The sequence below is a fragment of the uncultured Eudoraea sp. genome (assembly GCF_947260015.1).
GTDB lineage: Bacteria > Bacteroidota > Bacteroidia > Flavobacteriales > Flavobacteriaceae > Eudoraea.
The window spans coordinates 1-57671 of record NZ_CAMYOM010000027.1 but is presented as its reverse complement, the minus strand read 5'-3'; the positions used below and the strand labels follow the sequence as shown (position 1 = coordinate 57671).

The 57671-nt window shown below is 37.9% G+C and carries 42 protein-coding genes and 1 pseudogene (1 of these 43 running past the window's edge); 16 read left to right on the top strand and 27 right to left on the bottom strand.

What is annotated here, in order from left to right; genetic code table 11:
- Positions 1–1061, top strand: partial view of a cardiolipin synthase gene (cls, locus tag Q0X66_RS11495; RefSeq protein ID WP_297706477.1) — the 3' portion only. 370 nt of this gene lie to the left of the window's left edge; 1061 of the gene's 1431 nt are visible here — the last part of the coding sequence; its start codon lies beyond the left edge, outside the window; it ends in the stop codon at positions 1059–1061.
- 134 nt (positions 1062–1195) lie between these two features.
- Here the strand turns inward: cls and Q0X66_RS11490 are convergent, their stop codons facing one another.
- The 5 genes from Q0X66_RS11490 to Q0X66_RS11470 all read right to left on the bottom strand — a co-directional run bounded on the left by Q0X66_RS11490 (position 1196) and on the right by Q0X66_RS11470 (position 4817).
- Entirely contained in the window at positions 1196–1747 is a 552-nt protein-coding gene (locus Q0X66_RS11490) for a lipid-binding SYLF domain-containing protein (RefSeq protein ID WP_297706475.1), read from the bottom strand.
- A 244-nt stretch (positions 1748–1991) separates the two neighbouring features.
- Positions 1992–2663, bottom strand: a complete 672-nt coding sequence (locus Q0X66_RS11485) for a hypothetical protein (protein ID WP_297706473.1) — start codon at positions 2661–2663, stop codon at positions 1992–1994.
- A gap of 39 nt (positions 2664–2702) precedes the next feature.
- Entirely contained in the window at positions 2703–3731 is a 1029-nt protein-coding gene (locus Q0X66_RS11480; protein ID WP_297706471.1) for a trypsin-like peptidase domain-containing protein, read from the bottom strand.
- A 126-nt stretch (positions 3732–3857) separates the two neighbouring features.
- A complete protein-coding gene (locus Q0X66_RS11475; RefSeq protein WP_297706469.1) occupies positions 3858–4496 on the bottom strand; it encodes a hypothetical protein in 639 nt (212 codons plus the stop codon).
- 96 nt (positions 4497–4592) lie between these two features.
- Entirely contained in the window at positions 4593–4817 is a 225-nt protein-coding gene (locus Q0X66_RS11470; RefSeq protein WP_297706467.1) for a hypothetical protein, read from the bottom strand.
- A gap of 593 nt (positions 4818–5410) precedes the next feature.
- Here Q0X66_RS11470 and Q0X66_RS11465 point away from each other — a divergent pair.
- The 4 genes from Q0X66_RS11465 to Q0X66_RS11450 all read left to right on the top strand — a co-directional run bounded on the left by Q0X66_RS11465 (position 5411) and on the right by Q0X66_RS11450 (position 12735).
- Positions 5411–7741, top strand: coding sequence for a TolC family protein (locus Q0X66_RS11465; protein WP_297706465.1), 2331 nt, complete (start codon positions 5411–5413; stop codon positions 7739–7741).
- A 27-nt stretch (positions 7742–7768) separates the two neighbouring features.
- Complete coding sequence (locus Q0X66_RS11460; RefSeq protein WP_297706463.1) at positions 7769–8848, top strand: efflux RND transporter periplasmic adaptor subunit; 1080 nt, start codon at positions 7769–7771, stop codon at positions 8846–8848.
- A gap of 99 nt (positions 8849–8947) precedes the next feature.
- Positions 8948–12058 (top strand): efflux RND transporter permease subunit, encoded by a 3111-nt coding sequence (locus tag Q0X66_RS11455; protein ID WP_297706461.1) that lies wholly within the window; start codon positions 8948–8950, stop codon positions 12056–12058.
- Positions 12058–12735 carry a potassium channel family protein gene (locus Q0X66_RS11450; RefSeq protein WP_297706459.1) on the top strand — a complete coding sequence of 226 codons (678 nt, stop codon included), beginning with the start codon at positions 12058–12060 and terminating at the stop codon, positions 12733–12735. Before Q0X66_RS11455 ends, Q0X66_RS11450 begins: the two co-directional genes overlap by 1 nt.
- A 32-nt stretch (positions 12736–12767) precedes the next feature.
- Here Q0X66_RS11450 and Q0X66_RS11445 read toward each other — a convergent pair whose 3' ends face one another.
- The 15 genes and pseudogenes from Q0X66_RS11445 to Q0X66_RS11375 form a co-directional block, all read right to left on the bottom strand.
- Positions 12768–13889 carry a BamA/TamA family outer membrane protein gene (locus Q0X66_RS11445; protein WP_297706457.1) on the bottom strand — a complete coding sequence of 374 codons (1122 nt, stop codon included), beginning with the start codon at positions 13887–13889 and terminating at the stop codon, positions 12768–12770.
- A complete protein-coding gene (locus Q0X66_RS11440) occupies positions 13889–14569 on the bottom strand; it encodes a hypothetical protein (protein WP_297706456.1) in 681 nt (226 codons plus the stop codon). The genes Q0X66_RS11445 and Q0X66_RS11440 overlap by 1 nt, the downstream gene beginning before the upstream one ends.
- A gap of 291 nt (positions 14570–14860) precedes the next feature.
- Entirely contained in the window at positions 14861–15790 is a 930-nt protein-coding gene (locus Q0X66_RS11435; protein WP_297706454.1) for a transporter, read from the bottom strand.
- 55 nt (positions 15791–15845) lie between these two features.
- Positions 15846–16256, bottom strand: a complete 411-nt coding sequence (locus Q0X66_RS11430) for a hypothetical protein (RefSeq protein ID WP_297706452.1) — start codon at positions 16254–16256, stop codon at positions 15846–15848.
- Between the two features lie 613 nt (positions 16257–16869).
- Complete coding sequence (locus tag Q0X66_RS11425) at positions 16870–17415, bottom strand: YSC84-related protein (RefSeq protein ID WP_297706450.1); 546 nt, start codon at positions 17413–17415, stop codon at positions 16870–16872.
- A gap of 92 nt (positions 17416–17507) precedes the next feature.
- Positions 17508–18356, bottom strand: coding sequence for a hypothetical protein (locus tag Q0X66_RS11420; protein ID WP_297706448.1), 849 nt, complete (start codon positions 18354–18356; stop codon positions 17508–17510).
- Positions 18349–19248, bottom strand: a complete 900-nt coding sequence (locus Q0X66_RS11415) for an AraC family transcriptional regulator (RefSeq protein ID WP_297706446.1) — start codon at positions 19246–19248, stop codon at positions 18349–18351. Before Q0X66_RS11415 ends, Q0X66_RS11420 begins: the two co-directional genes overlap by 8 nt.
- 4 nt (positions 19249–19252) lie before the next feature.
- On the bottom strand, positions 19253–20599 hold the full coding sequence (locus Q0X66_RS11410) for a vanadium-dependent haloperoxidase (RefSeq protein ID WP_297706444.1): 1347 nt from the start codon (positions 20597–20599) through the stop codon (positions 19253–19255).
- Positions 20596–23856 carry a VCBS repeat-containing protein gene (locus Q0X66_RS11405; protein WP_297706442.1) on the bottom strand — a complete coding sequence of 1087 codons (3261 nt, stop codon included), beginning with the start codon at positions 23854–23856 and terminating at the stop codon, positions 20596–20598. The genes Q0X66_RS11410 and Q0X66_RS11405 overlap by 4 nt, the downstream gene beginning before the upstream one ends.
- The gene (locus Q0X66_RS11400) at positions 23849–27208 is read right to left on the bottom strand and encodes an FG-GAP-like repeat-containing protein (protein WP_297706489.1); all 3360 of its coding nucleotides are present in this window, start codon (positions 27206–27208) and stop codon (positions 23849–23851) included. Before Q0X66_RS11400 ends, Q0X66_RS11405 begins: the two co-directional genes overlap by 8 nt.
- Positions 27209–27675: 467 nt before the next feature.
- Complete coding sequence (locus Q0X66_RS11395; protein WP_297706439.1) at positions 27676–29328, bottom strand: sodium/sugar symporter; 1653 nt, start codon at positions 29326–29328, stop codon at positions 27676–27678.
- A 109-nt stretch (positions 29329–29437) separates the two neighbouring features.
- Positions 29438–30695, bottom strand: a pseudogene (locus tag Q0X66_RS11390) (xylose isomerase).
- Position 30696: 1 nt separating this feature from the next.
- Entirely contained in the window at positions 30697–32181 is a 1485-nt protein-coding gene (locus Q0X66_RS11385) for an FGGY family carbohydrate kinase (RefSeq protein ID WP_297706437.1), read from the bottom strand.
- Between the two features lie 124 nt (positions 32182–32305).
- A complete protein-coding gene (locus Q0X66_RS11380) occupies positions 32306–33757 on the bottom strand; it encodes a RagB/SusD family nutrient uptake outer membrane protein (RefSeq protein WP_297706435.1) in 1452 nt (483 codons plus the stop codon).
- A gap of 86 nt (positions 33758–33843) precedes the next feature.
- Positions 33844–36903: a SusC/RagA family TonB-linked outer membrane protein gene (locus Q0X66_RS11375; RefSeq protein ID WP_297706433.1), complete on the bottom strand. Its 3060-nt coding sequence runs from the start codon at positions 36901–36903 to the stop codon at positions 33844–33846.
- A gap of 346 nt (positions 36904–37249) precedes the next feature.
- Here Q0X66_RS11375 and Q0X66_RS11370 point away from each other — a divergent pair, with 346 nt between their 5' ends.
- From Q0X66_RS11370 to Q0X66_RS11350, 5 genes are all read left to right on the top strand, one after another.
- Positions 37250–38281 carry a LacI family DNA-binding transcriptional regulator gene (locus tag Q0X66_RS11370; protein ID WP_297706431.1) on the top strand — a complete coding sequence of 344 codons (1032 nt, stop codon included), beginning with the start codon at positions 37250–37252 and terminating at the stop codon, positions 38279–38281.
- A gap of 22 nt (positions 38282–38303) precedes the next feature.
- Entirely contained in the window at positions 38304–38975 is a 672-nt protein-coding gene (gene pgmB, locus Q0X66_RS11365) for a beta-phosphoglucomutase (protein WP_297706429.1), read from the top strand.
- Between the two features lie 75 nt (positions 38976–39050).
- Positions 39051–41366: a glycoside hydrolase family 65 protein gene (locus Q0X66_RS11360; RefSeq protein WP_297706427.1), complete on the top strand. Its 2316-nt coding sequence runs from the start codon at positions 39051–39053 to the stop codon at positions 41364–41366.
- Between the two features lie 72 nt (positions 41367–41438).
- Positions 41439–43328, top strand: coding sequence for a glycoside hydrolase family 13 protein (locus Q0X66_RS11355; protein ID WP_366938688.1), 1890 nt, complete (start codon positions 41439–41441; stop codon positions 43326–43328).
- A gap of 88 nt (positions 43329–43416) precedes the next feature.
- A complete protein-coding gene (locus Q0X66_RS11350) occupies positions 43417–45210 on the top strand; it encodes an alpha-amylase family glycosyl hydrolase (RefSeq protein ID WP_297706425.1) in 1794 nt (597 codons plus the stop codon).
- A 64-nt stretch (positions 45211–45274) separates the two neighbouring features.
- Here the strand turns inward: Q0X66_RS11350 and Q0X66_RS11345 are convergent, their stop codons facing one another.
- Positions 45275–45700, bottom strand: a complete 426-nt coding sequence (locus Q0X66_RS11345) for a hypothetical protein (RefSeq protein WP_297706423.1) — start codon at positions 45698–45700, stop codon at positions 45275–45277.
- A 189-nt stretch (positions 45701–45889) separates the two neighbouring features.
- On the opposite strand from Q0X66_RS11345, the gene Q0X66_RS11340 reads away from it, so the two are divergent.
- Entirely contained in the window at positions 45890–46636 is a 747-nt protein-coding gene (locus tag Q0X66_RS11340; protein ID WP_297706421.1) for a glycerophosphodiester phosphodiesterase family protein, read from the top strand.
- Positions 46636–47925, top strand: a complete 1290-nt coding sequence (locus Q0X66_RS11335; protein ID WP_297706419.1) for an NAD(P)/FAD-dependent oxidoreductase — start codon at positions 46636–46638, stop codon at positions 47923–47925. Before Q0X66_RS11340 ends, Q0X66_RS11335 begins: the two co-directional genes overlap by 1 nt.
- 10 nt (positions 47926–47935) lie before the next feature.
- Here Q0X66_RS11335 and Q0X66_RS11330 read toward each other — a convergent pair whose 3' ends face one another.
- The 3 genes from Q0X66_RS11330 to Q0X66_RS11320 all read right to left on the bottom strand — a co-directional run bounded on the left by Q0X66_RS11330 (position 47936) and on the right by Q0X66_RS11320 (position 50799).
- The gene (locus tag Q0X66_RS11330; protein WP_297706417.1) at positions 47936–48670 is read right to left on the bottom strand and encodes an MIP/aquaporin family protein; all 735 of its coding nucleotides are present in this window, start codon (positions 48668–48670) and stop codon (positions 47936–47938) included.
- A 19-nt stretch (positions 48671–48689) separates the two neighbouring features.
- Positions 48690–50180 carry a glycerol kinase GlpK gene (gene glpK / locus Q0X66_RS11325; protein ID WP_297706415.1) on the bottom strand — a complete coding sequence of 497 codons (1491 nt, stop codon included), beginning with the start codon at positions 50178–50180 and terminating at the stop codon, positions 48690–48692.
- A 145-nt stretch (positions 50181–50325) separates the two neighbouring features.
- A complete protein-coding gene (locus Q0X66_RS11320) occupies positions 50326–50799 on the bottom strand; it encodes a TspO/MBR family protein (RefSeq protein ID WP_297706413.1) in 474 nt (157 codons plus the stop codon).
- A 97-nt stretch (positions 50800–50896) separates the two neighbouring features.
- Here Q0X66_RS11320 and Q0X66_RS11315 point away from each other — a divergent pair, with 97 nt between their 5' ends.
- From Q0X66_RS11315 to Q0X66_RS11300, 4 genes are all read left to right on the top strand, one after another.
- Positions 50897–51979 (top strand): diphosphomevalonate decarboxylase, encoded by a 1083-nt coding sequence (locus tag Q0X66_RS11315; RefSeq protein WP_297706485.1) that lies wholly within the window; start codon positions 50897–50899, stop codon positions 51977–51979.
- Between the two features lie 59 nt (positions 51980–52038).
- Entirely contained in the window at positions 52039–52977 is a 939-nt protein-coding gene (locus Q0X66_RS11310) for a mevalonate kinase (RefSeq protein WP_297706411.1), read from the top strand.
- A 10-nt stretch (positions 52978–52987) separates the two neighbouring features.
- The gene (locus Q0X66_RS11305; protein ID WP_297706409.1) at positions 52988–53893 is read left to right on the top strand and encodes a geranylgeranylglycerol-phosphate geranylgeranyltransferase; all 906 of its coding nucleotides are present in this window, start codon (positions 52988–52990) and stop codon (positions 53891–53893) included.
- A 125-nt stretch (positions 53894–54018) separates the two neighbouring features.
- Complete coding sequence (locus tag Q0X66_RS11300) at positions 54019–54861, top strand: pseudouridine synthase (protein WP_297706407.1); 843 nt, start codon at positions 54019–54021, stop codon at positions 54859–54861.
- Between the two features lies 1 nt (position 54862).
- On the opposite strand, the gene Q0X66_RS11295 is transcribed toward Q0X66_RS11300, so the two are convergent.
- The 3 genes from Q0X66_RS11295 to Q0X66_RS11285 form a co-directional block, all read right to left on the bottom strand.
- The gene (locus tag Q0X66_RS11295; RefSeq protein ID WP_297706405.1) at positions 54863–55303 is read right to left on the bottom strand and encodes a BLUF domain-containing protein; all 441 of its coding nucleotides are present in this window, start codon (positions 55301–55303) and stop codon (positions 54863–54865) included.
- Between the two features lie 99 nt (positions 55304–55402).
- Positions 55403–56677: an argininosuccinate lyase gene (gene argH, locus Q0X66_RS11290; protein WP_297706403.1), complete on the bottom strand. Its 1275-nt coding sequence runs from the start codon at positions 56675–56677 to the stop codon at positions 55403–55405.
- Positions 56678–56725: 48 nt separating this feature from the next.
- Positions 56726–57671 (bottom strand): M20/M25/M40 family metallo-hydrolase (locus Q0X66_RS11285; protein WP_297706401.1); only part of this gene is annotated, 946 nt, incomplete at its 5' end.

Genomic DNA, 57671 nt, shown 5'->3' with positions numbered 1-57671 from the left:
ACGATGGACCTGAAACATTCAAGGCTATTTTTGAATCATGTGAAAAGGCCGAAAGATATATTCACCTGCAATACTATATTTTCATCGATGGTGAACTTGCTGATAGATTTGAACGACTATTTGAAAGAAAAATAAAGGAAGGTGTTGAGGTAAGACTTATTTATGATGCAGTTGGCAGCTGGGATTTATCAAATAAGATGATAAATAGATTCAGTGAAATTGGAGTCAAAATTTTTCCATTTATGCCGGTTCGTTTTGGTAGGTTGGCAAGAGTAAATTACAGAAGTCATCGGAAGATATTAATCGTGGATGGTTTAGTTGGTTTTACCGGGGGTATTAATGTGGATGACAAATACATCAAAGATGATGAACAGTTGGGTCACTGGTCTGATACCCATTTGAAAATAGAGGGGATGAGTGTAAACTTCCTGCATTTTGTATTTCTTTCTGATTGGCTTTTTGTCACCAGGGAAAATTTAATTAAACCAGAGATGTTTAAATTGATGGATCCAATTGGGGATGTACAAATCGTCTCTAGCGGTCCCGATACGGATTACCCAAATATTCTTCAACAATACTTATATATTTTATATCAGGCTAAGAAATATGTTTACATTGTAAATCCATACTTAATTCCCGATACAACACTTTCAATGGCTATTAAGACAGTCGCCTTAAGCGGTATAGATGTGCGGATAATAGTTCCCGGAAATTCTGAGTCAGTCATGATTCATTGGGCAGTAAAATCCTATTTTAGCAGGTTCCTCAACGCAGGGGTTAAAATTTATTTGTTCCAGGAAGGTTTTGTACATTCAAAGGTAATTATATCTGATGATTCCGTTTGTTCAATTGGAACTGCCAATTTGGACGTGCGGAGTTTGGAACAGAATTTTGAAGTGAACGCCCTGATTTATAGCAAGGAAGAAACAATCACTATGAAAAAGCAATTCTCGGTATTTCAAAAAAACAGTAAGCAGCTGACCCTTGAAGAACATAAAGCAAGGCCTAATATAGATAGGGTTAAGGAAAAACTGGCAAGATTAAGCAGTCCCTTGATGTAGAGAATCATGTCTCCTTTTTAAATCATATAGGCTTCTGAAAAGTAAAAGACACCATAACATCTGGCTTATATAATCTAACTTTAATAAGAAAGGCCCGGATATCCGGGCCTTTAAATTATATAGTTAACTTTGTTTTACTGCACTGGATCAAACGAAAAATGTTGGCCGCCTACAGAGGCTTCAGCCATTAGCCCGCCTTCTACCATTGTAAATACGGCAACACCACCCTGATAAGAAAAATCAGCAGAAGCACCAGCTGTAATTGCTGTTGCAGAAGCCTGTGCATTAAACTTTAATTTGCCGCTTTTGAAACGGTCAAAAGCTTCTTGATTTTCAAAGAAAATCACCTCAGCGTATTGTTGTCCACCGGCCTGCAGACCAAAGGATGCCTGTCCAAGTTTTGAAGAAGCCACTATTTGCTTGCCTTTATATACTAGCCCTTTGCCACCTGCGCCTCCAATGACTAATCCTGCTTTGGTTATTTTTGGATAAATTGCATAACCATATGACTTATCCTTAAAGGTTTGTAATTTGCCTACCTTTTGAATCATTTCTGCCAACTTTTCGTTGCTATCTTTTTCCAAATCAACATTCCAGCCAGCTATCTGGGCATTAGAACTAAATGAGAAAGCAAAGCCCATGAGGAGTAATAAAAAAGATGTCTTTTTTAAATAGTTTGTGTTCATATTATAATTATTAAGTGTTTAAATTATTTAGGTATATTTTTTCTAAACCTGGGGATATGATGTATAATCAACAACACCAAAGTATTGTGATTATGGGATAAGATAAAACATTGAAAAAGATACAAAAAAGAAGCTAAATAACACCCCTATATATTGTTTTATTTCGATTTATAGTATCTCAATTATTGTGCCAAAGACATCCTAACAGACTAATTGAGGAATATCAAAAGAATTGATCAAAAGACTACTTAATTTTAAAACCTTTAGCAACAGAATTTGCATAAGCAGTTGCTACGCTTGGTGAATCGTCAGGATTTTCAATAGAAGCCGTAACCCATGCCACGAGTTGTTTTCCATCTTCAAGCTCCAGGTCATAGACCACAGTTTCGAGAATATATAGTTTGGAGGTTATTGTTGACCCGGATGTATCACGCCTAACCTGATCTGCCGAATATGATCCAGGGATATAAAAATAATTATAAAAGCCACCATATGCGGTTGGATAACCCATTCCACCATAAAATACTGTAGTTTCATATTTCTCGGCGCCTACCTCACGGCTCTGTTCCTGATAATCCTTTAAGGCAGTAAGGACTACGCCATTATATCCATTTTTTTCCAAAATGGATTGGATTTGCTGTTTTTGTTCTTCTGTAATCTTGGCCACAGGATTAAAATCGGGAAATTGACTATAGCTGGATATGGCATTGTACCCTGCCGCTACAAATTTTTTGGTAAGTGCGTTTTCATACGCCATCCTGATATCCTTATCTGCAGTTCTGCCAATAACCAGAATTTTTTTATTCTGCATGCTACCTGCTGTTTCAGCTTCCCAGGATTTAATGACTTTAAAACTTGAGCAACTGGTCAAAACCAATGCAATAAGCAGTAAAATAAAAGGTGATATCTTTTTCATATTTTTTATTGAACGGCTAATATATACAATATATGGCAATTAATTCTCCTTGGTAAATTCTGCCTTGCCGATTTTTCCGTTTCTTAGAACAGTCATGGTAATGACCTCCCCTTTTTGAGCTTCAGCTATTATCTTTCTGATTTTGAAAATGGAGTTGATATCTTTAATGGTTATGCCAGCCAATTCCAGAATAATATCCCCTCCAATTGTAAGTTCTGTTTCTTCAATTTTGGCTGAAATAGTACCAGCCTTCAGACCCAATGCACTTGCCGATCCTTTAGAGGACAAACTTGTAATCAACAAGCCTGATTCCTGAGGAAGATTAAGTGCCTTTGCCAGATCTCCGTCCAGTAATATTGATTCCATACCGCCCCAGATACTAGGCTCCTGCATTAGTAATTTATTAGCCACATTCGATGACATCGCAAAACCAATTCCCTCAAACCCACCAGAGTTACTATAGATTCTGCTTGCAATACCTATAACTTCACCTCTCATATTAAACATAGGACCCCCGGAGTTCCCCGGGTTGATAGAAGCATCCGTTTGCAGAAATTCAATCTTTACAAAATCATTACTTAAATGTATTGGTGTAAATCTACCACTTAGTATTCCTCTTGAGAGCGATTGTTTAAAACCATGAGGGGCGCCCAGAACAAAGACATCTTCGCCTACAGATACCCTATCGGAATCTCCAATGGGGGCAACTTTTTTGTTCTTCAGCTTAAAATCTCCTTTTATTTTTACAAGGGCAACATCAGCTTGGGCTACAGAACTTAGTACTGTTCCTTCGTATATGTCACCATCAAGAAATTCAATTTGAACCTCTTCCGCAGTTTGTACCACATGAGCAGCAGTCCATATAAGACCTTCTTCAGCTATTAATACTCCGGAACCCTGAGATTCCTCGGTGACTACCTGAATATATTCCCCTTCACTTTCCCGGGAAACATTAATGATATCTATAACTACTACCGAGGAATTAATATCCTTATATAAGTCCGCAAGTTTTTGCGCGTTTGTGATAAGAGAAATTAATAACGTAAGTGCTAAAACTATTTTTTTCATTTAAACTTTTATTAAGAAGGCATAGCTAAGATCATAACTCATACTAAATTTTCCATTGTGCTGACTATAAGGACATGTCCAATTTATGGATCTAAGATATAGTTTCTTTTGTTTCCGGAGCTTTACTTATGGATTAATACTTTGGTCAATTAAGGCATCCGCAAGCTCCTTCGAATACTGCGCTATAGCTTCTTTAATATCTGTGGGGTTTTTCAATTTAAATCTGCCAACCCACTGTAAATTGTCCTTTTGAGCTACAGTTATATCGTACAAACAACTTTCTACGGTATAATCCACCCCTGTTTCTATTTGATCAGGTTCCCAGGAAGTAGCAGGGTAATAGTTATAATACTGCCCAAACCTGCCATATTGAGGTGCTTGATATTCCAAATTACTGCCTCCCCGAATAACATCTTTGTATTGTTCCCTGTTTATTACATTGGTAATTAATACACCAGAGAAACCTGCATCAAGTAATTGAGAAATTAAGGTTTCAATTTCCTCATCCGACATTTCTTCGGAGAAGTTTTCGGTTTTAATAACATCTACAGAAGATTCAGCTTTTACTCCCCGAAGCCCGAGTTCATTTACAACCAATCCCTCGGCTCTAATTCGGGCAATTTTATCTTTTGTACGTGCTACTACCAATATTTTATCGTATTTTTTTTTGATGTTACTTACGTTCGTGGATTCCCGCAAATAGGAATTCCCGCAGTCTGCAAGTAAAAGAGTAAAAAACCAGAGTATGATATAGTTCTTAATCATAAGTATCAGAATTACTTTTTTTGGGAATTTAAAATTAGACTTATTCGAGAACTTAACCAATTTATAAACTCAATCACCTCTTATTGAAGTAGTTCGCTATTTTTTGGGTAAAACACTATAAAGTTCAGTTGATTTTTTTCTACCTCTTAATACAAATTCTCCTACGTGTTCAATGATATAATTAGGTAGATTCTTAACCTTTTCCATAGCCTCTTGGGATAACAGTATTGGTTTATCGAATTTCTTACATTGTTCCTGAATTCTGGCTGCGACATTAATAGATGAGGCTAGCCAGAATTGTCGGATTACTAATGAATTCATAAAAAGTGAAATCACGCATTAAATTAGTTGATGTCAAAACAGTGTAAAATAGATACAAATCATTAAGACTAAATGAATCATCAAAGATTGAAGTAAATAGGCCCGAAATGAAATATGAAATAGAGAAAACTTTTCATAGAGATATTGCAGAGTACCAAATACCAGCCCCGCTATAATTACTAAACTTAATTGTATGAGAAGAAATATAGCTGGTGTTACCGAAAGGTTCCAAATTTCAGTGTTGCTAACAGAAGTTAATCCTTTTATCAACTTCCAGATAAAAACACCTATAAGCTACCAAGGATAAAAGCTGATACGTTCTTGGTCCATTTGCTATTCATAAAACACCATTTTTATTCCTAGGTGAAATTACAGTTTTATACTATTAGTTCGATCCTAAAATACTCTTTCATTTGTAATTTGAGTACTAAATATTGTTCCGTTTCAATGAGATTTAGTTCTATGTATCAATAATTTATAGAATGGTTTACTAATGAATTATTACCGCTTATGGTCCAATGTGGGTCAAAAAAAATTATATTTACAGAGTTGGAATGACTAAAAAGTCATCAGAAAAGAAATTACTGTTGAACATGAGAAAATTTGTTTTAGCCTGCTTGTTGGCTGTCCCTTTTATAGTTTTATCACAGGAAAAGAAAACGTATAATATCGGGATATTAGTTGACCTGGAACAACCTGAATTAATTCCCATTCTCGAAGAACTTCAAAATGAAATTTCAGATGTAGTAGGAGAAGACGCAATAATTCGATACCCGGAAGGCTCCTTATTGTCTAATGGTTTTGATTTGGAAAAGGCAGCCAATAACTATCAAACTTTACTAGCTTCTGAAGTAGATATTATTCTGGCCTTTGGGATAGTTAACAATGAACTTATAATTAAGCAGGAATCATTTCCAAAACCAACCATTTTATTCGGAACAGTAAATAATGATTTCGTCGAAATAAAGCAAGAAAACCAGGCATCAGGGATTCCTAATTTTACCTATCTGATTGCCTCCCGATCATACAGAGATGATCTGGCGACCTTTAAAGAACTGACCAGTTTTAAAAAAATTGGTATCCTGATACAACAGCCATTTATGGATGTTTATCCCTTTGCTACGTTCTTTGATAAGGAGATGGAGCAGTTAGCGACTACCTATAAGCTTATTACCTATATGAACTATGAGGACATAGCTCCAAATCTACAGGATATCGATGCACTATATATCGCCGAGGCCTTTTATCTGACAGACGGTGAGGTTAAGAAATTGGCAGAAGATTGTATACGACTTGGGCTTCCGTCTTTTACCAGTGGAAGTGTTGATGACATCAGATTGGGTATCCTGGCTACCAATCAGGGAAAAGGAAACATTACCCGATTTTTCCGAAGAATAGCCTTGACCGTGGAAGCGTATATTGACGGTCAGAATCTCGCCGACCTTCCTATATATATGAGCTTTGAACCCAATCTCACCTTAAACTATAATACGGCGGAGAAAATAGGCCTTCCCATCAAAATGAGCCTTATATCGAGAACGGATTTCATTGGGGACTTCAATGAAAAAGTCTCCGAAAGGAAATATAACCTGCTCGAAGTTATGAATGATGTATTGGCCAACAACCTGGCGTTGCAAACAAGCCAGAAAGAAGTAGAACTCAGTGAAAAAGACTTACAAACGGCATGGACCAATTATATTCCGAATATTACTGCTGATGCCGGGGCGACTTATATAGATCCTGATCTTGCAGAAATATCTCAAGGTTTAAACCCCGAGTATTCTACCGACGGAACCATAACCTTATCTCAGACCCTCTTCTCAGCAGAAGCCAATACCAGCATTAATACTCAAAAGGACCTTTTGGCATCTCAGCAGGAGTTGTATAACGCTGATCAACTCGATGCCATTTTTGAAGCTTCAAACGCTTATTTTAATGCGTTAATATTTAAATCGAATTTGCAAATTACTGCCACAAACTTAGACCTCACTAAGAAGAACCTGGAAATTGCAGAAGAAAATTTTGAAGCCGGCCTTAAAGGTAAAACAGATGTCTTGCGATTTAGATCTGAGTTAGCAAACGATATGCAATCCATGATTGAATCTGCCAATGCTTTGGAGCAGGCTTTTTATGAATTGAACCGTGTCTTGAACAATCCGATTGAATACAATATAGATGTGGATGAGGCTGAGCTCGAGAAAGGCTTGTTTGAACGATACAACTATATTCAATTAAGGGAGCTGTTGGATGATCCTACCCTTAGAAGGCCATTTATTAATTTCCTTGTAGAAGAGGCAAAAAATAATGCTCCTGAAATAAAGTCTCTGGACTACAATATCTCGGCAACCGGAAGACGTATAAAACTAAATTCTGCAGGACGTCTGTTGCCCACTTTGGCTTTACAGGGACAGTACAATCACAATTTTAATCAATGGGGTGTCGGTGTTAACCCTAACTTTGTAGTGGATAATTACAGGGTTGGTCTCAATCTGGCTATTCCGCTTGTAGATCAGAACAGAAAGAATGTCAATCGCCAAATTGCTATGATTCAAAAAGAGCAACTCGACTTAAGTAAGAGCGATACCAATCTGGCCATTGAAACTAACGTAAACAATGCTGTGGTGAGCCTGGTCAATCAAGTCTCCAATATAGAACTTTCCAGGATATCGGAAATCTCGGCAAAAGAGGCACTGGAACTTACACAAACCTCATATTCAGAAGGCGCTGTAACCATAGTACAGCTTCTCGACGCACAGAATAACTATTTAAATACAAGTCTGGCGAGGGCTACAGCTGTGTATAATTACTTATTATCCAGCTTTCAGTTAGAGCGGTTTATAGGCTATTATTTTTTGTTACACAGCCGTGCACAGAATGATGAATTTATAAACAGGTTTACACAATACCTGGAAAACAACAACTAAAAAAGGCAGATAAACAATAATACATTTATGAAACGTAAAGGTTTAATAATATTGACAGTAACATTACTTTCATTGAGTTCCTGCAAAGAAAAAGTAGTGGAGCCGGCTCCTGTCCGCCCCGTAATTTATCAGGAAGTGGGGTATTTGGGAGGCGATGACCAGCGTACTTTTAGTGGAACGGCGAAAACAGAAAGGGTAATTAACCTGAGTTTTCGGAGCAGTGGTATTATTACATTATTTAATCTAAAAATTGGGCAATTGGTTAAAAAAGGAGACCTCCTTGCTAAGTTAGACAATGTGCAGGCAAGGCTGAACTATGAATCGGCTATTTCTGCACAAAACAGTGCTGCATCAGAAATGAATACGGCCAAACTCAGTCTCCAACGTACAAAAGTGCTTTATGAGAAAGGAAGTTTATCCTTGAGCGAATACGAAAGTGCCAAAAATGCTTATAAAACCGCCCAGGCCAGTTTTGAATCGGCCAAACGCAAGGTTGGTATAGAAGCAGAACAGATTAAATTCGGTTTTTTATACGCCCCGGAAGACGGAATAATCGCGGCGGTAAATGCCGAAATTGAAGAAAATGTTAGTCCGGGTCAGAATATTGCGGTCTTAAATGCGGGTACCGAGATGGAAATATCGCTGGGCCTGCCGGAGAGTATTATTAATCGGGTAAATCAGGGAATGGAGGTTATAATAGAATTTCCGGTTTTAACGGATGCCAGGTTTTCTGGCGTAGTGACGGAAGTTTCACCCTCTGTGGATATCAACACAGCGACCTATCCGGTGCGTATAGTTGTTAAGATTCCTTCTACTGAGATCAGGTCAGGAATGGCAGCTAATATAACCTTCCAATTCGAGGCAGACAAAAACCAACCAAAGCAGTTGGTAGTACCCCCTATATCGGTTGGTGAAGACGGGAATGGAAGATTTGTTTTTCTTATAAAGGAAGAAGCCGATAAAACCACTGTCCATAAGCAGTATATTAAAGTAGGGGCTCTTTCATCAGAGGGATTTGCCATAATGGATGGCCTTTCTTTAGGAGATAAGATCGCAACAGCGGGTTTACAAACCTTATTGCATGGGCAGGAAGTTCGTTTGCAATAGGTTGTTCAGCATAAGAAAGAATTTATATTTAAAAGATGATCTAATTTTGGTTATAGAATAAATGATTCGAGACTACCAATACAACAAACTAACCAACCTATGAATCTCACTCAATTTTCAATAGAAAAAAACAGGATCACGTTTACTGTATTGGGAACCATTATTCTCATGGGTCTTGTACTGTACACTTCCCTTCCCAGGGATAGTATGCCGCCTTATACGGTAAGAGTGGCTACTATAGTGAGCAATTTTCCCGGAGCCAGCCCGGAAAGGGTAGAGCTGCTGGTTACCGATAAGGTGGAGAAAAAAGTACAGGAAATTCCGGAACTAAAGGAAGTGGAAAGTACTTCAAGATCGGGACTATCTGTAGTTACAGTAACCTTAAAGGATGAGGTAGTACCTGGAAAACTTCAGGCGGTATGGGACAGGTTGAGAAGAAAATTGGATGATATTGAAGGCTTGCCTGAAAATGTAGTTCCTAATCTGGATGATGATGGCATTGGTGATGTATACGGTATTGCTGTAGGCCTGATATCGGATGGCTTTTCCTATGCCAAGATGAAGGAATATGCAGATGACATAAAGGACGATCTTATTAAACTGGAAGATGCTGCAAAAGTGGAGTTGGGAGGCGAACAGGATGAGCGGGTATTTGTCGAATTCGAAAATGCACAGCTGAAAGAATACGGAATCTCTGCCAGTATGTTGCAAAACAGTATTAATGCTACTAATATTTTGAGTTCCGGCGGCCAGATTAATGTGGAAAATGAACGCATCATTCTGGAACCGACCGGTAATTTTAATTCAATCGAAGATATTCAGGAAATGCTTATACCCGTTGGAGATGGCAGCCAACAAGTGTACTTGGGCGATATTACCACAATAGTAAAGGGATATATCGATCCTCCTACCCAAAGAGTAAGGGTTAATGGGAAAGATGCGATCTCGCTCCATGTTAACCTAAAAGAAGGTGCCAATATCATAAAACTAGGTGAAGATGTAAACAGGGTAGTACACGAGTGGCAAGCAAAGCTGCCGATGGGCCTGGAGCTTGACAGGCTGGCCAGTATGGACACCTATATTGATGTAAAAATCAATGATTTTATAGTCAATTTAATCCAGGCTATTGTTATCGTCTTAGCGGTTATGTTGATTTTTTTAGGATTCAGGTCCGGGATGGTTATTGCTAGTTTAATTCCCATAGTAGTGATCATGACCTTGATGCTGATGGGTGTTATTAATATGGGCCTAAACCAGGTAACTCTGGCGGCTTTGATAATGGCTTTGGGGATGATGGTAGATAATGCCATTGTAGTGGCCGAGACCATTATGGTTAAAATGGAAGCTGGTATTTCAGGTAAAAAAGCGGCGGTAGAAGCTTGTTCTGAATTGTTTACTCCACTTCTTATTTCAACTTTAACTACCTCAGCAGCGTTTTTGGCGTTTTATTTAGCGGAATCTACTATGGGCGATATTGTAGGTCCAATATTCGTAGTAATTACCCTTGCTTTACTTTCCTCCTGGATCATGGCCTTATCTGTAATTACCCTTTTCTGCTACTTGTTTTTAAAAATAGAACCTAAAGGTCAAAAGAAGCCGGGTTTGGTAGATAGGACCATCCAAAAATTAAAAGCGTATTATAAGAATATCATACTTTGGGCTTTAGCTAGAAAGTATCGTGTAATTTTGGGAATATTCATAGCTTTCTTTGTTTCACTTTTTGGCTTTACAAAAATACCTTTCATCTTTTTCCCTGATAGTGACCGGAACCTGATCACAGTAGACATAAACCTTCCCCAGGGTACTAAAATTGAACGGACTTCTGAACTGGTGCTCGACATTGAAAATTATATTAAGGATTCATTACAAGTAAATGCCAACAGGCCAAATGGAATAGTAGACTGGTCTTCCTATATTGGGGAAGGTCCCGAATCGTATGACCAGGGGTACTCGCCAGACGAACCTAATTCAAGTTATGCCCATATGCTGGTGAATATTTCTGACGCCATTTATAATTTGGAAATGATCAGGAAATTAGATAAGTTTTGTTTTAATCACTTTCCCAATGCCGATATTAAAGTATCCTCATTAGAGGGCGGTGGCGGCGGGACACCTATTGAGATACAGGTATCTGGCGAAAACCCGGATGAACTTTCGACGATCTCTGAGCAAATAAAACTCAAATTATCATCAATAACCGGCACCAAAAATGTAAAGGATGACTGGGGTCCTCAAAGTAAAAAGTTTGTAATCGATATTGATCAAAACAGAGCACAGGTTGCCGGGATAAGCAGCCAGGACATTGCTACATCCTTGCAGACTGTACTGGATGGTTTTCAGACCGGGGAGTACCGGGAAGACGATAAGTCCATTCCCATTCTAATGCGGAGTGATGCCAGCCAGCAGCAATCCCTGGAATCACTGGAGACGCTGAATATATATTCACAGGGATCTGGAAAAAGTGTACCATTATTGCAGGTTGCCAGTATTATACCCCAATGGCAGTATGCCAAAATACTGCGATTTAATTTAGACCGTACCATTATGGTTTCGAGTGAATTACGCGAAGATGGTAATGCCTCTGCCATTACTGCTGAAATTACTCCCTGGCTTAATCAACAGATGGAAAACTGGCCGGAAGGTTATAGCTACCAGTTTGCAGGAGATGCCAAAAATACGGCTGAGAATATGGGTGCAGTATTTAAATACCTACCCTTATCCGGATTTATTATTTTGTTATTGCTCATCATACAATTCAATTCCTTTAGAAAAATGGCCATGGTAACTTTAACCATCCCGCTTGGGATCATCGGGGTAGTTGTTGGCTTACTGGTGTTTCAGGAGCCATTTGGATTTATGCCTTTTTTAGGAGTTATCTCTTTGGCCGGGATAGTGATCAACAATGCCATTGTGCTAATAGACCGGATTGAAGTGGAACAAAATGTCCTAAAGCGCTCTACCCAGGATGCCGTAATTTCGGCTTGCCTGCAGCGGTTCAGACCTATCTTACTGGCTACGTTCACCACTGTGCTGGGATTGATTCCGCTTTACCTAAGTGGTGGAGAAATGTGGGAAGGGATGGCGGTAAGCATAATGGTTGGACTTTTATTTGGAACGGTGATTACCCTGTTGTTTATCCCGTCATTTTATAGTATCCTTTACCGCGTAAACTATAAAGAATATACTTTTAATGAAGAATTACTGGATTAATGAAAAAGTTTTATCATTTATACCCATATAGATTCACACTATTTCTGATAAGCCTATTATTTGTATTATTTGGAACTCTTTTTATACCATCCAAATTGTTCGTTACATATGTTATTCCTTTATTTTTTATCATCAATATACTTGCGGGAATTCTGTTGATTTCAAAAAAAAACAGGATTAAAAATCTTTTTGTAGTCGTTCTTTTTGTGGCCATTGTCCTCTATGTACTATCTTCTATATTGGCTATAGATGAAATTCTATTGACCTATACGAATTTTGCTATATTATTCTCGTTTTATAGCATTGTAACATATGTAATTATCACTCAGGTATGGAGAAGTAAAAGAGTAAACAGAGGGGTAATTTTGGGCCTGATGAGCGGTTATATTTGTTTAGGTTTAGTTGGTTTTTTTATTTGTATGGCGGTAGAGATTATAGAACCGGATTCTTTTTCCGGTTTGATAAGCCAGGAGTTGAATTCTGAAGGGAACAGGGATGATTTAATTTATTTCAGTTTCATCACACTTTTAACTATAGGGTATGGGGATATTTTGCCTTTAACACAACTCGCTCGAAATGCTTCAGTGATAATAGGATTGCTAGGGCAGTTTTATCTCGTTATTGTTACTGCGGTTGTTGTAGAAAAATATATCAGGCACAGTGACAGGTTGGAATGAGAAGCGGGAGAACGTTTACCTCTCAGATCAATTTAAAATGCTTCATTAACACCAAAGTAAATACCACTTTGGCCATCTATCCCTTTTCCATAGTCGAGCCTGAGCCAGGTGCTCTTATCCTTAATCAGTTTAAATCTTATTCCCCCTCCAAAACTTGGTTTTAAGTTATTAAAACTGAATAGGTCACCCGCTTCATCATTTACACTGCCAAACAACCCAAAACCGGCTAAAGTCCATCGCTCTTTAAATCGCCATCTGTATTCTGCCTGCAAAATATACATATGCTTGTCTATGAACCTTCCGTTAAAGTACCCCCTTGCATATTTGCTACCCCCATAGCTTGCCATACCCTGAAATGGCACGTCACCATAGTTGTTTTCTACGTACAGACGAAAAGCCAAAATACTTTTTTTTGCTATTCTTTGATACGTTCTTAAATCTAAAATAAATTTATTAAAGGCATGTGTCGCCCCAAAGAGCTCACTTGAAAATCGCGCTGCTAAACTAAGATAATTACCAGCCTGGGGTGCACCAATATCATCTCTGGAATCCAAATTAAACACGGCACCCATTCCGCTTATTGTTGCTCCGTCGCTACCGGGAACAGCGCCGGAATCTAAAATACCCCCTTCGAGGACCTCTGTAATCTTATAGTTAGCAAAATTCAAGGACAGTCCAAAATTAAGATTCGGAGGTAGTCTTTTTAAAAGTGTAATATCAAATTTATTAGTGGTTTGGTTATAGGATTCCTTATTATCCTCTGGAGTTGTAGCTCCAATTCCCCAAAATGAGTTTGGGAAAATCCTAAAGGTATAAAACATATCAATAAAATAATTTCCACTCCCCAGATAGATTTGAGGAGTAGCCTCGAAAATAAACTGACCCTCCGAGGTGTAGATCGCACTAAAAAAAATATTGGACAAACGTTGATTGTATTCATTGGTTTGATTAAGAAGAAATAGCTGGCCACCCCCGCCAAATCCAAATTTTGTTTCCGGAGTATAAAAAATAATGGGTAGTGCGACCAACTGAACATTTTTACCTTGTCTTATGGTATCTGACTGAATAAAACCATCTTCATTTTTAGCCTGAGCAAATACAGCGGAAGACATGAAGAAAGTAAAAACTATTGTATATAAAATATATTTTTTCATCAAAAAAAGAAATCGTCGAGAATTACACCAAATCCGAAAGTAAATGAAAGGTTACTTATAGTAATATTGTCTGAGCCAATCATACCATTTATGTCAACAGTATCTATGCCAATCCAGCCATATTGAAGATTAAAACCAATATTTAAGGATATTAAATCACGGATAACATGGGAATAACCCAAACTAACCAAAGTACCAAATCCATTTCCGTCCGATTCTTCACCGAAATCAGGAATTTCATTTATGCTGGCAAGACTGCGATAAAGGACAAAGCCCGGGGAAACATTCAAAAATAATGACCCATCTTTAGTTTTAGAAAAATACCTGGCAATTTGCGGTCCTATATATAAAGTTTCTCCAACAATTTTAAAATCTCCTCTAGCTTCCTGTCTGGCTGCCTGAAAAGTTACTCCAAATAGCCATCTTTCTTTAAAGAATTTCCCGGTGGACAGGTTTATTCCAAATTCATTTGAGATTGTTTTGTTTTTGGTTGATTTTAATTCATTACTTGTGCTGCTAATGCTTCCCGACAAAGAAGTTAACCAACGTCCTTTTCGAAAGGGCGTTAAAATGGAGTCTACAGTGTCTGAGGGAACTGTATTTTGAGAAAATACCAGTGTAGCATTAAAAGCCAGGAATAGCAATACGAATAGTTTGGAAAATACTTTGAATTTTTGCATTGCTTTTAATATAAGTCAGGTGTTTTGAAGTAATAATTTCAATTTACTTAAATTATAGTAAACATACCTAGAGCATGTAGTAAATTAATTTTTAAATCCATATCATAGTTGGATTAAGGAATGTAATCGGAATTACAATTCAGGGCGACCTTATGTTAGCTGTTTCCTGAGGTGGAATTTGTGTAGGTGGAGGTCCCCAAGGTGCATGAGGAGGTATTGCAGTATCCTCTACTTTTATTATGGATGGTTTAAGTGGGGATTTATCTTTAACCTAGATTAACAGCCCTTGTCTTATTTAAAAACAATAGACCATGCTAAAAGCACGGTATTAGTGGTGGCACCAACATCTTTCAGGGTTTTGGAATAAACATATGCTAATTTAAGACCTTGATTGCCTGCAAAACTAGCTCCAACGGAAGCCGCACCAACAACGTTAGCTCTTTGGTCATCATTGAATTGCTGGTTAACTACAGAAGACGCTCCTTGGTTGTACCCCGCACTTAGTGAAGCCCAAAAGCGTTTCTCAAATTGCCTTATAAGATGGGTCTGAAGGGCAAAAAGTGCCCTTTGTTTTAATTCACCATCATTAAAAAAATCATTATTCTTGGAAAAGAGTACCAGGGAGCTTGTAAGTTCATATGACCAGGGACCCCAATAATGAACCATTCCTATCTGCGGTCTTATAACGAAACGGTTACCCCCCAGATTTAATAATTGATCATCAGAGTATTGACCAAAAGGCAGGGATACAGACAGAGAAACACCAAAGGTTGTGAAAACCGGGTTGGCAGTCAGGTATTCTTGTAATTCTTTAGGCCCTGTGGGTGGGGGTCCTGTTAAATTTAAGGATAATCTCACTCTCGGATCTGCGAAACCAGTTCTGTTAGCACTCTCGGGGACACCATCCAAAAGACCTTCCCAACGGGAAAAAGAAAAAGGAAGTAATACGTCTACCCGTGCCAATTTATTACCCAATCTAAAGGGACGTATATAACCGGCAACAAACCCATTACCTGTATAAATTACATCTTCAGCTCCTAAGACGGGATCAAAAAAGACATCGCCGGAAGTATAGGCATATCCTGCGGCTATAACATTTACACCCAAAGGAATGGACGACCACCTGCGGGGTTCTACATCCTGCGTATAGCCTTGCTGCAGATAGAGCATAACGCAGCATAATAAAATACGTTTAAGAGTTAATGGTTTTTTATTCACCATAGGTCACTGGTAAGCTTAAATATGATTTTACTTCTTTATTTTTACCCGGTACTTGTTAATCATTTTTTATCCCCCATCTTCTATAGGCCGACCTTAGAAATTCTCCATAAATTTCCTTATGTATTTCAAATTGTTCCGGAGTGAGTAATTCTTTTAACTCCTCATCCTGTTTGGCCAACAAACTGTTTAATTCCTTTTTAAATCTCTCCGGCGAATAATCTTTATCCTTATCATCTAACCTTGCGATCTTGGCTACATAGTAAACAATAATACTACTGTATTGGCTCATTTCCTCCTCGTTGAGATCCATTCTTTTAGCTTCATCCTGGAACCAGAGTTGAAGATTATCCTTTTCTTCTGAGGAAAAAATTTCAACTTTTCTTTCTTCCTTACTAAGCTCCTGAGCCTTTATATTAGAGAACATAAGAAGACAAGTAATACATAAAACTATTTTAATTTGAGTCATAGAAAATTGGTTTTAGATGATTTTTGAATAGGTGTATAATGATCAGTATATATTTTGTTAGATACTCGTATAATTTTTACCAGTCGTATTTATGGGGATAAATTTAAACTTGCCAATTACAAAAATAAACATATAAAAGGATTGAATAAATGGATAACGCAAAGTAACTGATCTTGTTTTATTTCCTAAAGTAAAAATATCCAGTTAACTGAAAGAAGTAAAGATTTTCTATCACCTATAACCCCGCCTTGGCTCTAAGCATTCAGTTTTTATTGGGTTGATATTGAGCCTTCATTGAACTATTCCATATCTCATTTAATTTATTTTGCAGTGCTATAACGGACGATGGTATTTCCGTCGTTAATGCCAAATCATTCAATAATAGGCGTTTGTACTTTCTTTGGGATTTCCAATTCTCAGAATTATAGATATCCCAAAAATCAGCTATGTTAATTAACTAAGCATAACTATTCTAAGGACAGCTCATTTTCTGAAATGTAAATATAGACAGGTCCGATTGCTAATAATTTATATTGACGAATGTCTTATAGTTACATTATTTGCATTGTCAATAACCAAGATAGCATTAAATCACAATGAAGATTTAACAGTATTAATGAGGTTCAAAAGTAAATTTCTGTCCGCCTACGGATGCCTCATACATTAGCCCACCTTTTACGTGGGTAAAAATAGCTACGCCATCCTGGTAGGGAGCAACTGCCGCTCCACCTTCCGTAATAGCTACTGCGGATGCCTGAGCGCCAAATTTAAATTTTCCGCCTGTAAAACGGTCATAGGCAGCTTTATCTTCAAAAAAGATCAATTCGCTAAATTGCTGACCACCTGCTTGTAGACCAATAGAGGCCTGTCCTAATTTAGACTCACCGGTTGCGGTATTTCCACGGTACACTAATCCTTTGCCTCCGGCACCGCCTATTCCAAGGCCTGCTTTGGTTATTTTTGGAAATATTGCATAGCCATAAGCCTCGGCAAAATAGGTTTTAAGTTTAGGTGCTTCCTTTTTCATTTCAGCAATGGCCTCAGTGCATTCTTTCTCTAATTCAGGATTCCAACCAACTTGAGCATATGTAGTTGAAGATATAATCAGGGTAAGTATAAAGGTAAAGATTGAAATTTTAAGTGATTGTGAGGTTTTCATTGTTAGGCCTTTTTTAGTGTTTACAGTAGAATAAGGTACTTATAAAAACGCAAATAAACCAATGATTTATAGTCAAAAATTAGTTTTGATATTTAAAAGCTAAAAGAATAAAGATTCCTTCCGGATTTATGCAGTTCTTCATCGGAAAGCAACAGGGTATTATTATTGAGGAAAGAAATAGATTCCAGTTGTGTTCTAATACCAAGATCAATTGTTTTTAGCTCTCCTTTAAAGAAATTTGAAAGATCAAAATTAGTGAAAAGCCATAATTTGCCATAGCCTAACAGGGCGATGGTTTTACCGTCAGGGGAAATGTCTGCCGCTGTTATTTTACAGGTGGAAAAATCTGTACAGGGAATAAATTCTCCAAGGTAAGTGGCCTTATATTTCCCCTTTTTCGCGGGAATTCTGTATATCATGGCCTCACCACTAAAAGGATGGGACCTGTTTTTTGTGATAAGATAAAGGCTGTCTTTTGCGTAGAAAATGGCCTCTGTGTCAAAGTGTAAATTTTTCTTTTTAGGGGGAAATTTTTTTTGTTCAGGAAAGTTGAATTCTATGCGTTCTGCTTCAATCTTGTCTCCTTTTTCCTTATCCGGATTGGGTATTTTATATATAACCAGGTCTTTTCTTTTATTAGCATTATTTCCTGTATCAGCTATATAAACATTACCATCAATATCACGGGCCAGTTCTTCCCAATCCTTGTTTTTGGCATTTTTGACTTCGAGTTGTTTGACGTACTTTCCCTTAAAATTTATTTGATATATTTTATCTGCACCTCCACTGTCGTTAATCATCCAAACAGTGGAATCCCGGCCTACTACCATTCCCGAATTTTCGTCCATTTTTTTAGGGAGTTTAGTAATGTAAGTAAGCTGACCATAGTTGGAACAACTGAATAATAGGCTTGTGAATAAAATGTATAAATACCTACTCATTGTTGTTTTTTAAGGGCATATAGATTTCCGCTTTCCAATTAAGTCCATCACCTCCCATATTAGGGTTGCTATGGAAAACTTCTACTGGCAGACCTGTAACTTGAATATCATTTTTATCGGCATAATCCAAAAGAGCATACCAAGCCCTGTCCGAAGTTATATAATTACCATTATAAATTGCCATAAGTGCTTTCCTTGAATTGAATTCCTTGTACTTCATGTCCGGATGTTGGGGCAATGAGTCCGTTTTAATAATCGGATAACAGAAATCAAACTGTATGCTGTCTGTTTCCCTGTCCCATTTGGTAACTTCTAAAAATCGCCTTCCACTTAATTCAATTCCGTTACTGGCAAAGATGTTATTTAGTAAGGGATAGTATTTCATCATTCCCTTTGCTTTTACTAATTGAGTGGTCTTTACTTTAACACAAGCACAATAAGTAGAAGTTAATTCTCCCGGGCCAATAATCTTAACCCTGAACTTATCAATGTGTGTATTTAGGTTTTCATTAAAATCCTTAACTGTACTTATGGTTCGTTTTTCAAAATCGGTATTAAAAAAAGGGATCGCAATTTTGTTTCCAAAACTATGATCAAGATCCTTTACATAAACTTTTACCTTTGAAGTAGAGTCTGTTAGCGGAATAATGTCCCATTTATATAAATAAGTAGAATCGTTGAATTTTATATTTTGTTCCAGGTGAGTTAGACCTTCCTGTTTCACTAATTGTGCATCTTTCAGAGTAGAGCTCCAAATTTTAATAGATTGGTTAATAGTCCCTGGAAACGTCCTGGCTTTGAAAGTTACGAGGTAATCATAGGGCTTTATAAACAAATACCATACAAGACCCACAAGTAGCAGTGTCACTAAAACTAAAATGATCTTTTTCATATAACTAATTGGAAACTAAATTGGGATTCCTGGTCATTGTAAGGTTTTCCAAAATGAACTTGCCTAAATCCCTTCCTTGTTTTACGCCAATCGCAACGGCTTTTCTATAATGAATTCCGCCGTACATTCTGCTAATAGCCGCCTCATCTGCGGCTTCATTAAATGAATTAAAACTTCTGGCAGGCAATCCAAAAGGCACTTCAGTATCATCATCAAAGGTAAAATTGTCACCAAATATATCAGTAAGTGCCGTTGCAGCTGCTCCGGAAACTACACTATGCCCACTGGTGTACTCAGGAAATGGGGGGGTTTGCAATACCGGCTTCCAGTTTTCGTCAATATGTTCGTTGATCAGGGTTTCAGGCCGGATAAGATTACTTCTGTACTTTTCATCCCAACAACTAATAAAAGCATCGGCTATGGCCATGGATGTTTTGGTATAGGCGTATACTGTTTTGTTAAAATCACTATTTGTATTTTTGGCAGCAATTTTAACTATACCAATCCAGTGGGCACCCGGGGAAATTTTCTTTGTTGCGAACATCAAATGACCACGTGTCACGGAAACATATGGATTACAATCCCAGAACTGTGCTATGGCAATTTCCTCGGAGGTGTCTCCCTTTTCAGTGATTTCCATGCTAATGTCATATACTTCTTTTACTTCTTTGTAAAATTCTGAATCTTCTTCCATAGAAAAAGGTGGGGGAGGAGTGGGAATAAATTGGTTTGCAGAATCTATAACAAAAGGGCGTATTTTGTTCCAATGAGGCTCTATTCCATCCATATATGCCGGAGGGGTGGGTTGCCATCTCGAAGGGTCATCAGTATCTACGGTAAACTTGGGCATTGTCCGTGTTTGATTATAATTGTCTCCATTCATCCATTCTGCAATATGCTCGGCAACCTGCAGTCCGTACTCTTTGGAGGCATTAAATTCTCGTGCGTTTTGAGATTCCCAGACAGTATATAGACTATCCCTGAACGTAGCCAGTTTATCCTCAGAAAATATTACTCTGCTGCTTACATCCATATGTGCTATTAAAGCAGATAATGAATAATTTACCGGTTTTGATGTGTCTGGTTTGGGAATCGCAGTGAGTTCGTGCGCCTGACCTTCCAATGAGAGGTAATGTTCATCATTTAGCGCTATTATTTCATATGCGGCTATATTTGGATAGGCATAGATCCTACTGGCAACAGGGGGAGAAAAAATATCATGTATCATAATCTCTGTAACCTTGTTTATAGCCATATGCAGTTCATTTGGTGTAACAACAATGGGTTCTTCGTTCTTATTGCAGGACGCAAGAGTTATTATTGCCAGCAACATTCCTAATGTCTTCTTCATTTTGAGTTTTGTTTTATTAATTCATAAACGCGGGCTTTCTCGTTATTGAAGGTTACCAGTAAATAAGGTTGGTTGTTTAATTTAATTATATCAAGATGACGTGTTGATTTCTGAGAAAGATCCAGTCCCATTTTATGCCCCAAAATTACGTCATTTTTGCTTTTTATCATAGCACCGGGAAAAGAACCAAAACGTCCATGATAGGGTTTAACCCCAAAATAATTCCCTGCTGCTATAACTTCTTCAGAACCATCCTGATCAAAATCGTAGGCAAGAAAATCCATTATGGGTGCCAATTGTAATTCATTCTCAAATGCCACAAAAGTAAATTTGCCATTATTATTCTCCAGATATCCTGATCTCAATTCAGATACTTCTAAAACAATTGAGTTATCCAATGTTTTTTTATCCAATATCTGCTCAATGGTTTTGCCGGCAAAATCGCTATAATTAGTAAATTTTTTGCGCAACTCCACTAATTGTCCTGCAATACCATCTAATCCTTCAAGTGGAAAGTATTTTCCGTTTTTAGGAATAGCGACAATAGTTTCCGTACTGCCATTTCCATCAAAATCTGAATAAAACATCTTTAAGGGCAAGTCTTCGGATGCTCTGAATTTATTATTTACTCCCCAATTTCCTAATAGATAATCTTTGTCACCATCCTTATCAATATCAAAAGCCGTTACACTTTGCCACAGGCCATTTATTTCCCTGTCTAAATTTTTCTTTTCAACAAGAACACCATTGATATTGGCAAAGAATTTGGGTGACATCCATTCACCTACTACAATCAGATCCTGGATTCCATCCCCGTCAAAATCTTCCCATATAGCATCGGTAATCATCCCCGCATTTTGCAGATCCTTATTTTTTACAATGGTGAATTGGCCATTGTTGTTTTTTAGCAAAAAGGAATTTGGCATTTTACCAAAGTCATTGGATATGGCCTGGTTGCCAACAAAAATGTCAAGATCCCCATCACTATCAAAGTCATTTGCTTTAATCACTGAAGCATTCTCAAAATATTCAGGTAGCAAGGCTTGTTCAAAAACGGTATCTTTCTGAACATAATAACTGTCCAGTAAAGGGACCATTTTATTGTAGAAATCTGCTCCGCCGGAACCCAGGATCAGATCAGTTTTTCCATTACCTGTAAAATCGGCAATAACAGCTGTAACATCTTCTTTTATGCTATCTCTTTGAATTTCAGGGATGCCTTTTTCTACATACAAAGAGTCTGTCTGAAAAAAGATCCTGGAAGGTATAAATTTGGAGCCTCCAAAGAAAATATCGGCTTTACCATCATTGTTAATGTCACCAATTGCTGTTGCGGGGCCCCTATCGGATATTTGATATGGGATAAGTTTTTGTCGGTTAAAATCTACATAATTATCTTCCTTATGTGTAAAGTTGATTCCGAGATTATCTTCTACCTCTCTGAAGATTCTGAGCTTCGAAGGCTGAAGCGATCCATAATCAAAAGGCATGGTGTTTTCAGGTGAAATGATTATTGTTTGATTTGTATTTACGTTTTTTACATTCTGAAATTGCCCATCAGGCCAGACTATTTTTAGAGAATCTATCTTTGCGGTTTTACCGTATCCAAAATGGATTATAGGTTCCGAAGATGATTGAAAACCCCTTACGGGATATAATTCCTTATACTGCAAAACACCATTGTGATATGAGAACACTTTGGTTCCAATTCCAAATGGGTTGGGAGGCGAATATTTTAATTTAATTTTGAGGTAATTGTTTTTCCCATTGGTTTTATTGATATATATACTGGCAGGGCTATTTATATTATTGGTAACAAGATCCAGATCGCCGTCATTATCTAAGTCTGCTACCGCAGTAGCCCCGGAAATAAGTGTGTCGTTAATAATCCATGACCCTGATTTATCTTCGAATAAGAGGTCTGATGATCCTCTGAATACATAATTATGGACATTCCCCGAAGGCATCATATTAAGGGCCTGTTGGTCTACCAGTTTCGTATTATTAATCTTAGTTTTGATCTGATCACTGGAGACAAAGTTTATAAAATCAAGATCATTAGGACGTTTTGGGATACCGTTGGCTATAAATAAGTCTTGTTCACCATCCTGGTCATAATCTCCAAATAGACCGCTCCAACTCCAGTCTGTGGCAGCAATACCACTATATAATGCTATTTCTGCGAAGCTACTTCCAGGGCGATTTAATTGCAGCATGTTCCTGGTGAACTGGTAGTGGTAACCATATCTTTTTGTTCTTAACTTCTGGGTTTGAATATTGTCATCACCTTCCGAAGATTTAAGAACGGTTTCATCTTCAGGCAGCATATCTAAGGAAAGAATATCAGGCCATCCATCATGGTTAATGTCTGCAACATCACTCCCCATAGAAAATCTGGTAGTATGCCCGAAATACTTCTTTATGTTTTCGGTGAACGTTCCGTCTCCATTGTTTAAGTAATAGTAATCATCTTCATGAAAATCATTTCCAATGTATATATCGGGGTAACCATCCTGATTAAAATCCGATATAGCTATGCTTAATCCATATCCATTAACACCTCCATAGATGCCAGCCTCTTCACTAACATCAAGGAATTTTCCATTCTCGTTTCGAAGCAACTTGTCTCCGGTCTGGTAATTTCTTTTATAACGAAGGTCTGCCTTACCAAAAGATTCTGGTGTATGTACAGCCTGGTTTAAAATGTAGATATCCAGATCGCCATCAAGATCATAGTCTAAAAAAGCGGCTGAAGAACTGTAGGAGTCAAAATCCAGACCATATGCCTCAGCACTTTCCACAAAAGTTTTATCTCCCTGATTAATAAAAAGTTCATTGTAACCTTTAAAACCGTTAATTCCAACCATTGCGCATACATAGATATCCAATAGCCCGTCACCATTAACATCACCCATTATAGTTCCCGTATTCCAACTGCTATTACCCTCTACATGGGCAAGTTCTGTAATATCTTCAAATTTGAGCCCTCCTTTGTTCAGATATAGTTTGTTCTTAACCATATTTCCGGAGAAATATATGTCAACAAGGCCGTCGTTGTTAATATCTCCTACAGCAACACCACCTCCATTATAGAAATACAGATAATCTAATATATTGAGATCATCCGTTTCTGTTAATGTGTTTTCAAAAGTTATAGCCGTTTCTTTGGGAGGTGGATTTTTAAAAAGTTCCCCTTCTTTCGGGCCACAGCTTAATGATAAAGAGACCACAATAATTCCCAGGAGGTATTTATTCATCGATCGCAAATATCTTAGGTTTATTCTCATTGATAGCAACTATCAAATAGGTCTTTCCTGTTTTATCTTTAAACTGCTTCAATTGTTTAATCTCGTCTCTTATAAAAAAACCACTGGTATCATAGTCCTGCCATTCAAAGCCTAAAGCTCCATCACCAAGCAGAACATTACCATAATTAGCATCCAATCTTGAATACTGAGGTTTAAATTCAAAATTGTTACCTCCCAGGATTAAGTCTAAATTCCCATCACTATTCACATCGGCACAGCTAATACCGCAAATACACGACAATTGACTTCTGGAAGGTAGCTTTATAACAGAAAAATTACCATCGCCTTCATTAACGGCAATTATGGATTCTGAGATGGCCGCTTTTTTCATGATTGAGTTCCCAAAAATTTCTGCAGGAAATAATTCCTCAATGGTCTTTGTGGAATATTCTGAGGCCTTTAGGTTTTGCTTTTTTAATGCAACCATTTGAGTGGTTAAGTCCTTTTTCTGATGGTGAGGATAATCCTTGCCATCAATATTCTGGGTTACTATTTGTTCAATTGTACCATTGTCATCAAAATCATTAATCCACATTTTCATTGGACTATCTATACCGGGCTTATAGTGCAGGTTACTTCCCTGGTTGCCTAAGATCAGATCGTTATCTCCGTCTTTATCTAAATCCACCGCTTCCACAACATTCCACCATCCGGGCAGACTATCAAGGGCCGAATTTTGGAAAGACAATTGTCTGCCCGAATTTTTAAAGATTTTTGGCGTCCCCCAATCCGAAACAGTTATCAGGTCTTTTTTTGAATCCCCATCTATATCTGCCCAAATTGCGTCTGTAATCATTCCGGCATCTTTAAGGTCATAGGCATTTCTTTCCGTTACATTTTCAAAAGTACCATCACCCTTATTCTCCAATAACAAATGTTTAGGATCAATTCCATAAGTACCTACTATACTTCTGGAACCTATAAAAAGATCTGTATCACCGTCATTGTCATAGTCTGAAGGCGCTATGGTTGAAATATTCGTGAAGGTCGAAGGAAGTCTTTCCGCTGACTTTACAAAAGACCCATTGCCGTTGTTTAAATATAGACGGGCCACATAGTTTTTTTCTTCCCCAACCTGATTGCCGCCTGAACCTACAATTAGATCTAAATCTAAATCTCCGTCAGCATCAAAAAAAGCTGCTGCAGTATCTTCATATTCGGAATCTTTTTCCAGCGAGTTTTGATTTGTAACGCTTAACGTCCCGTTTCCACTATGTTTGTAGACAATCCCGGATTGGTTTTTAGCCCCTCCAATAAAGACATCCTCGTTGCCATCACCATCGATATCACCTACAGCCAATGCCGGTCCTTCCTGAGAGAGTTGCATATAAATAAGTCCCTCGTAATCAAAATCATTATAAACATTCTCTTTATGGGCAATAAGTTGATTGTTTTGAATTTCTTTTAATAACGAAGGCTTCTTCTCTTTAATTAAAGGAATGTAAACCTCTCTGGCGTCAGAATGTTTAAAGGTGAGGAATTGATTAACAGCAACCTTTTCTAACTTTACTGTTTTATCATCCGGCCAAATAATTCTAATAGAATCAATGGTTTTATATTTACCTAATCCTATGGTCATTACGTGATCCATGGAAGATTGAAAACCCCGGGAAGGCACTAATTCCTGGAGGATAACATTTTTGTCATTGTAAAGCATCACTGTAGTTCCAACGGCAAATTTATTTTCTTTTTGACCTTCGAACCCAAGTTTTATATAGTTGTTTTCCGTGAGTGAAGTAGCATTATTTTCATAAACAAAGGACTCCATATTAACATTATTAACTACAATATCCAGATCCCCGTCATTATCTAGGTCTCCATAGGCAGCACCATTTGATAAACTGGGTATTTCAAACCCCCAATCTTTGTTGGCATTTGAAAATGTAAGATCTCCATTGTTTCTATACGCGTAATTTGGCTGAGGTCTTACGGGCATTTTATTGATAATGGAATCTATAGACTCTTTCTTGCCTGTAAGCACCATATTCTGAATGATTTCATTGGCAAAAAAATCGATAAAGTCAAGATCCGTAAGATCGTGATTAATACCGTTTGTAATATAAATATCTCTGAGCCCGTCATTATCCATATCAAAAAGAAGTCCTGCCCAGCTCCAATCTGTTGCTTCAACTCCGCTGAAATAGGCTATTTCTGAAAACGATCCATTTCCGTTATTTAGCTGTAAAGTGTTTTGAATGTATTGTTGGTAAAAGTCCTTGCTTTGTTTTAATTTATAAACATTGTAACCTTCAAATTCCATAATCGATTTTACCCTTTGATCGGGTTCCGGAAGCATATCTGTAATAAAAATATCTGCATTACCGTCGTTATTAATATCTGAAATATCAATTCCCATTGCAGATAAGGAGAGATGGGAAGTCCAGTTCTTTATATCTTCTTTAAAGGTGCCATCCTGGTTGTTGATGTAAAGATAGTCCCGTTCGTAAAAGTCGTTAGATATATAGATATCCGGATAGAGGTCTTTATTGATGTCAGTAATCATAACCCCTAGTCCAAATCCAATCAGGCTGCCATAGATCCCGGCATCTTCACTAACATCCACAAATTTTCCATTATCATTCCGCAAAAGCATGTCGCCGACACCCTTAAAAATATCCGGGATGCCCTCCCAATCCTGAGCCCTAATATCTCTTTGTTCTGCATATCCCAAACTACTTACAGGGATGTTGCTATTGTTAAGGATATATGCGTCCAGATCGCCATCTTTATCGTAATCAAAAAAAGATGCCTGGGTAGAAAAGCCGGTTTTGGCCAGGTTATATTCAGCTGCTTTTTCTGTAAAAGTCAGGTCACCGTTGTTTATATAGAGGTCATTATCATGGTTATTTCCCTTCATATTACCCGCGTTACTTACATAAATATCAAGTAATCCATCCTGGTTAATATCAACCATAACAACTCCTGTAGACCAGGGCTTAGATCCTTTTACGCCTGCTTTTTCAGAGATGTCTTCAAATTTTAATCCACCCTTATTGAGGTAAAGTTTGTTGGAGACCATATTTCCTGTCATATAAATATCGGTCAATCCATCATTGTTTATATCTCCTATGGCCACTCCGCCACCATTGTAGAAATTTCTATACTTAAAAATGTTGAAGTTTTTTTGGTTTTCAACTTTGTTAAGGAAGTCTATACCGGTATGTGAAGAAGGCAGCAGCGTAAAGAGGGTAGGATGGGCATTCTTAATTTCCTTAAAACTTTCTTTTTCTGAATTACACGATATCGTAATTGCAAGTAAAAGTATAAGACCTGCAATTCTTTTTAATCCTGATATTATCATTTTTATATGCTGGTTGTTTTTTGTCAAATTAATTGTAGAATCATTATTAATGGCTATGTTGCAGTTGTCGCTTCCAGCTATAATTTTATTTCTAAGATCTTTTGCCAGACCGGCAATATCAAAATTCTGTTTCCTAACCTCCACAAAACCATCTTTTTAATCATTTTGCAAAATTACACCATGTTGTGCACCCGTCCAATCCAATCGGGTGCTAATTTCATGATTGCACTCAACAATTAACATATCCTTAAAACCATCTAAATTAAGGATGTCAATAATTATAAAATATACTTCAGAGACAGGAGAAGCAGGAGGCAAATGTTTTAGTTGATCTCTATCCTAAGCATAATATCAGAAATTGAAATGTAGTCCAGGTTTACTTAATATTCAAAGGTAAGTTGGGGAATAAATAAAGGGTTGAATTTAATCAACCCATCATATTAATTATTTTTAATTACAAACAAGAATTAATTCCAGAAGAGGGCATAAATAGTAGCGATAATGATCATTGCCGCAAAGGCCCCAACATTGAATTTCGCACTGGTATTAAACAGACCTTTTGCAAGCGGAATGCCTTTTGGATCATCCCCGCCTTTATTTTGATTAAGACTGACAAACACTATTACCAACATGGTAAGCAGCGCTGTGTATCCCATCTGGTCCAGAAACGGGACATCCGCAAAAATAGAACTATCAGACCAACCGCTGGGGGCTACTTTGAAATAAAAAGCTATAGGTATAGATACCAATGCACCCACGATAGCGGCTTTATTGGTTGTTTTCTTCCAGAATAGGCCCAACATAAATACGGCCAAAATTCCGGGACTTACCAATCCTGTCCATTCCTGTATAAACTGGAATGCCTGGTCTATTCCTCCCAATAATGGCGCCATTATACAAGCAATAACAAGCGCAGCGGCCGCTGAAAGACGACCTACATTCACTGTTTTCTTGTCAGAGGCATTTGGATTAATATATTGCTTATAAATATCCATAGTAAAAATGGTCGATGTAGAATTTAACATAGACGCCAGGGAAGATACAATTGCAGCTGCCAAGGCCGCAAAAGCGACTCCTTTTAGCCCGGTTGGTAAAAATTGTAATAGCCACGGATAAGCCTTATCTGCTTGTTCAAGGGAAGGTAGATTTTGCTGCCCGACTTCTCCAAGGCGATTCATAATCTCAGCATCATGGATCATTACATATGCTGCAATGCCTGGTAAAACCACAATAACCGGAATTACTATTTTTAAAAAAGCAGCCAGAATAATTCCTTTTTGAGCTTCTCTTAAAGACTTAGCGGCCAATGTTCTTTGAATGATATATTGGTTAAAACCCCAATAATACAAGTTAGCCACCCACATACCACCAACCAGTACCCCCAATCCAGGTAAATTAGCATATTCCGGATTGGACTTATCCAGTATCATGACAAATTTCTCAGGGACAGTTTCGTAAACTATTTTGAGACCTTCCAGAACTCCCTGCCCGTCCGAGACTGTATTCAGCGCTAAATACGACGTTACCAAACCTCCGAAAACCAGAAAAATAACCTGAATCACATCTGTCCAGGCAACGGCAGAAAGACCTCCGTAAAGGGAATATGCTGAAGCGAATAATGACAGTCCAATTACACCATAAACCATAGGAATCCCCATAATTGTTTCTAATGCAAGTGAACCTAAATACAAAACAGAAGCCAGGTTTACAAAAACGTAAAGTGCAATCCAAAATACAGCTAAAATAGTTTTTAGAGTAGTGGAAAAGCGTTGCTCTACAAACTCCGGGATCGTATAAAGACCTTTTTCAATAAAAATTGGCAGGAAAAATTTACCGACGATAAGTAAAGTTATTGCCGCCATCCATTCATAGGATGCTATGGCTAATCCTACCGCAAATCCTGAACCGGACATCCCGATAAATTGTTCGGCAGAAATATTGGCGGCGATCAGGGAGGCACCAATGGCCCACCAGGGCAGAGATTTACTGGCAAGGAAATAATCTTCGGCATTCTTCTGATGCCCTTTTTTATCTCTGGATACCCACAGGCCAACCCCTAAAATTAGGAAGGCATATGCAATAAAAATAAAATAATCCCAAAATCCGAAAGCTGATGTCATACAAAGTTTGGTTAGTTGCTAGTTTAATAAATACTAATTGCTGTATTTAGGTAAAATTCTCCATTGATTAAAAAATTGACCTGAATATTATTGCCTTTTAACTATATGTCTAGAGGTATTGGTTTATTATATTTTCAAACAACTCTTGTTTACCGCTCTGTAATTCTAATTCTCCATTTGACTTTGCAATTTCATAAAGATCATTCAGATCTAATTTCCCAAGTTCATAATCCTTCCCTTTAGCGGAATCAAAGGACTGGTAACGCTTTTTTCTCAGATCATTATAGGGGGAAGAAGTCATAATCTTGTCGGCAATAAGTAGTGCCCGTGCAAAGGTGTCTGCGCCACCAATATGAGCATGGAATACATCATCCAAATCAGTAGAATTCCGCCTTATTTTGGCGTCAAAATTAATTCCGCCGCCTTGCAAACCTCCTGCTTTCAAAAATGTAAGCATGGCTTCAGTTACTTCAGTAATATTATTCGGAAATTGATCTGTGTCCCAACCGTTCTGATAATCACCTCTATTTGCATCAATACTCCCCAGCATTCCATGAGCGGCAGCAACTTCCATTTCGTGTTGCATAGTGTGACTTGCCAAGGTGGCATGATTGACTTCAAGATTCAGTTTAAAATCATCTTGTAAACCATACTGATGCAGAAATCCAACTACTGTTGCTGCGTCAAAGTCATATTGATGCTTCATAGGTTCCATGGGCTTTGGTTCAATAAAGAAAGTCCCTTTAAAACCCTGTTGCCTTGCATAATCTCTTGCCGTTGTCAAAAATCGGCCCATATGGTCCAATTCTCGTTTCATGTCTGTATTTAATAAAGACATATAACCTTCGCGTCCTCCCCAAAAAACATAATTCTCGCCATCGAGAGCCATGGTGGCATCCAGAGCTAGTTTTATCTGCCCTCCGGCCCTTGCCAATACGTTAAAATCCGGATTAGTAGAGGCTCCATTCATATATCTGGGATTAGAAAAACAATGAAAGTCTCCTTTCAGATTCTGAAAATGAACTCCCTTCTCTTACCAGATCAAAATCATGGAAGCAGAAATAGTTAAATCCCATTTTTGTAATAAACTCAAAGGCAGCATCGGCCTTGGCTTTTGCCGCATCTATAGGATCACTATAATTATCCCAGGGAAAATTTTGTGTACCCGGACCAAAAGGATCGGCGCCTACACCACAAAAGGTATGCCAGTAGGCCACTGCAAATCTTAAGTGGTCTCCCATGGTTTTACCCGCCACAAGCTGATCCGCATTATAGTATTTAAAAGCCAGGGGATTATCAGATTCTTTGCCTTCAAAGTGTATTTCCCCTATTCCCGAATAAAACTCCTTGTTTCCAATAAGTGCCATTTTAATTATCTTTTAATGTTATTTCCAATTGGTTTTTCCAGAGTTTATATGCCATTTTATATTCCTTTTTTTCGGATGAGGGCGAATAACTCTTAACATAATCATTGTCCATTATTTGTCTTCCAAAAGCCTCCCAATTACCTTCATGTAACATGCATGCCCTTGCAGCTCCTATAGCACCGGTAGTATTATAAATTTCGATTTCCTGATCTATTAAACTAGCTATAGTATTCGAAAAAACAGGAGACCTGAATAAATTATCATTAGCTGCTCTGATTACTTTGGACTTAATACCATCTGCTTTAAGAATTTCCATACCATATACAAAAGAAAAAGCAATACCCTCTAATGCAGCCCTGCAAAGATGTGCCCTGGAATGAATATTTAGGTTTATATTTCCTATTTGTGCTCCTAAATCTTTATTGTCTAACATCCGCTCCGGGCCGTTGCCAAAAGGTAAAATAATAACTCCTTCTGAACCAATTGGTACATTCGCCGCCAACTCATTCATTTCCTGATAGGATTCAACCTTTAAGTTATTTAATATCCATCTGTACATAATTCCAGCGCCATTCACACATAATAATTTACCAATGCGTCTGCTCCTGGGCGAATAATTAACATGGGCAAAATTATTGACACGGGAACATTCTTTAACAGAGAGCTTCTCAGTAATGGCATAAACCACTCCGGAAGTACCGCCTGAAACTGCTACTTCACCTGGATTAAATACGTTTAGTGAGAGGGCATTATTAGGTTGATCGCCAGCCCGATAAAGGATAGGGGTGCCTTCTGCCAGGCCGGTTTCCCTGGCCCCGTTAACAGAAATCTGGCCCTGGTCTGAAAAAGTAGCTACAATTTCAGGGAGAAGCTCTTCATTTAAATCATAATAATCCAAAAGCCAACTGCTAATTTGCTCTTCTTCAAAATCCCAGAATATACCTTCTGAAAGGCCGGAAATGGTGGTATTAACTTTTCCACTTAACTTATAAGCAATATAGTCACCAGGGAGCATGGCTTTAAAACTGTTTTTATAAAGTTCGGGTTCATTTTCCTTAACCCATTTTAATTTAGACGCTGTAAAGTTTGCCGGTGAATTCAAAAGTTTTTGTGCACAGGTATCGTGCCCAAGATCATCAAATGCTTTTCTGCCAATATCAACGGCTCTTCCATCGCACCATATAATTGATTTTCTTAAGGGAATACCATGCTTATCAACTAAAACAAGGCCGTGCATTTGGTAAGAGATGCCTATACCTTTTATTTTACCTGGATTAACTCCGGTTTCTTTTAATAATTTTTTAGTGGCGTTGCATATATGCGCCCACCAATCTTCAGGATCTTGTTCTGCCCACCCTTTGTTTAGCGAGAGCATATCCATTTCTGTTTTAGGTTCACTTATTACGGCCAGGCTTTTACCAGATGCTATAGCTACTAAGGCTACTTTTATTGAAGAACTTCCAAGGTCATAGCCTAAGGTGTACATGCTTTTTTAAGGGTTTATTATTGGGGAATATATTGTTTTTATGGCTTTCTGCCTAATAACCAAAAATAAAAATCCCTGATCTATATGATCAGGGATTTTTAAAAAATAAACTTAAAAAAAATTCTTAATATCCGGGATTCTGAACCAGATTAGGGTTAAGAATAACCTGAGTTGCAGGAATAGGGAATAGCTGGCGATCTGCATTACCAATGGCTGCCGGGTCTTTAAATTCCCAATCGCGGGTGTATGTGCCAAATCTAATTAAGTCTTGACGTCTCCAATTCTCCATATAAAGCTCCCTTCCTCTTTCATCTATTATATCTTGATCTGATAAACTACCAAGAGGAGTAGCATCTCGTAAACCTCGAAGGGTGTTAACCAAGGACAAGGCTGTTTCACCACTACTACCACCTCTATGAATAGCCTCTGCTTTCATTAAATAAGCATCTGCATATCTTAAGAAAACATTATGCTCTGTTTGTGCGCCATATCTGGGGTTGTATTTGAGTACCCTAATCCCTGTTACCTGACTATTATCATTTAGGTCTGGCGCGCCTGTAGCTGCGTTGAAAAATTCTCTTGTAAAATCCAAATTAGTTCCACCGAATACAATTGGGGTCCCGTCCGGGTTATATTGTTGGCCAAAAAGGAAACCAAAGCCTATGTTCGTGCCATCTGCAAAACCATCATTGTCTTCATCAACCGTACCATCTTCGCCGGCTGGTGCTGCTTGAAGTGGCACCCCACCTCTTCTTTCTTCCTGATCGCCACCTAATATATTTTCTTCTGGCCCTTCAAACAGATCATAGAATTCAGAAAGGGTTGCAAAACCATTCCACCCTCCGGATTGTTGCGGTGTAACATTATTATAATGCAGAGAATTCCACATGCGATCACCAATAGCATTTTTGCTCCACCAAATGGTTTCACTATCCTGTGTTTCTCTAAAAATATCGAAAAAACCTGAGTGCAATGCGTAACCATCGGCGGTTATTTCATCTACCAGGGTGATTACCCTGCTCATATCAGCAGCATCCGGGCTTCCGGAGCCGTTGAAAATATGCCTGTTCAAATGAACTTTGGCCAATAAGAGCCTGGCGGCAGCCTTGGAAACATTTACGTTTGCAGCACCTTCAGGTCCAATAGCAGGTAGGCCGGCTATAGCCGCCTCCAAATCGGAAACTATTTGAGCTACGGCATCTTCACCGGTAAGAACCGCAGGATCCTGCAAAGGAGGAGCCTCAGTATCCCTAAAAGGTACTTGTCCAAAATTGTCTAAGATTATAAATACGGACAAACCTCTGAAGAAAGCAGCAGTTGCTCTGGAATCAGGAGAAGAAGCAGACCTGCTGTCCAATACTTCACTGGCAGTTAGTTGTAACTCATTCCAATTATTCCATGTGTCTAAAATAAACTTATGATCCGGCGTCCATGAATGCTGGTGCAATTGTCTCCAAATTCCATTATCTCCCCAGTCAGACCCTCTTGTGGGAATCAGTTGCTCATCAGTTGTAACTGTAGTCAAGGCATATAAACCTTCTTGTGTTTTAAGATTGCCGTTAATAGCATTGAACATTGCAGAAACAGAACTTGCCGCTTCTCGAAAAAAATGTAGTTTTAAATTTAGTTTTTAAATAATTAATCATCGCAGTTTTTTTTAAGTTAAAATTTAGCATTTATTCCTAAAGTTACCGTTAATGGTCGCGGGAATGTTGTATAGTCAATGCCCTGACTAGGAATTCCGGAACCTCCAATATCACCCGTATTGGCATTTACTTCAGGATCCAGGCCACTATAACCTGTAAACAGTAATAAATTCTGTCCGGTTAAAGAAAGCCTTAGGTTCTTAAATGTACCTTCTCCACTAAGAGGCACAGTATAACCAACGGTTGCGTTTTGCAACCTAACAAAATCTCCTTTTTCCAAATATAAGGTAGATACTTCTTGTGTTAAGAGATCTATACCGGTAGGATCTACATTTCTTGAGGTTAAAAAGGTGGGCCTGTTTAAGAAGGCATTACTTGTATTGTTGTAAATAGAGAATCCAAATTGTCCTGCAAAGAAAAGGTTGGCATCCCATCTGTCTGCTTTTAGATTAAGCGTAAGCCCTGAAGTAACATCAGGTACGGCATCCTGGCCAACAAAACCTTTTATATCTGGATTAAAATCAGGATTTCCACTGGCATCCTCAGCATAGGTTGCCATATAATAGGAAAAGATGGATATTCCCTCACCCAAGCGCTGGGCAAAGGCATTAGAAAGTCCTGGACCCCTAATTGGCGATAAATCTGCTGTAGTTCCATTCAAACCTTCAACTTTATTATCATTGTAGGAGATATTAAAGGCTCCGCTAAATGTTATTTTGTCGTTTTGTATAAAATCATAACCAAGGGCAAATTCTACCCCCTGGTTGACTAATTTACCATCTGTCAGATTTTTAAAAACAAAAGGATCAAAAGCAGGTGCTGCCGCCGCCTGTTTAAACAGAAGATCGGTGGTTTCTTTTCTATAAAAGTCAAGAGACCCGCTAAGACGGTCTAGCATAAAGCCAAAATCAAACCCAAAATTGTAATCAAGAGTCTCTTCCCATTTTAGATCCGGATTTTGTACCGCAACGGTTTCCAGACCCGGTCTGTTAATACTACCATCAGGATCAATATCTGGTTCTCCAAAGCGCGATCTTTTAACAAACTGCGCATAACCTAAACCATCCTGGTTACCTGTTATACCTGCACTTAATCTTAGTTTTAAAGTAGAAAAGGTATTATCTCCAATGAAATCCTCTTCATTCATCTTCCACGCAAAGGCACCTGAAGGGAAATATCCATATTGGTTATCAGGTGAAAACTTAGATGATCCGTCTGCCCTGAATGTGGCAGTAAACAAATATTTATTATGCAGTGTGAAATTTACCCTTGCAAAGTAAGATTGCAATTCATCTGTATTGTCAAAGGTATCGCCCCAGGCTGAAACATATCTTTTTGTAATATCCGTGCTAAGTCCATTAGGATCGTACCCAAAGTGCTGAAAGGAACCTGAAATACTACCTGCAGCACCGCGGATAGTTTCCTTTAGGTCTCGTCCCATTTGATCCAGGAATGGGCTAGATGAACCCCAACCCTGAGAGTTGATTCCTTGCCTGCGGAAATCCTGGTATGTAAATCCTATAATGGCATCTAAAGAAGAATTAGTCCAGTTTTTCTTCCAATTTAGAGTCGCTTCAAGTAATTTACTGGAAGCCTCCAGCGTATTGTAAGAAGATTGTCCATTACCGCTAACCCTATCTAGATTATTAATAGCAGGTGCAAAAGTTGCAAACGCAGCAGCGTCGGATCTATCCCAACCTCCGGTAACCTTGGCAGTTAAAGTGTTATCATCATTTTTAATAATATCATAAGAAGCTGAAAGGTTGATCAGAAACCTATCAGTATTGGTAGTCTGTTGAAAATTAGCCAAATAGTTGGCCGGATTTAACTGGTTACCTGGATTGAAAAAAGCAGGATCATCGGGCCAGGTAGGATTGGCTGCATAGGCAGCACCAAGTAGGTTACCACTGGCACCGGAAGCACCACTTACAGGTGGAGCTTCATCATTAACCCGTGAAAGTGAGGCTTGCATGGATAATTTTAACCTGTCATCAAGAAAACGCTGATTAAGATTTACCCTTCCGGTAATTCTTTCCTGAGAAGACTTTTCAATAACCCCAAATTGTTTACCATAGCCAAAAGTAGCTCTTACATTACCACTACCATAATTGTTGGAATACGACAAGTTTGAAACCGGAGAAGCCGCCGTTCTGAGAACAACTTTCTGCCAATCTGTATTGTTGCCAAAATCTAAATCATCTGCAATTGCCTGTGATCGCAATGCTGCTTGTTGCGCCAAAAATGTTGGGCCGTCAAATAGGTCATAATTTTCCCTGGGAGTAGCAATACTAAGCGTTTGATCAAATTCCCATACACCACCCTGTCCGGATTTACCGGTTTTTGTGGTTACAATTACTACCCCATTGGCTCCCCTGGACCCATAAATGGCTGTAGCTGAGGCATCTTTTAAAATAGAAATGCTTTCAATGTCAGCAGGGTTAATAAAATTCAAAGGGTTCCTGGAAGCGTTTTCACCATTTTGCACGTCACCTCCACCCGGAGTGGTAGATTCTGCTGATAGCGGTATACCATCCACAACGAACAGCGGATTATTGTTGGAACGAATTGAGTTGGCACCCCTGATCCTTATTTGTACCCCTGCACCAGGTTCACCACTGGCCTGGGCTATCTGAACCCCAGCGGTTTTACCCTGGATCAATTGCTCTGGAGAAGCAATAATACCGCCATTAAAGTCTTCTGAGTTAATTGCCGAAACGGCACCGGTTGCATCCTTAACCGTAGTAGTACCATAACCGATAATTACTACTTCATCCAATGCCTGTGCATCTTCAGCCAGAACTACATTAACAGAAGTTCTTCCATTTAATGCAACTTCTTGAGTACTGTAACCAATATAACTAACAACCAGTGTGGCATCACTTTCCACATTGTTTAATGTATAGTTGCCATCAAAGTCTGTCTGTGTACCATTGGTAGTCCCTTTTACAACAACACTGGCCCCTGGTAAAGGACCATTTTCATCAGAAACTGTACCTGATATTTCCTGCGCCTTTGCAAGTCCGAAGCTTAAAATTGCTCCAACCAATAAAAAGCTCTTTAGTAGCGAAATCTTCATAAAAAGTTAATTTTGAGTTTAGTTAATTATTTGTACCAAAGGTTAAACCTATGTAAAAAATATGTTAATATCTCAATCTTATCAATACTTATTAACTACGAAAACGGTTTCGTGTTAATAACTTTTAAGATGTGTGAATCTGATAATATACGATTGGTAAAATTATATTATCATTATTTTTTAGTTCAATCTTTGTTAAAAACATAGCAAATATAATATATTTTTTATTCTGGAGCCTTATAAAGATGTTAGTTTAAATAGTTCCGGGCATTTTTATATGTTAAAAAAAGAATATATTTATAGGATGTCTGGTTTTAGTTGCTTTAACATTTTTATTCTTTAACATTTGAAAAAAAAGATTACTCTTAAACAAATTGCCAGGGAATTGGAGGTATCCATTTCAACAGTATCAAAGGCGCTAAAAAATAGTCGGGAAATAAGCAAGGACACAACGGAAAAAATTCAGGCTTTTGCTAAACTTTACAACTACAAACCTAATAATATTGCCATTAGCCTTAAAAACAGGCGCACCAAAAATATAGGGGTAATCATACCAGATATAGTTCATCATTTTTTTACTACAGTTTTTAGAGGGATAGAGCAATTTGCGGGTACCAGGGGCTATAATGTTATTGCATGCGTATCGGATGAATCATTTGAGAAGGAAGTTATAAATATGGAACTATTGGCAAATGGCAGTATTGATGGTTTTATTATGGCTTTATCTGCAGAAACTCAGCTAAAAAATGATTTCCATCATTTGAAAGAAATAATTGATCAGGGTATGCCCATGGTCCTTTTTGACAGGGTTACAGATGATGTAATTTGTGACAAGGTTGTTCTTAACGACTTTGAAGCTTCTTATATGGCAGTAAAAAAACTTATAGAAAATGGCAGAAAACGCATAGCACTGGTTACCACCGAAAGTTATTTGAATGTAAGTGATAAAAGGGCTCAGGGTTATTATATGGCTCTGAAAGACCACAAGCTGGAACTGGACGAAAGTTTAATTTTACGTTTGCCTTATCAATATGAAGAAGAAAAAAAGAGTGAAGCCTTCTTTGCAGCAAATAGAATGGATGCAGTCTTATGTGTTAATGAAATATTTGCGGTTAGATCTATGAAAATAGCACAGAAAAATGGAATTAGAATCCCGGAAGATGTTGCCTTTATTGGTTTTACGGATGGTATTCTGTCTAAACTGGCCACGCCTGCACTTACATCGGTTGCGCAACATGGAGAACAAATGGGTGCAATTGCTGCCAGAATGCTTATTGAGAAAATAGAAAGAGATGATGAAAAGGAATTAGAAGAAGAAACTTTTAGGACTGAAGTTATAGAAGCAACTCTGATTGAAAGAGAATCAACAATTAACTAATTACACATATTAGTATAGTAAAATGAAGAAAACCGGATTCATATTCGATTTAGACGGAGTAATTGTTGATACAGCAAAATACCATTATCTGGCCTGGAAAAATCTGGCCGATGAACTGGGTATTGATTTTACCGAAGAGGACAATGAGAAATTCAAAGGTGTTAGCCGTATAAGATGTCTCGAACTTTTATTGGAAATGGGGAATATTTCCGTTTCTAAAGAACAGTTCGACTTATGGTTACAGGAAAAAAATGAGGACTACCTGAAATATATTTCCAATATGGACCAAAGTGAAATACTTCCCGATGTGACCAAAGTGTTGGGATACCTTAAAGAGAAAGGAATTCCAATGGCACTTGGTTCTGCAAGTAAAAATGCTGTTTCAATTTTGAAAAAGGTTGCGTTAATGCCCTATTTTGATGCTATTGTAGATGGTACTCAGGTAAGTAAAGCCAAACCGGATCCGGAGGTTTTTTTGATAGCAGCTAAAAAATTAGGCGTAAAACCGGTAAATTGCGTGGTTTTTGAGGATGCACTGGCCGGAATAGAGGCTGCCAATACAGCCGGCATGGAGAGTATAGGAATTGGAGATGTGAAAATTTTATCTGATGCCGACCACGGTTTTAATGACTTCACTGAAATAGATCCTGGGTTTTTAAATGACCTGATTTTAGTACTAATGAGCAAAAATTAGCATATTAATCCGGCAAATTATACTTATTTGTCTATTTTAATCAATTCTTAGAAATAGATTATAACACATTATAATATGAATAAAGAATATATAATAGCAGACGAATGGTCAATAATTGAAGAAGGATTTAATAAGGAGAACGTAAAATCTTCTGAGAGCCTCTTTAGTATTGGAAATGGTGCCATGGGGCAGCGTGCAAATTTTGAGGAACAGTATTCCGGTCCCACTTTCCAGGGGAGCTATATTGCGGGGGTTTACTACCCTGATAAAACCAGGGTAGGTTGGTGGAAGAATGGTTATCCGGAGTATTTTGCCAAAGTCTTAAATGCACCTAACTGGATTGGGATCAACGTATTTGTTGATGAAGAGCCTTTAGATCTTAATACTTGTACTAATATTAGCGGTTTCAGGCGAGAACTCAATATGAAGGGGGGGTGGTATAAAAGAAACTTCACGGCTACGTTACCAAATACTATTACAGTTGATGTTGAAGTAGTTCGGTTTTTAAGCCTGGATATTGATGAAGTAGGGGCCATAAAGTATAAAATTACACCAGTAGATAGAAATGCGTCTCTTCGCTTTGTTCCATATTTGGATAATGGGATTACCAATGAGGATAGCAATTGGGACGATAAATTCTGGAACGTTACCAAAGTGAGTTCAGAAGGAAAACAGGCCTTTATAGAAGCTCATACCATGAAGACTCATTTTGAGATTTGCACTTTTATGGAATGTCAATTAACTGCTAACGGTACTGAAGTACCGGTTGATGTTTCCGAAGAAATCAAAGAATTATCGGTTGGACATGAATATATTCATACGGCAAAACAGGGTGAAGAAGTCACTTTTTATAAATATGGAGGTTATACTGTTTCCAGGGATCATCAGCCGGATGAATTGGTGAATGCCGCCAAAAAGGCGCTTAATTCTGCTACTACTATTGGGTTCGATAAATTATTGGAAAAACAAATATCTGCCTGGGCTAAAATTTGGGAGATGAGCGACATAAACATTCAGGGTGATGTAAAAGCTCAGCAGGGCATTAGATTTAATATATTTCATTTAAATCAAACTTATTTAGGTACGGATTCCAGACTAAATATCGGCCCAAAAGGATTTACCGGAGAGAAGTATGGAGGTAGTACCTATTGGGATACTGAAGCCTATTGTATTCCTTTTTATATGGCAACCAAAGATCACCTTGTGGCCAGGAATCTACTGCAGTATAGATACAATCACCTGGAAAAGGCCATTGAGAATGCCCAGAAATTGGGTTTTGTTAATGGAGCAGCCCTATACCCTATGGTAACAATGAACGGGGAAGAATGCCATAATGAATGGGAGATTACTTTTGAAGAAATCCACCGTAATGGAGCAATTGCATTTGCCATATACAACTATTTCCGATATACAGGAGACTATTCATACATTCCTGAAATGGGTCTCGAAGTATTAATAGGTATTTCGCGTTTTTGGGGACAAAGGGCTACATTTTCCGAAGACAAAAACAAGTTTGTAATACTTGGGGTGACAGGACCCAACGAATACGAAAACAACGTCAATAATAATTGGTATACGAATTACCTCGCAAAATGGTGTATGGAATATACGCTGGAACAGCTGCAAAAAGTAAAAGAAGGTTATAAAGAAGACTATACCAGGATCATAGGGCGCACTTCACTCACTGAAACAGAGACCGATAAGTGGGAAGAGATTGCACAAAATTTGCACTTTCCCTATTCAGACGAATTGCAAATTTTCCTTCAACAAGATGGATTCCTGGACAAAGAACTTATCACAGTCGAAGATCTGGATGTTTCCCAAAGACCAATTAATCAAAAATGGAGCTGGGACAGGATTTTACGTTCACCTTATATAAAACAAGCAGATACCTTACAAGGGTTTTATTTATTTGAAGACAATTTCAGCCTAGAAGAACTTGAAAGGCATTTCGATTTCTATGAACCTTTTACTGTCCATGAATCGTCCTTGTCGCCTTGCGTACATAGCATTCAGGCTGCCAAATTAGGTAGGATGGAGCAGGCATACCAATTTTATTTGCGTACTTCAAGACTGGATCTGGATGATTATAACAAAGAGGTTGAAGAAGGTTTACATATCACTTCAATGGCAGGAACATGGATGAGTATCGTAGAGGGGTTTGGAGGTATGCGAATGAAAGATGATAAACTTTCTTTTGCACCCAAAATTCCAAAGCAATGGAAATCGTATTCATTTAAAGTAAATTTCAGAAATCGGATTATTAAGGTTAATGTCACAGAACATCAGACTAGTTTTGAACACGATGGGACTGCTGAGATGACTATACGGGTAAATGACAAAAGGGTTCTGTTAAAACCATCTCAGGAGACTATTGAAGCAAATACCTAAAAGATCGGGTTTAATCATTTTTTACCTTAATGAATAATATTAATCAGATTGTATTTGGCAAGAAATTAGCCCATGATGAAAATTGGATGGTTAATAAAATCAATTGTTTTAACTGGCATACTCTTTTTCATGGTATCTTTTTCATCTGCTCAAATAGATAGGGTTGAGCCTCCTAATTGGTGGCTGGGATTCAAGAATGCCAGATTACAGCTAATGTTAAAAGGCGAGGGAATTGGAGCAACCACCCCGTCAATTCTATATAATGGAGTTAGTCTGGAAGCCTACCATAAGGCTGAAAGCCCCAATTATTTATTCCTGGATATTACTATTGATGCAGATACTTCGCCGGGTTTAATGCAAATTTTGCTCACCACTGAGCGTGGAAATGAAATCTTCTATTCATATCCTTTATATAAAAGGGAAAGACCATCTGAGGAATTTTTGGGTTTTGATTCTTCAGATGTTATCTATTTAATTACTCCGGATCGTTTTGCCAATGGAGATCCTGAAATAAATATTGTCCCTGGGCTTCTTGAAAATACGATCAACAGGAAAGATGATTATGCTCGTCACGGAGGGGATATACAAGGAATTATTAATCATTTAGACTATATAGCTTCTATGGGGTTTACTGCCATATGGCCTACTCCTTTATTAATTAACGATATGCCCCAATCTTCGTACCATGGCTATGCAATGACTGATTTTTACAAGGTGGACCCGCGTTTTGGAAATCTGGAGGACTATATTATGCTCTCAGATAAAGCAACGGAAAATGGAATAAAATTAATCATGGACCAGGTTGCCAATCATTGCGGAGCTTATCATTGGTGGATGTCAGATTTACCGTTTCATGATTGGGTAAACTTTCAATCAGATTATGAGGAAGGAGCAGAAACGAAGGTCACGAATCACCGACGCACAGTAAATCAGGATCATTACGCTTCAAAAGCCGATAAAGATCTAATGAATAATGGATGGTTTGTACCCTCAATGCCCGATTTAAATCAAAATAATCCTTTTATGGCCAACTACATTATTCAGAATAGTATTTGGTGGATTGAGACTTTGAAACTTGGAGGGATCAGACAGGATTCCTATCCTTATCCCGATAAGGAATTTATGTCCAGATGGGCCGGTAGTATTATGCACGAATATCCAAAATTTAATATAGTCGGAGAGGAATGGACTTATAACCCACTTTTGGTTCGTTATTGGCAACAGGGGATAACCAATTCAGATGGTTATGAATCTAACCTAAAAACAACAATGGATTTTCCATTACAGCGTACATTAATTGAAGCACTAAATGAGGAAGAGAACTCGGATTCCGGATTGGTAAAATTGTATGAAGGACTTGCCAATGATTTTGCATATCACGATCCTTCTTCGATTTTATTTTTTGGAGATAATCATGACATGGATCGTCTTTTTACGCAGTTGAATGGAGATTTTATTAAAACCAAAATGGCACTGGCATTTATAATCTTCGCTCCCCGCATACCTCAAATTTACTATGGCACTGAAGTCTTACTAAATAATAGCGATAATCCCGGAGATCATGGTCTTATCCGGGCTGATTTTCCCGGGGGATGGGAAAACGACAATGTCAACGCTTTCACAGGTGAGGGTCTTACAAGGGAACAGAAGGAGATGCAGGAATTTACAAGAATATTACTAAACTATCGAAAAGGAAGTACTGCAATTCATACGGGCAAAACCACTCATTTTGCTCCAAAGGATGGGGTTTATGTCATTTTTAGACAGAATGAGAATGAAACGGTACTATTAATACTTAACAAAAACGAGAAACCATATTCCTTAAACCTGGAGCGTTTTAAGGAAATGAATCTTATTGGCAATAGATTTAAAGATATACTTACCTCAGAAGAAATTATATTGAAAAACGATTTGCAATTAAAAGATAACGGAGTACTAATACTAAGCAATAAATCTAATTAGTATGCAAAGGATCTTATTGGTTATATTAAGTTGCTTTGTCTTCATATTGGGTTGTGCTGAGGAAAAAGAACGGACAAATATTAATAAAATGAAGAGCTTAAATCAATCAAATAAAAAAGTAGTATATCAGGTATTTACGCGTTTGTTTGGAAATACAAACACCACTAACAAACCCTGGGGGACTATCCGGGAAAATGGGGTTGGTAAATTTTCTGATTTTACGGAAAAGGCTTTAATGGAGATCAAGGATCTTGGTATTACCCATATATGGTATACAGGTATACCACATCATGCGGTGGTCACAGATTATACAGCATACAATATTTCAAATGATGACCCGGATGTCGTGAAGGGCAGAGCGGGATCTCCCTATGCAGTTAAAGATTATTACAACGTTAATCCTGACCTTGCAGATGACCCAATTAATAGATTGGAAGAGTTTAAATCTTTGATAGAGCGAACACACAATGCCGGGTTAAAACTGTTAATAGATATAGTTCCAAATCATGTAGCACGAAAATATGAAGGCGGGTCAACACCGATGGGGAAAGAGCCATTTGGGGCAAAGGACGATACTACAATGGAATACCAAAAGGATAACAATTATTATTATATAACTGAAGAATCCTTTAAAGTACCGGCATGGCAAAATGGTTACTTACCTCTGGGAGGTGAAAAACACCCTTTGGCAGATGGTAAATTTGATGAGAATCCGGCAAAATGGACAGGGAATGGTTCTCGACTGGCTCAACCGGATATTAATGATTGGTATGAAACTGTGAAAATTAATTATGGGGTTCGGCCGGATGGTTCATATGATTTTGAAACCTTACCTGATGAATATACTCAAAAGGATTATAAAGCTCACTATGCTTATTGGTCTGATAAGGACATCCCGGATTCATGGATTAAATTTAAAGATATTGCCTTGTATTGGTTGGATTTAGGGGTGGATGGATTCCGTTTCGATATGGCTGAAATGGTACCTGTTGAATTCTGGAGCTATATGAACTCAAATATTAAAATGAAAAACCCGGAAGCTTTTCTATTGGCTGAGGTTTACAACCCAGATTTATATAGGGACTTTATACATAAGGGTAAAATGGATTATCTGTATGACAAGGTTGAATTCTATGATAGTCTGAAGCACATTATGCAGGGTCATGGATGGACGGACCATATTCCCGTAGTGCAAAAAGGAATGCAGGATATTGAACATCAGATGTTGCATTTTCTTGAAAATCACGATGAACAAAGAATTGCAAGTCCGGATTTTGCCGGTAGTGCGGAAAAGGGCAAACCTGCTATGGTAGTATCAGCTACTATAAGTACTTCACCAACTATGATCTATTTTGGTCAGGAAGTAGGGGAACCGGGAAGAGAGCACGCGGGTTTTGGCAGTCCCACGCGAACATCTATATTTGATTATATTGGAGTTCCTCATCATCAGAGGTGGTTAAACAATAAAAAGTTTGATGGAGGTCAATTACTACCTGAAGAAAAATCACTCCGAGACTTTTACAAACGCTTACTAAATTTTACAATTGGCAGTGAGGCACTAATGGGTAAGTATGGCGATATACATTATTACAATAGAGAACATACTGAGAATTATAACCATAGGGTACTGTCATATGTGAGATGGTCCCAAAATGAAAAACTAATAGTGATTTCGAACTTTGATGCAGACGAATCCTATTCTTTTGAATTAAAAATCCCACAGGAAATAATTGGGGAATGGGAATTGAAAGAAGGTTCTTATAAGATGACGGACGCCCTCTATGGTAAAACAAAAAAAGTGCTGAATGTCAGTGATGGAATAGGTAGATTAAATGTGGAGATTGATCCATTAGAATCTTTTATATTTAAACTTTCCGATTAAATTATTAGAAAAAAGGCGAACCCTTAAAATATATGTTTTCAAGGATTCACCTAATAAAATTCTATTATGCATTTGTCTTTGGTGCAGTTGCTTTGTAGACTAAAGCAATTACCGCACAAATAATTCCATAAAAAACAATCTCAATAACAGCCTCGACCAATTGTCCGGTCATATCCATCCATTCCATCGTAGATTGATGGAGCAGCCCCAATCCAAGACCTGTAAAGATTCCGATCCAGATTCCAAATTTAAATCCTTGTCCCGCACTATGAACCCCTCTTGCCCATTTACCATAAATTGAGCTCAGTGCAAATACTGCAATAACATTGCTAATAGCAAGTAGAAGCATTTCTGGCGGATCTTTCATAAAATTGTTCAAAGTATGAGCTTCAAAAAAATCAACTGCTGCGAATCCCCAGATGACGTAACCAAGTACGAACATGACCACAAAGCCGGCCAAAGTGGCTAATAAATTTTGTTTTGTAAACATAGTTTTGAATTTAATTGGTTGTTGATAATGTAAAAATATTAATTATATTTTATGAATAACACAAAAAATTAATAAACAAAAAGTGAAATAGATAAATTTATATATAAATTAATGAATATTTAATAGCCGTATGTGCAGAGGAATTTGAAGCTGCATGTTGTATTTTTGTATGAATAAAATTTTAATTTGATGAGAAGATTACTGTCAATTATACTTTTACCCGTTTTTATGAATTGCAGCGAGAAAAGCAACACCCTATTTACCATAGGGCACAGGGGCGCGATGGGCCACGAGACAGAAAATACGCTGGCCTCCATTCAGAAAGCCCTGGATCTGAATGTGGATATGATAGAAATAGATGTTTTTAAAATAAAAAGCGGTGAAATAGTTGTCTTTCACGATGAGAAAATTGACCGCTTAACAAATGGCAGTGGTGATATTGAAAGTTTGGATTTAGAAGGCCTTAAAAATTTGACCGTTAAGGGGAATCATAAAATCCCTCTGTTAAGCGAAGTTTTAGATGTAATAAATCATAAAGTACCCTTGAATATTGAACTAAAAGGACCCGGCACATCTGAAGGCGTAATTAACATTATCAATATTTATATGGATAACGAAGGCTGGGTATTGGATGATTTTCTGATCTCCAGTTTTAATTGGGAGGAGCTAGAACACATGCGTCGTATCAATAAGGATATAGAAATTGCCGTTTTAACAGAAGACAATCCTTTGGATGCAATAAGCATTGCCAATGATCTAAATGCAGTGGCTATAAACCCCTATTACCTCAGTTTAACCCAAGAAAATGTTTCAGAAATTAAAAGTCAGGGGTTTAAAATTTATACCTGGACTGTAAATGATACAGAGCAAATTTCCAATATGAGAGAATTGGGTGTTGATGGTATTTTCACTAATTATCCAGAGCGGGTCAACTAATGTTTGATGTAATTATTATAGGGGGAGGTGCTGCGGGGTTTTACTGTGCTATTCATATTGCAGAAGCAAATCCCAAACTAAAAATAGCGATTCTGGAGCGTGGAAAACAAGTCCTGTCAAAAGTTAAGGTGTCAGGTGGTGGCCGCTGTAATGTTACCCATGCAGAATTTGAACCTGCTTTATTGGTAAAAAACTACCCCAGGGGTGAAAAAGAACTTCTTGGCCCGTTTCACATTTATTCAACAGCTGATACCATACAGTTTTTTGAGAAACGCGGAATACAAATAAAAACAGAATCGGATGGGAGAATGTTCCCTGTAAGTAACTCCTCCCAGACCATTATTGATTGCTTTCTTGGTGAAATTCAGAAATACGGTATTACCCTCCTTAAGAGTAGCTCAGTTATAAATATTCTGCCATTTGAAGATATAAAATTGGGTAAAGAAGCGGTATGGCAAGTACAATCAGTTAAAAAGGTTTATCAGGCAAAAAGAATTGTACTTGCAACGGGGAGCAGCACTAAAATATGGAATTTGTTAGAACAGCTCGGACATAACATTGTGGCACCTGTGCCTTCTTTATTTACATTTAATATTAATGATAATAGAATTTCCGGAATACCCGGGCTGAGTACTCATGCCAGGGTAGAAATTTTACCAAGACAGATGATGGGGAAAGAGATCAATTCCAAATTTAAAAACACAAAAAGTGGTGCTTTAAAATTAATTTCAGAAGGCCCCATTCTTATTACTCATTGGGGTTTGAGTGGTCCGGTTGTCTTAAAACTTTCAGCCCGGGCTGCCAGATTATTAAATGAATACGACTACAGGTTTAGGGTCAGGATTAATTGGACGCCCGACTATCATAAACAGGGGCTTATATCTCTTTTTAATGAGATAAAACAGATCGATCCTAAGAAGACAATTTACAAAACGAAGGCTATAGATATCCCGGCAAGATTATGGGGCAAATTGGTAATTGCATCGGATATAACCAAAGACTTAAAATGGGCCGATGTTTCCAGGAAGCAACTCGACAGACTCGGGCAATTTATAACTGCTTCAGAATTCAATGTAGAAGGTAAGAGTACTTTTAAAGAAGAATTTGTTACTGCAGGGGGTGTGGATCTGAAAGAGGTAAATTTTAAGACTTTTGAGAGTAAATTACTTCCTGGCTGTTATTTTGCCGGTGAGGTATTAAATATAGATGCGGTTACCGGGGGATTTAATTTTCAAAATGCATGGACCGGGGCTTATATCGCTGCTCAGGCGATTGCGAAGTCTTTATAGAAGACGATGATTAAACTAGCGAAAATGCCAGGTAAAGAAAAGCCGCAAGTACTGCACCCAATACGGGTCCAATCACCGGAATCCATGAATAGGACCAGTCATTTATACCTTTATTTTTTATAGGCATCAGAGCATGCATAATTCTTGGCCCCAGATCTCTTGCAGGGTTAATTGCATAACCCGTAGTGCCACCCAGAGATAGTCCTATTGCCCAAACGACAAAGGCAACGGGAAGAGCTCCCAGGGAACCTAAACCAATTACAGTGTTTGACTCCATAATAGTGGCGTCCGTAAAAAAGAGAACTGCAAAGACCAGAACAAATGTTCCCGAAATTTCTGTCAGCAGGTTTGCAAAAGTATTTTTGATAGCCGGACTGGTACTGAACACTACAAGTTTTAAACCTTGGTCCTCAGTTCGGTTAAAATGGTCAATGTAAATCAGCCATACCAATAAAGCACCCAGCATAGCTCCCAGAAATTGAGCCAGCAAGTAGGAGGGAACCATAGCCCAGGGAAACTCTCCGGCAGCGGCCAAACCTATGCTGACAGCCGGATTTATATGCGCTCCACTATACGGAGCCGCAACAACTACAGCTACATAAACCGCTAATGCCCAACCAGTTGAAATTACAATCCATCCACTATTGTGTCCTTTAGTATCTTTTAGCACTACATTGGCGGTGACTCCACACCCAAGCAGGATTAACAGAAACGTTCCAATTATTTCAGCGATAAATGGTGTCATATATACTATTAGTTTTTACCTATTTTGCCCAAAATTCTAAGGCTTCAATGGCTTTATACCAGCCATCAATCTTGTTGTTTATTGCAACACGGTCTGTTGTAGGGTTAAAATGTACATCGGTTTGCCAAATCTCCTGAATTTGTTCCAGATTATCCCAGTAACCAACTGCCAGTCCGGCGAGGAAAGCAGCACCCATCACGGTGGTTTCTACTATTTTTGGTCTTACCGTTACTGTATTTAATACATCTGCCTGAAATTGCATAAGTAGATTGTTAACTGTTGCACCTCCATCTACCCGTAATTCCTTAATCGATATCCCCGAATCTGCTTCCATTGCCTTTAAAATATCCATAGTCTGGAAGGCAATAGATTCCAGGGCAGCCCTGGCAATATGGGCATCTGTACTTCCACGGGTCAGACCAAATATGGTGCCCTGTGCATGTTGATTCCAGTGTGGAGCTCCCAAACCTGCAAAAGCAGGGACAAAATATACCCCACCGGAATCCTCGACAGAGCCCGCCAGTTGTTCCACTTCTCTAGATGTTTTAATGATTTTAAGACTATCTCTTAGCCACTGCACTACAGCCCCGGCAATAAATATACTTCCTTCAAGGACGTACTCAGTCTTTCCATTTATTTGCCAGGCTACCGAAGTAAGAAGATTGTTTTTAGATACTATTGGTTTATCGCCAATGTTCATTAACATAAAACATCCGGTACCATATGTATTTTTGACCATACCTTGTTTTGTGCACATCTGACCAAATAATGCAGCCTGTTGATCCCCGGCTATTCCGGAAATTTTAATTCTGGTTGCAAACAGTCCCGGAGCAGTATGTCCATAAACTTCACTGGACTGTTTTACTTTAGGCAACATGCTTACGGGAATAGTAAATAATTCTAAAAGCTCATCATCCCATTCCAGCGTGTTTATATTAAATAAAAGTGTTCTGCAGGCATTGGTTACATCGGTCACATGTAATTCACCTTTGGTCATGTTCCAAATGAGCCAGGTATCTATTGTTCCCATGATTAAATCGCCAGCCTCGGCTCTTTCTCTTACTCCTTCAACATTATCTAATATCCATTTGACTTTTGTGCCAGAGAAATACGCATCAATTACCAGACCCGTTTTTTCGCGTATCCATTGAGATTTTCCTTCACTTTTTAAAAGGTCGCAATATTCAGCGGTTCTTTTGTCTTGCCAGACGATGGCATTATAAACGGGTTTTCCTGTTTTTTTATCCCAAACAACCACGGTTTCACGTTGATTTGTGATCCCTATTGCGGCTATATTCTTTGCTTCTAATCCTTTTTTAGTAACGGTTTCAGTGGCGATAGACACTTGTGTAGACCAAATTTCCATTGCATCATGCTCCACCCAACCCGGTTTGGGAAAATATTGTGTAAATTCTCTTTGCGAAGTGGAAATAATACTTCCCTTTTTATCAAAAATTACTGCTCTACAGCTAGTGGTGCCTTGATCAAAAGCAAGGATATAGGTTTGCATACTATCAGAAGTGTGGATTTTATAGAATTAAAAATGAAAGGTAATAAATGTAATTGATTTTATACTTCATAATTGGCTGACTTCAAATTATGACCACTTCAAGAAACCATAAAACAATATTAAAACTAGTAAAACTGTTCAAAAGTTAGTTCATTTCCCAAATCTTATAATTTAAGATAGTAGCAAAGCAAACCCAGAAAAAATAGGGAATAAGGAGATATGCCGCCGTTCTGCTCACCACGTTGAACCATTTAATGGTTAGCAAAATTAGAGCGAGTAGAATCAGAATTACCAAAAGTGCCCAGAAGGGATTTTTAAATCCAAAAAAAACAACACTCCACAGGACGTTAAATAATAACTGAAACCCAAAATTATATAATGCCGTTTTCACCCAAATATGATGAAATCCTTTCGCCCAGACAATACCTGCAGCTATCCCCATTAGAATATATAGCAATGTCCAAACCGGTCCAAAAATCCAATTTGGAGGATTAAAACTAGGTTTATTCAGTGTAAGGTACCAATCATTTACTGAGGACTGAGTTGCAAACCCAGATAGAAAGCCTATGATAAGACATATAGACACAGAAATGGCAATATAGGTAAGCTTCTTTTTCAAAATTACTGTATGTAAGTTATCTAAAATAGTAATTTATTTTTAATAGAGGCTATAGCAAATGCGCTTAAAAACTATCTTTGCAGAAATTGTTGTGTACATGATCGAAAACGACTTTATTCCTTCATCCTACAAGTATGAAAAGGAACAAGGTAGGGTACAGTGGAAAGCCCCAAGTAATATTGCATTAGTTAAGTACTGGGGTAAGAAGCAAAATCAATTGCCGGCCAATGCCTCAGTAAGTTTTACGCTTGATGAGTGCAGAACAGTGACGTCTGTGACCTTTACTAAGCTTGATAAAGCAAATAAGGAATTTTCATTTGATTTACTTTTTGAAGGAAAATCCAGGGAAGATTTTAAACCCAAGATTGTAACATTTTTTGAAAGAATTGAAAAATATATTCCTTTTATTAGAAATTATCATTTCTCTATCAATACTTCCAACACCTTTCCACATAGCAGTGGCATTGCATCTTCCGCCAGTGGCATGGCCGCTTTGGCTTTATGTCTAATGGATATAGAAAAGCAAATGGCTTCCGAGATGGATCCGGATTTTTTCTATAAAAAAGCATCTTTTTTAGCACGATTGGGATCAGGTAGTGCTTGTAGAAGTATTAAGGGTAATCTTGTTCAATGGGGGGATCACAACGAAATAATTGGGAGTACAAATCTATATGGAATACCCTATCCTTATCCTGTAGATGAAGTGTTTAAAAGTTTTCAGGATACTATTCTACTGGTACATAAGGGGCAGAAAAGTGTTAGTAGTACAGTTGGCCATGACCTTATGCACGGCCACCCATTCGCTAAAAATCGTTTTGAACAGGCTTATGACAATCTAATACGCTTACGTTCAATATTCACGGAAGGCAATCTGGATGATTTTGTAGAAGTAGTTGAGAGTGAAGCACTCACTTTACATGCCATGATGATGACCAGCATTCCTTATTTTATCCTGATGAAACCTAATACGCTGAACATTATTGAGAAAATTTGGGAATTTCGGAGGGCGACAAAAAATCATCTATGTTTTACTTTAGATGCCGGAGCCAATGTGCATTTACTTTACCCCAATAATGAGAAAAATGAGGTAAATAAATTTATTAAAGAAGAGCTAATTGCGTATTGTGAAAATGAGCAGTATATTTGCGACCGAATTGGTTTTGGGGCCAAAAAAATGTAATTTGAGCCCTTATTAATAATAATACACCCTATCTTAGAGTCAAACTTAATTGAATTCAGATGAAAGGACCTCTTTTTTATTCAAAAATTTTACTTTTTGGTGAATACGGAATCATCAAGGATTCCAAAGGACTCTCTATTCCTTACAATTTCTTTAAGGGAGCCCTTAAGAAAGACGAGAATCTGTCTGAAACGGCTAAGAAGTCTAATGAAAGCCTAAAAAAATATTTTCATTATTTAACCGATTTACAAGGTCAGGAACCCAAGTTGTTATCTTTTGATTTGAAGACCTTAAAGGCAGACGTGGATGCCGGGATGTATTTTGACAGTTCTATTCCCCAGGGTTACGGTGTTGGAAGTAGTGGTGCTTTGGTGGCCGCAATATATGACAAGTATTCTATTGAAAAAATCACAGTACTAGAAAACCTGACCCGGGAAAAATTACTAAAACTCAAAACGATTTTCGGTAAAATGGAATCATTTTTCCATGGTAAATCTTCCGGTCTGGATCCTTTAAACAGTTATCTGAGTTTGCCTATTCTAATTAACTCACAGGAGAATATAGAATCTACCAGTATACCATCTCAAAATTTGGATGGCAAGGGTGCGGTCTTTTTATTGGATAGCGGAATTATTGGAGAAACTGCACCAATGGTACAAATTTTCATGGACAAAATGAAACATGAAGGCTTCCGTAAAGTTTTGAAGGATCAGTTTATTAAACATACCGATGCCTGTGTTGAGGATTTTGTGAGTGGTAATGTGAAGTCGCTTTTTGGAAATCTGAAGCAACTTTCACACGTGGTTTTGGATCATTTTAAACCTATGATCCCCAAAGAATTTCATAAACTTTGGGAGCGCGGCATAGAAACTAATGATTACTACTTGAAATTATGCGGATCAGGAGGGGGCGGCTATATTTTAGGCTTCACTCAAGATTTGGCAAAAGCAAGAGTTGCGTTAAAAGACCATCATTTAGAAGTGGTATACAACTTCTAAGTCCGTAAAAATGCTTAGTAGAAAAAACAAACTCCTGCTATTAAAAGGCCTGAGTCTGTTTTCCATCATAAGAGGGTATAATGTCCTAATGATAACTCTGGCCCAGTATCTGGCGTCCATTTATATACTGGCTCCCGACCTTCCCTTACGTAGTGTTATATTTGATCCAAATTTATTTGTACTGGTATTAGCATCAGCTCTGGTAATATCCGCCGGCTATATCATTAATAGTTTTTATGACTCGGAGAAGGATCTTATCAACAGACCCCAAAAGAGTATGCTGGACCGATTGGTAAATCAACGTACAAAATTAAGTGCCTATTTTGTTTTTAACTTCCTTGCTGTTTTATTGGCCAGCTACATATCTTTTCGGGCAGCACTATTCTTTTCTGCCTATGTATTTGGAATTTGGTTGTATTCACATAAATTAAAAAAAATACCCTTTGTTGGAAACATAGTTTCAGCCACATTAATAATTGTCCCTTTCTTTGCAATTTTCGTGTATTATAGAAATTTTGATACGGTTATTTTTGTCCATGCTATTTTCCTATTTCTACTGATTATGGCCCGTGAAATGATTAAGGATATGGAAAACATTGCAGGGGACCTCGCTCAAAATTATAAGACTATTCCCGTTTTATATGGCCCGGTCTATTCTAAGTTGGGGATTAGTTTCTTAATACTACTCACTTTGATACCTGCTTCATTGTTAATCAATAAATTTAATGTGGGTTATATGTATATTTACTTTATTGCCTGTATTCTTTTTTTAATATTATTCCTGATTTTGCTTTGGAAGTCCAGGACAAAGAGAGATTATATTTGGCTCCACAATATTCTTAAGTTTATAATTGTTGCCGGGGTTTTTAGTATATTATTAATTGATGTAGATCTCGTTCTAAACCGAATATTTTAATGCAGAATCATCTAAGATAAGCTCTGATACAAATTTCCCCGGTATAGTTAGATAAAAAAGGTGTCATTGCTAAAATAAAAGATGCCATCCAAATCCCTTTACTACCTTTGCACAAAATTTAGAAAATGCGCAGACCGCAATCAAATAAGGATAAAAGTAAAACTCCGGGAAAAAGTAGAGAGTATACAAAAAAACAATTTTCCAAAGGACGTCCTCCATCAGGTCCTAAAAAGACTAAGTCTGTTCCTTCAGACCCTGATTTAATAAGGCTTAATCGGTATGTTGCCAATGCAGGAGTATGCTCCAGGAGAGAAGCGGATATATACATAGAAGCAGGAAATGTAACGGTTAACGGAAAGACCATAACTGAAATGGGACACAAAGTTAAACTAACTGATATTGTTAAGTTTGACGGACGCTTACTCAATCCACAAAAAAAGGAATATGTACTTTTAAACAAACCCAAGAATTTCATCACCACTACAAGCGATGAAAGAGGCAGAAGAACGGTAATGGAGTTGATTTCCAAAGCTTCAAAATCGAGATTAGTTCCGGTTGGAAGGCTGGACAAGAATACTACAGGGCTCTTACTTTTTACCAATGACGGGGATCTTGCAAAAAAACTTACGCACCCGAAACATGGCATCCGCAAGATTTATCATGTTGAATTGAACAAAAACCTTATTGCGGAGGATTTAAAAAAAATACAGACAGGAATTACTTTAGATGACGGTCCGATCAAAGTTGATGTAGCAAGTTATATAGACAATTCTCCCAAACGCGAAGTAGGAATAGAAATACACAGTGGCAGAAACAGGATAGTTCGGCGTATTTTTGAACATCTCGGATATGACGTAAAAAAACTGGACCGTGTAATTTTTGCGGGACTAACTAAAAAGGACCTTCCCCGGGGACATTGGAGACATTTAACCAAGCAGGAAGTAATTAATTTAGGGATGAATCAATAAATTAGGGTTGCGACTTTAATGTTTTATCAAGATTTTCCCTAACTGCAATCCAGAAAGCGTTAAAAGAGGGGTTCTGGTTCGTGGTTGAATCCGGGTTTTCATTATAGGAATTTATTAATAGCTTGAAATAGTTCATCTGATCATTGTCCCCAAAGAAATCGGCATAGGCCATTTCCCAATCCTTAAATTCCCGGGAATCTGTAACATCATAAGCCAATAAAGTAACATCCTTATGTCGTTTGTCTGCATTGATCTTATCAAAAAGGGTAAGAACCTTTACTTGATTACCTTCAAGATATTGAATAAATTCTCCTTCATAATACAATAAACAACCTGTTATATTATCACGAGAATTATTTTCTCTTGCCTTTTCAAGCATCTCTTTCACATCAACTTGCTTAAAAGTTGATGAGGCAACGGATCTATAAACAAGACAAAACATGATAAATGGGATATTTGCAAAAGCTTATTCATTAAAGATAAAATAATTAATGTTTAAGTCTAAATCAGAACTTGATTAATTTAATAACTAACATGAAATTTATGTCTTCATTTTGGCCTTTATCTTATCCAGGCACAAATTACCCAGGCTCCCTTCGTGCGTGTGTTTTATTTGCTTTTCAGGTTTAAATGACCCTGCTTCAATTTCAGCACCTATTTGCTTATAGGCATTACGGAAGGGTATTCCACTTAGAACGAGTTTATTTAATGTATCTACACTAAATAGATAATCGTACTTAGGATCATCCAGAATAGTGAAATTCACCTTAATATCTTTTAAACTAAAAGTCATCATTTCCAAACAGGACTTTATTTCCTGGATAGCCGGAATTATTAGTGCCTTTACCATTTGAAGGTCCCTGTGATAGCCACTGGGTAAATTAGTCGTGATAAGAGTAATCTGGTTAGGGATGGCCTGCAAGCTGTTGCATTTTGCCCTGATAAGCTCAAAGACATCAGGATTTTTTTTATGAGGCATAATACTACTTCCTGTTGTTAGCGCATCCGGAAAAGATATAAAGTTGAAATTCTGACTCATATAAAGACAAATATCCATTGACAACTTAGACAGAGTACCGGCAATTCCTGAGATACCAAATGCAGTAGCTTTCTCCACTTTTCCTCGTCCCATTTGTGCGGCTACAACATTATATTTCAAATCGGAAAACCCCATTTCTTCAGTCGTATAAGAACGATCGATAGGAAAGGAACTTCCGTAACCAGCCGCGCTTCCAAGTGGGTTTTGATCTGCGATTTTGTATGCTGAATCTATAAAGTAAAGATCATCAATAAGACTTTCCGCATAGGCTGAAAACCACAATCCAAATGAAGAAGGCATGGCAATTTGGAAATGGGTATATCCGGGCAATAAAATTTCTTTATATTTTTCAGCTAGTTCAATTAGCAAATTAAACAGTTCTTTGGTCTGTTGTTTTATTTCAGATAATTCTTCCTTTAGATATAATTGCATGGCTACCAAAACCTGGTCATTCCTGGAACGGGCTGTGTGAATTTTTTTTCCCGTATCGCCAAGTTTTTCGGTTAGAATAAATTCTATTTTAGAATGAACATCCTCAAAAGTATCTTCAATGATAAACTTTCCTTCTTTAATACTCAGGGCCATATTTTCCAGTTCCCGGACCAGTATATGTGTTTCCTCACTTGTCAATAACCCAATTTTACCCAACATTTTCGCATGGGCCATGGAGGCTATTATATCATACTTAGCCAGTACCAAATCTAATTCCCTGTCATTGCCCACTGTAAAATGATCAATTTTTTTATCTGTGCTGTATCCTTTGTCCCAAAGTTTCATTGCTCTTATTTTTAGTGGTTTCTCCTAACTAAGGCTGTTTAAATATAATTAGTTTATCAAAAACCCATCGAGAATTTTAATGTATAGATTAATTCCTTCTTCAATTTCCTTAATATAAATAAACTCATCGGCAGTATGTGAACGTGTACTATCACCGGGCCCTAATTTTAATGAAGGGCAGCTAAGGGCCGCCTGGTCTGAAAGGGTAGGAGAGCCATAAGTGCTTCTTCCTAATGCAATCCCGGAACCTACCAAAGGATGATCTTTGTTTATGGAAGATGAGTTCAATCTTAATGATCTGGGCTTTAGCTCACAAGGAGCTTCCCTTGATAACATTTCTGCTATTTCCTTATTGTTGTATTTATCATTAACACGTACATCAATTACCAGATGAACTTTAGCGGGGACCACATTATGCTGGCTACCGGCATTAATTTGGGTAACTGTTAATTTAACTTCACCAAGGACGTCTGATGTTTTTGGAAATGTATAGTTCTTAAACCATTCCAACACTTCGATAGAATTATAAATGGCATTGTTGTTATTTGGATGTGCAGCATGAGAAGGAGTACCTTTTATAACAGCATCGAAAACTACCAGCCCCTTTTCGGCGATGGCCAGATTCATAAGTGTTGGTTCCCCTACTATTGCAACATCAATTTTTGGAAGTATGGCTAAAAGGCTATTTAAACCTTTACCACCCGTACTTTCTTCTTCAGCGGAAGCTACCATTAACAGGTTATGTTTCAAATTTGCTGAATCGTAGAAATAGGTAAATGTTGCAATTAACGAGACTAAGGCCCCGCCGGCATCATTGCTTCCTAATCCATACAATTTCCCATTCTCAATTTGTGGATCAAATGGGTCCCGAGTATAGGCTTTATTAGGCCTCACGGTATCATGGTGTGAGTTCAATAAAAGTGTTGGCTTAGTGTCATCCCAATGTTTGTTCTTGGCAAAGACATTATTGTTTTCCCTTTCATAGGGAATGCTA

Coding starts and splice junctions, on each gene's coding strand:
- Q0X66_RS11490 (WP_297706475.1), bottom strand. CDS start 1,747: ATGAACACAAACTATTTAAAAAAGACATCTTTTTTATTACTCCTCATG.
- Q0X66_RS11485 (WP_297706473.1), bottom strand. CDS start 2,663: ATGAAAAAGATATCACCTTTTATTTTACTGCTTATTGCATTGGTTTTG.
- Q0X66_RS11480 (WP_297706471.1), bottom strand. CDS start 3,731: ATGAAAAAAATAGTTTTAGCACTTACGTTATTAATTTCTCTTATCACA.
- Q0X66_RS11475 (WP_297706469.1), bottom strand. CDS start 4,496: ATGATTAAGAACTATATCATACTCTGGTTTTTTACTCTTTTACTTGCA.
- Q0X66_RS11470 (WP_297706467.1), bottom strand. CDS start 4,817: ATGAATTCATTAGTAATCCGACAATTCTGGCTAGCCTCATCTATTAAT.
- Q0X66_RS11465 (WP_297706465.1), top strand. CDS start 5,411: ATGAGAAAATTTGTTTTAGCCTGCTTGTTGGCTGTCCCTTTTATAGTT.
- Q0X66_RS11460 (WP_297706463.1), top strand. CDS start 7,769: ATGAAACGTAAAGGTTTAATAATATTGACAGTAACATTACTTTCATTG.
- Q0X66_RS11455 (WP_297706461.1), top strand. CDS start 8,948: ATGAATCTCACTCAATTTTCAATAGAAAAAAACAGGATCACGTTTACT.
- Q0X66_RS11450 (WP_297706459.1), top strand. CDS start 12,058: ATGAAAAAGTTTTATCATTTATACCCATATAGATTCACACTATTTCTG.
- Q0X66_RS11445 (WP_297706457.1), bottom strand. CDS start 13,889: ATGAAAAAATATATTTTATATACAATAGTTTTTACTTTCTTCATGTCT.
- Q0X66_RS11440 (WP_297706456.1), bottom strand. CDS start 14,569: ATGCAAAAATTCAAAGTATTTTCCAAACTATTCGTATTGCTATTCCTG.
- Q0X66_RS11435 (WP_297706454.1), bottom strand. CDS start 15,790: ATGGTGAATAAAAAACCATTAACTCTTAAACGTATTTTATTATGCTGC.
- Q0X66_RS11430 (WP_297706452.1), bottom strand. CDS start 16,256: ATGACTCAAATTAAAATAGTTTTATGTATTACTTGTCTTCTTATGTTC.
- Q0X66_RS11425 (WP_297706450.1), bottom strand. CDS start 17,415: ATGAAAACCTCACAATCACTTAAAATTTCAATCTTTACCTTTATACTT.
- Q0X66_RS11420 (WP_297706448.1), bottom strand. CDS start 18,356: ATGAGTAGGTATTTATACATTTTATTCACAAGCCTATTATTCAGTTGT.
- Q0X66_RS11415 (WP_297706446.1), bottom strand. CDS start 19,248: ATGAAAAAGATCATTTTAGTTTTAGTGACACTGCTACTTGTGGGTCTT.
- Q0X66_RS11410 (WP_297706444.1), bottom strand. CDS start 20,599: ATGAAGAAGACATTAGGAATGTTGCTGGCAATAATAACTCTTGCGTCC.
- Q0X66_RS11405 (WP_297706442.1), bottom strand. CDS start 23,856: ATGAATAAATACCTCCTGGGAATTATTGTGGTCTCTTTATCATTAAGC.
- Q0X66_RS11400 (WP_297706489.1), bottom strand. CDS start 27,208: ATGATAATATCAGGATTAAAAAGAATTGCAGGTCTTATACTTTTACTT.
- Q0X66_RS11395 (WP_297706439.1), bottom strand. CDS start 29,328: ATGACATCAGCTTTCGGATTTTGGGATTATTTTATTTTTATTGCATAT.
- Q0X66_RS11385 (WP_297706437.1), bottom strand. CDS start 32,181: ATGTACACCTTAGGCTATGACCTTGGAAGTTCTTCAATAAAAGTAGCC.
- Q0X66_RS11380 (WP_297706435.1), bottom strand. CDS start 33,757: ATGTTCAATGCTATTAACGGCAATCTTAAAACACAAGAAGGTTTATAT.
- Q0X66_RS11375 (WP_297706433.1), bottom strand. CDS start 36,903: ATGAAGATTTCGCTACTAAAGAGCTTTTTATTGGTTGGAGCAATTTTA.
- pgmB (WP_297706429.1), top strand. CDS start 38,304: ATGAAGAAAACCGGATTCATATTCGATTTAGACGGAGTAATTGTTGAT.
- Q0X66_RS11360 (WP_297706427.1), top strand. CDS start 39,051: ATGAATAAAGAATATATAATAGCAGACGAATGGTCAATAATTGAAGAA.
- Q0X66_RS11355 (WP_366938688.1), top strand. CDS start 41,439: ATGATGAAAATTGGATGGTTAATAAAATCAATTGTTTTAACTGGCATA.
- Q0X66_RS11350 (WP_297706425.1), top strand. CDS start 43,417: ATGAAGAGCTTAAATCAATCAAATAAAAAAGTAGTATATCAGGTATTT.
- Q0X66_RS11345 (WP_297706423.1), bottom strand. CDS start 45,700: ATGTTTACAAAACAAAATTTATTAGCCACTTTGGCCGGCTTTGTGGTC.
- Q0X66_RS11340 (WP_297706421.1), top strand. CDS start 45,890: ATGAGAAGATTACTGTCAATTATACTTTTACCCGTTTTTATGAATTGC.
- Q0X66_RS11335 (WP_297706419.1), top strand. CDS start 46,636: ATGTTTGATGTAATTATTATAGGGGGAGGTGCTGCGGGGTTTTACTGT.
- Q0X66_RS11330 (WP_297706417.1), bottom strand. CDS start 48,670: ATGACACCATTTATCGCTGAAATAATTGGAACGTTTCTGTTAATCCTG.
- glpK (WP_297706415.1), bottom strand. CDS start 50,180: ATGCAAACCTATATCCTTGCTTTTGATCAAGGCACCACTAGCTGTAGA.
- Q0X66_RS11315 (WP_297706485.1), top strand. CDS start 50,897: ATGATCGAAAACGACTTTATTCCTTCATCCTACAAGTATGAAAAGGAA.
- Q0X66_RS11310 (WP_297706411.1), top strand. CDS start 52,039: ATGAAAGGACCTCTTTTTTATTCAAAAATTTTACTTTTTGGTGAATAC.
- Q0X66_RS11305 (WP_297706409.1), top strand. CDS start 52,988: ATGCTTAGTAGAAAAAACAAACTCCTGCTATTAAAAGGCCTGAGTCTG.
- Q0X66_RS11300 (WP_297706407.1), top strand. CDS start 54,019: ATGCGCAGACCGCAATCAAATAAGGATAAAAGTAAAACTCCGGGAAAA.
- Q0X66_RS11295 (WP_297706405.1), bottom strand. CDS start 55,303: ATGTTTTGTCTTGTTTATAGATCCGTTGCCTCATCAACTTTTAAGCAA.
- argH (WP_297706403.1), bottom strand. CDS start 56,677: ATGAAACTTTGGGACAAAGGATACAGCACAGATAAAAAAATTGATCAT.